Source organism: Citrobacter sp. wls829 (assembly GCF_005280825.1).
GTDB lineage: Bacteria > Pseudomonadota > Gammaproteobacteria > Enterobacterales > Enterobacteriaceae > Citrobacter > Citrobacter gillenii.
Genome location: NZ_SZWP01000103.1, coordinates 1 through 42039, shown reverse-complemented (window position 1 = coordinate 42039; position 42039 = coordinate 1). Strand labels below are relative to the sequence as shown.

Annotated in this window: 48 protein-coding genes, 3 tRNA genes and 1 pseudogene; 26 read left to right on the top strand and 26 right to left on the bottom strand. The window is 51.9% G+C overall.

Annotated features, from left to right (window positions below):
- Positions 1-417: 417 nt before the first annotated feature.
- The 4 genes from FDW88_RS20060 to FDW88_RS20040 all read right to left on the bottom strand — a co-directional run bounded on the left by FDW88_RS20060 (position 418) and on the right by FDW88_RS20040 (position 3431).
- Entirely contained in the window at positions 418-852 is a 435-nt protein-coding gene (locus FDW88_RS20060) for a DUF2787 family protein (RefSeq protein ID WP_063135756.1), read from the bottom strand.
- Positions 853-945: 93 nt separating this feature from the next.
- Positions 946-1455, bottom strand: a complete 510-nt coding sequence (locus FDW88_RS20055; RefSeq protein WP_137363227.1) for a hypothetical protein — start codon at positions 1453-1455, stop codon at positions 946-948.
- Positions 1456-1480: 25 nt separating this feature from the next.
- Positions 1481-1852, bottom strand: a complete 372-nt coding sequence (locus FDW88_RS20050; RefSeq protein ID WP_227524228.1) for a hypothetical protein — start codon at positions 1850-1852, stop codon at positions 1481-1483.
- 376 nt (positions 1853-2228) lie between these two features.
- Positions 2229-3431: a site-specific integrase gene (locus tag FDW88_RS20040; protein ID WP_137363225.1), complete on the bottom strand. Its 1203-nt coding sequence runs from the start codon at positions 3429-3431 to the stop codon at positions 2229-2231.
- 80 nt (positions 3432-3511) lie between these two features.
- Here FDW88_RS20040 and FDW88_RS20035 point away from each other — a divergent pair, with 80 nt between their 5' ends.
- Positions 3512-4252: a hypothetical protein gene (locus FDW88_RS20035; protein ID WP_137363224.1), complete on the top strand. Its 741-nt coding sequence runs from the start codon at positions 3512-3514 to the stop codon at positions 4250-4252.
- 241 nt (positions 4253-4493) lie between these two features.
- Here the strand turns inward: FDW88_RS20035 and FDW88_RS20025 are convergent.
- The 6 genes from FDW88_RS20025 to uvrY form a co-directional block, all read right to left on the bottom strand.
- A tRNA-Leu gene (locus FDW88_RS20025) sits at positions 4494-4580 on the bottom strand.
- A gap of 12 nt (positions 4581-4592) precedes the next feature.
- A tRNA-Cys gene (locus FDW88_RS20020) sits at positions 4593-4666 on the bottom strand.
- Between the two features lie 52 nt (positions 4667-4718).
- Positions 4719-4794: transfer RNA gene (locus tag FDW88_RS20015), tRNA-Gly, on the bottom strand.
- 151 nt (positions 4795-4945) lie between these two features.
- Positions 4946-5494, bottom strand: a complete 549-nt coding sequence (gene pgsA / locus FDW88_RS20010) for a CDP-diacylglycerol--glycerol-3-phosphate 3-phosphatidyltransferase (RefSeq protein WP_096757488.1) — start codon at positions 5492-5494, stop codon at positions 4946-4948.
- Positions 5495-5549: 55 nt separating this feature from the next.
- Positions 5550-7382: an excinuclease ABC subunit UvrC gene (gene uvrC / locus FDW88_RS20005; RefSeq protein ID WP_096757489.1), complete on the bottom strand. Its 1833-nt coding sequence runs from the start codon at positions 7380-7382 to the stop codon at positions 5550-5552.
- Positions 7379-8035 carry a UvrY/SirA/GacA family response regulator transcription factor gene (gene uvrY, locus FDW88_RS20000; RefSeq protein ID WP_096757490.1) on the bottom strand — a complete coding sequence of 219 codons (657 nt, stop codon included), beginning with the start codon at positions 8033-8035 and terminating at the stop codon, positions 7379-7381. Before uvrY ends, uvrC begins: the two co-directional genes overlap by 4 nt.
- 358 nt (positions 8036-8393) lie before the next feature.
- Here uvrY and FDW88_RS22875 point away from each other — a divergent pair.
- A pseudogene (locus tag FDW88_RS22875) lies at positions 8394-8507 on the top strand (hypothetical protein); the annotation flags it as partial.
- On the top strand, positions 8494-8718 hold the full coding sequence (locus tag FDW88_RS19995) for a DUF2594 family protein (RefSeq protein ID WP_096757491.1): 225 nt from the start codon (positions 8494-8496) through the stop codon (positions 8716-8718). The pseudogene FDW88_RS22875 and the gene FDW88_RS19995, both read left to right, overlap by 14 nt.
- Before the next feature lie 66 nt (positions 8719-8784).
- On the opposite strand, the gene sdiA is transcribed toward FDW88_RS19995, so the two are convergent.
- From sdiA to FDW88_RS19955, 8 genes are all read right to left on the bottom strand, one after another.
- The gene (gene sdiA, locus FDW88_RS19990) at positions 8785-9507 is read right to left on the bottom strand and encodes a transcriptional regulator SdiA (RefSeq protein WP_137363222.1); all 723 of its coding nucleotides are present in this window, start codon (positions 9505-9507) and stop codon (positions 8785-8787) included.
- A gap of 232 nt (positions 9508-9739) precedes the next feature.
- Positions 9740-10492: an L-cystine ABC transporter ATP-binding protein TcyN gene (gene tcyN / locus FDW88_RS19985; RefSeq protein WP_096757493.1), complete on the bottom strand. Its 753-nt coding sequence runs from the start codon at positions 10490-10492 to the stop codon at positions 9740-9742.
- A complete protein-coding gene (gene tcyL, locus FDW88_RS19980; protein WP_115258812.1) occupies positions 10489-11157 on the bottom strand; it encodes a cystine ABC transporter permease in 669 nt (222 codons plus the stop codon). The genes tcyN and tcyL overlap by 4 nt, the downstream gene beginning before the upstream one ends.
- Before the next feature lie 21 nt (positions 11158-11178).
- Positions 11179-12165 carry a D-cysteine desulfhydrase gene (gene dcyD / locus FDW88_RS19975; protein ID WP_117341908.1) on the bottom strand — a complete coding sequence of 329 codons (987 nt, stop codon included), beginning with the start codon at positions 12163-12165 and terminating at the stop codon, positions 11179-11181.
- Positions 12166-12272: 107 nt separating this feature from the next.
- Complete coding sequence (gene tcyJ, locus FDW88_RS19970; RefSeq protein ID WP_096757496.1) at positions 12273-13073, bottom strand: cystine ABC transporter substrate-binding protein; 801 nt, start codon at positions 13071-13073, stop codon at positions 12273-12275.
- A gap of 100 nt (positions 13074-13173) precedes the next feature.
- Entirely contained in the window at positions 13174-13725 is a 552-nt protein-coding gene (gene fliZ / locus FDW88_RS19965; protein WP_115258815.1) for a flagella biosynthesis regulatory protein FliZ, read from the bottom strand.
- A 57-nt stretch (positions 13726-13782) separates the two neighbouring features.
- Positions 13783-14502, bottom strand: a complete 720-nt coding sequence (locus FDW88_RS19960; protein WP_096757498.1) for an RNA polymerase sigma factor FliA — start codon at positions 14500-14502, stop codon at positions 13783-13785.
- A 162-nt stretch (positions 14503-14664) separates the two neighbouring features.
- On the bottom strand, positions 14665-16143 hold the full coding sequence (locus tag FDW88_RS19955) for a flagellin (RefSeq protein WP_137363221.1): 1479 nt from the start codon (positions 16141-16143) through the stop codon (positions 14665-14667).
- A gap of 255 nt (positions 16144-16398) precedes the next feature.
- Here FDW88_RS19955 and fliD point away from each other — a divergent pair, with 255 nt between their 5' ends.
- From fliD to amyA, 4 genes are all read left to right on the top strand, one after another.
- On the top strand, positions 16399-17805 hold the full coding sequence (gene fliD, locus FDW88_RS19950) for a flagellar filament capping protein FliD (RefSeq protein WP_137363220.1): 1407 nt from the start codon (positions 16399-16401) through the stop codon (positions 17803-17805).
- A 14-nt stretch (positions 17806-17819) separates the two neighbouring features.
- Positions 17820-18227: a flagellar export chaperone FliS gene (gene fliS, locus FDW88_RS19945; protein WP_117341904.1), complete on the top strand. Its 408-nt coding sequence runs from the start codon at positions 17820-17822 to the stop codon at positions 18225-18227.
- Positions 18227-18595, top strand: a complete 369-nt coding sequence (fliT, locus tag FDW88_RS19940; RefSeq protein ID WP_137363219.1) for a flagella biosynthesis regulatory protein FliT — start codon at positions 18227-18229, stop codon at positions 18593-18595. The genes fliS and fliT overlap by 1 nt, the downstream gene beginning before the upstream one ends.
- Before the next feature lie 71 nt (positions 18596-18666).
- Complete coding sequence (gene amyA / locus FDW88_RS19935; RefSeq protein WP_137363218.1) at positions 18667-20154, top strand: alpha-amylase; 1488 nt, start codon at positions 18667-18669, stop codon at positions 20152-20154.
- A gap of 40 nt (positions 20155-20194) precedes the next feature.
- Here the strand turns inward: amyA and yedD are convergent, their stop codons facing one another.
- Positions 20195-20608 carry a lipoprotein YedD gene (gene yedD / locus FDW88_RS19930; protein ID WP_096757505.1) on the bottom strand — a complete coding sequence of 138 codons (414 nt, stop codon included), beginning with the start codon at positions 20606-20608 and terminating at the stop codon, positions 20195-20197.
- 185 nt (positions 20609-20793) lie between these two features.
- Here yedD and yedE point away from each other — a divergent pair, with 185 nt between their 5' ends.
- Positions 20794-21999, top strand: a complete 1206-nt coding sequence (gene yedE / locus FDW88_RS19925; RefSeq protein ID WP_115258823.1) for a selenium metabolism membrane protein YedE/FdhT — start codon at positions 20794-20796, stop codon at positions 21997-21999.
- Positions 21996-22229: a sulfurtransferase-like selenium metabolism protein YedF gene (yedF, locus tag FDW88_RS19920; RefSeq protein WP_000790504.1), complete on the top strand. Its 234-nt coding sequence runs from the start codon at positions 21996-21998 to the stop codon at positions 22227-22229. Before yedE ends, yedF begins: the two co-directional genes overlap by 4 nt.
- Before the next feature lie 54 nt (positions 22230-22283).
- Here the strand turns inward: yedF and fliE are convergent, their stop codons facing one another.
- Positions 22284-22598 (bottom strand): flagellar hook-basal body complex protein FliE, encoded by a 315-nt coding sequence (fliE, locus tag FDW88_RS19915; protein ID WP_045444321.1) that lies wholly within the window; start codon positions 22596-22598, stop codon positions 22284-22286.
- A 216-nt stretch (positions 22599-22814) separates the two neighbouring features.
- Between fliE and fliF the strand changes: the two genes are divergently transcribed.
- From fliF to rcsA, 14 genes are all read left to right on the top strand, one after another.
- Positions 22815-24485 carry a flagellar basal-body MS-ring/collar protein FliF gene (fliF, locus tag FDW88_RS19910; protein WP_117341900.1) on the top strand — a complete coding sequence of 557 codons (1671 nt, stop codon included), beginning with the start codon at positions 22815-22817 and terminating at the stop codon, positions 24483-24485.
- Positions 24478-25473: a flagellar motor switch protein FliG gene (gene fliG, locus FDW88_RS19905; protein WP_048211311.1), complete on the top strand. Its 996-nt coding sequence runs from the start codon at positions 24478-24480 to the stop codon at positions 25471-25473. Before fliF ends, fliG begins: the two co-directional genes overlap by 8 nt.
- A complete protein-coding gene (gene fliH, locus FDW88_RS19900; RefSeq protein WP_115258825.1) occupies positions 25466-26173 on the top strand; it encodes a flagellar assembly protein FliH in 708 nt (235 codons plus the stop codon). Before fliG ends, fliH begins: the two co-directional genes overlap by 8 nt.
- Positions 26173-27543 (top strand): flagellar protein export ATPase FliI, encoded by a 1371-nt coding sequence (fliI, locus tag FDW88_RS19895; RefSeq protein WP_115258826.1) that lies wholly within the window; start codon positions 26173-26175, stop codon positions 27541-27543. Before fliH ends, fliI begins: the two co-directional genes overlap by 1 nt.
- Positions 27544-27564: 21 nt before the next feature.
- The gene (fliJ, locus tag FDW88_RS19890) at positions 27565-28008 is read left to right on the top strand and encodes a flagellar export protein FliJ (protein ID WP_115258827.1); all 444 of its coding nucleotides are present in this window, start codon (positions 27565-27567) and stop codon (positions 28006-28008) included.
- A complete protein-coding gene (gene fliK, locus FDW88_RS19885) occupies positions 28005-29219 on the top strand; it encodes a flagellar hook length control protein FliK (protein WP_137363217.1) in 1215 nt (404 codons plus the stop codon). Before fliJ ends, fliK begins: the two co-directional genes overlap by 4 nt.
- A 104-nt stretch (positions 29220-29323) precedes the next feature.
- Complete coding sequence (gene fliL / locus FDW88_RS19880; protein ID WP_115258829.1) at positions 29324-29791, top strand: flagellar basal body-associated protein FliL; 468 nt, start codon at positions 29324-29326, stop codon at positions 29789-29791.
- Positions 29792-29795: 4 nt separating this feature from the next.
- Positions 29796-30800 (top strand): flagellar motor switch protein FliM, encoded by a 1005-nt coding sequence (gene fliM, locus FDW88_RS19875; protein WP_115258830.1) that lies wholly within the window; start codon positions 29796-29798, stop codon positions 30798-30800.
- Complete coding sequence (gene fliN / locus FDW88_RS19870) at positions 30797-31210, top strand: flagellar motor switch protein FliN (RefSeq protein WP_096757515.1); 414 nt, start codon at positions 30797-30799, stop codon at positions 31208-31210. The genes fliM and fliN overlap by 4 nt, the downstream gene beginning before the upstream one ends.
- Positions 31210-31587, top strand: coding sequence for a flagellar biosynthetic protein FliO (fliO, locus tag FDW88_RS19865; RefSeq protein ID WP_137363216.1), 378 nt, complete (start codon positions 31210-31212; stop codon positions 31585-31587). The genes fliN and fliO overlap by 1 nt, the downstream gene beginning before the upstream one ends.
- On the top strand, positions 31587-32324 hold the full coding sequence (gene fliP, locus FDW88_RS19860) for a flagellar type III secretion system pore protein FliP (protein WP_115258832.1): 738 nt from the start codon (positions 31587-31589) through the stop codon (positions 32322-32324). The genes fliO and fliP overlap by 1 nt, the downstream gene beginning before the upstream one ends.
- A 9-nt stretch (positions 32325-32333) precedes the next feature.
- Positions 32334-32603, top strand: coding sequence for a flagellar biosynthesis protein FliQ (gene fliQ / locus FDW88_RS19855; protein WP_115258833.1), 270 nt, complete (start codon positions 32334-32336; stop codon positions 32601-32603).
- Between the two features lie 8 nt (positions 32604-32611).
- Complete coding sequence (gene fliR, locus FDW88_RS19850; RefSeq protein WP_115258834.1) at positions 32612-33406, top strand: flagellar biosynthetic protein FliR; 795 nt, start codon at positions 32612-32614, stop codon at positions 33404-33406.
- 281 nt (positions 33407-33687) lie between these two features.
- Positions 33688-34311 carry a transcriptional regulator RcsA gene (gene rcsA, locus FDW88_RS19845; protein ID WP_137363215.1) on the top strand — a complete coding sequence of 208 codons (624 nt, stop codon included), beginning with the start codon at positions 33688-33690 and terminating at the stop codon, positions 34309-34311.
- A 55-nt stretch (positions 34312-34366) separates the two neighbouring features.
- On the opposite strand, the gene dsrB is transcribed toward rcsA, so the two are convergent.
- A complete protein-coding gene (gene dsrB, locus FDW88_RS19840) occupies positions 34367-34555 on the bottom strand; it encodes a protein DsrB (RefSeq protein ID WP_170974186.1) in 189 nt (62 codons plus the stop codon).
- A gap of 163 nt (positions 34556-34718) precedes the next feature.
- On the opposite strand from dsrB, the gene yodD reads away from it, so the two are divergent.
- Positions 34719-34946: a YodD family peroxide/acid resistance protein gene (gene yodD, locus FDW88_RS19830; RefSeq protein WP_096757522.1), complete on the top strand. Its 228-nt coding sequence runs from the start codon at positions 34719-34721 to the stop codon at positions 34944-34946.
- A gap of 206 nt (positions 34947-35152) precedes the next feature.
- On the opposite strand, the gene FDW88_RS19825 is transcribed toward yodD, so the two are convergent.
- Positions 35153-35332, bottom strand: a complete 180-nt coding sequence (locus tag FDW88_RS19825) for a YodC family protein (RefSeq protein WP_170973029.1) — start codon at positions 35330-35332, stop codon at positions 35153-35155.
- 77 nt (positions 35333-35409) lie between these two features.
- A complete protein-coding gene (locus FDW88_RS19820) occupies positions 35410-36321 on the bottom strand; it encodes a DUF808 domain-containing protein (protein WP_096757524.1) in 912 nt (303 codons plus the stop codon).
- Between the two features lie 177 nt (positions 36322-36498).
- Between FDW88_RS19820 and yedA the strand changes: the two genes are divergently transcribed.
- Positions 36499-37419, top strand: a complete 921-nt coding sequence (gene yedA, locus FDW88_RS19815) for a drug/metabolite exporter YedA (RefSeq protein WP_096757525.1) — start codon at positions 36499-36501, stop codon at positions 37417-37419.
- Here the strand turns inward: yedA and FDW88_RS19810 are convergent.
- The 3 genes from FDW88_RS19810 to FDW88_RS19800 form a co-directional block, all read right to left on the bottom strand.
- Complete coding sequence (locus FDW88_RS19810; RefSeq protein WP_137363213.1) at positions 37411-37878, bottom strand: very short patch repair endonuclease; 468 nt, start codon at positions 37876-37878, stop codon at positions 37411-37413. The genes yedA and FDW88_RS19810 overlap by 9 nt on opposite strands.
- Positions 37859-39289 carry a DNA cytosine methyltransferase gene (locus FDW88_RS19805; RefSeq protein WP_096757527.1) on the bottom strand — a complete coding sequence of 477 codons (1431 nt, stop codon included), beginning with the start codon at positions 39287-39289 and terminating at the stop codon, positions 37859-37861. The genes FDW88_RS19810 and FDW88_RS19805 overlap by 20 nt, the downstream gene beginning before the upstream one ends.
- A 73-nt stretch (positions 39290-39362) precedes the next feature.
- Complete coding sequence (locus FDW88_RS19800; RefSeq protein WP_137363212.1) at positions 39363-40058, bottom strand: phosphohydrolase; 696 nt, start codon at positions 40056-40058, stop codon at positions 39363-39365.
- A 399-nt stretch (positions 40059-40457) separates the two neighbouring features.
- On the opposite strand from FDW88_RS19800, the gene ompC reads away from it, so the two are divergent.
- On the top strand, positions 40458-41657 hold the full coding sequence (gene ompC / locus FDW88_RS19795) for a porin OmpC (protein ID WP_137363211.1): 1200 nt from the start codon (positions 40458-40460) through the stop codon (positions 41655-41657).
- Positions 41658-42039: the final 382 nt, after the last annotated feature.

Genomic DNA, 42039 nt, shown 5'->3' with positions numbered 1-42039 from the left:
AACACACCGGTTTTTCGGGGGGATTACCATGTCATCGACTGACAGGGTATTGCCCGTATAAAGCTGAAGTAAGATCCATCCCAGTCTCTCGGCTATTTTCTCGCCTCGTGTTCGGTGCATAGTCCGTACCTTTATGGATTTGAAATTAAGAACCCTCACTCACAATTGCGTCTAACCAACTGTAATATCGACATAATTTTAAGGGTGTAAAACGTCCGTTGGGGTAATGATTAACAGACATCCCCCTGATTGGTCATTTAGGGGGAATGTTGGTAAAACCACGAGGGATCTGAGATCCCCTGTGTCTGCACATGTTTATGCGAACGGTCCGGTACAACCAGTATCATCATCATGCTGCGATGTACTGCGCATGAAGAGGATTACAAAGATGCCCGTTTTCTTCCTGTTCATAACAGGTCAACAACTTTCCACAGTTACCGTTACCCGGTAAATCCCCATAGACAGGTAATCCATAAAATTACCCTCCCATAAGGACCAGAGTTCATTCCTCTCTGCCGCCAGTGAAATATCCCCAGCCAGATAATGGAAGACGTATTGACCTGACCAACAAAAGTCCATTTCCTTTTCCAGCTCCGGATAGACTCGTCCCATGTAACTAAAGTCTGTGACATAATCGAAATACCATTCGTTATCCTGGCGGATGAACCGCATTTCAACCGGATGAAATCCGCCGGATTCTGCACTGTAGTCCGGGTCACGAAAATTAATGACTACTGCCCTGACCGATGTTTGCTGAGATTGTTCTGCCAGAAGCGTAACGATGTGCTGCTGAAATAATTTAGTGACAGGCAGCGTTAATCCTGCCTGTTTTAGGGCATACTGTGTTTGCATAATAGATTTTCCTGAAAAAGGTGAGTAGAGATGTGTAGTGGTTTCTGGTTGTATAACAGTTCTGGTAAAGAATTAATTCTTCGCAATCCTTTCTCAATCGCCAACCTTACTGAGTGTTTTAAGACGCGCCCGCCAGTCAGCATATAAAACATGCGTAAACAACTTCTCAGGGTGCGCCTCAAGCAGACATATATCCGGGGAGCGTAAAACAGCGGCCAGGAAACCGGCATTATTGGCACTTGCCCCTTTAAAAAGGGTTCTGAATACACCAGATTTGAAGCCCGTTGTCGGTTGTACTTCGAGCACACTTTCAATCTTAGAAAGAGGGATCCAGTCTTTAGAAAACAATCCGCCGCTGCCATTTGCCAGGAGGCGCAGATAGAGATCATTATCTTTTTCAGACATTGCCAGTTGCCATGTCAGCATGCCACTGGCTTTAGGGCTGATTTTTTCCGCCTGACCTGATTCAATTAGCAGCTTATAACTCTCTTCAGGTAATATTTGGCCATCTTCAGTGATACCTTTTTCAATATCACTTAAATCATTATTTAACTCCAGCCCCTCGTGTTCATTATTATTTTTTCCCGACTTTGACTTTCTCATTTTCATCTCCTGGTTTTAATCTAATTTACAGACGGGATTCCGCCATAGACATTAATGTGTCAATCCCCTTCAAAGGGCATTCCGGATGAAATAGCAGATAAATACCATTTCCATTATCTTCTGTAATTGATAGCATCAAGTAATATTCATCTGTCAGATGGACCACGAACTCAGGGTTTGCAATTAAATGATGAATTACATCCAGTACGTGTCGTTTAATATCTTCGGGAACATCACCGGGTTCAATGTACATTAATGTTACACCCACCTCGCCCCAAAAATTCATTGCGGAAAGTTCATCATCAAATGGAAGTATCAGTTCTTTTCTCAAGACAGTCATAACTGAATCGGGAAGAAGGAGCGACGGCAGGTCTTGCCAGTTCGAGATAAATTTCATTGAATAATCCTCATAAACAAAAAACCCGATACGTTTTAAGTATCGGGGTTACATAGACAGGGTAAAGAATCTGGAATTGCCTTCAGTGGTCATCTATATTCTTTCATAATATCCACAATCCTTGCAGATAAGCACTGGCGCATTATTTCTTTCACGCTGTTCAAGGAATCCAAATAGACGCTGTATCGCCCTGATGATTTCTTTAAGCAATTCTGGTAATTGCTCCAGGCTAATATAACCGGATGTCGATGTCAGAAACCGGTCATCGCGAGTCACCTTTGCTATATTTCCGGCAGTTTCTGTGACTGTATTCCGACTACCGCACTTAGGACACGTTAACGGCATAATCACTCTCCACGTTTAAGAGATGCAAAAATCACTGTTCTTTACTGGTAGCTACGGGGGGTAAAAGAAGGTCGGTAACACCCTGCCCGGTCTGACGCATTCGCTCTGGTGTCAGTTTTGCGTAGCGCTCCGTACTCTGAATACTGGCATGCGCCAGCTGGGCTTTAACGTCATACAGACTGTACTGACCGCTGGAGACAAGTAATGATGCGACAGAATGGCGCGTGGTGTGGAAACAGACTTCACTTTTATCTATCCCGCACTCTGCCAGTATTTTTTCATAGGCCCACCGGGGTTCAGATATCGGTTTTCCATTGTCCTTTATGGCGAACAGATAGGGATTACTGCCAGCCCGTGGGATCGAATCAATAATTGATAATGCGGCTTCGCTAAGATATACAGTCCGGCTGCGACCATTCTTTGTATAAGGAATAAACAAGGACCTGTTATCCCGATCAACATGTTTGTGCATGACGTTAAGCATTTCTGATTTGCGGGTACCGGTTAACAACAGCATCGCTATCAGTCCCCCGGCAGCTTTATTGGGGTATCGAGACGCAGCATCAAGGATCCTTCTGATCTCATCAGCGTCAAAAAAGCGCGTCCGCTGATTATTCTCCTTCAGCAAAGGGATCTTATCGGCTTCATTCTTCTCTAAGACATCCTGTCGTAGCGCATAACGCCCCATAGTTTTCAGAATAGCCAGTGCCCTGTTACAGGTTGACGATGCATACTGCTGGCCGTGAATACGACCCTCAAGCATGTCGAAAAGCACCTGCTGGATTTCCCGGGCCCGAAGGTCACAGTAACGTATCTTCCCCAGACGAGGTTCAATGTATTGCGTGAAACGCTGAACATCCTTATCCCAGGACTTTTTATGGCGCTTGATGAACGGAACATAGGTCTGGTGAAAAAACTCACTAAGCGTTGGCATAGCACGATAATTATCGCGTTCTGCCTTAGGGTCATTTCCCAGTGCAATCGCCTCCTTGTGACGACGAGCTATCTGACGGGCTGTCCCCACATCAATTTCAGGGAATCTGCCAATACTGATACTTTTTTTGGTACCGTGGAATGTGTAGCGCAGGAGGAAACGTTTGTTACCCGTTCGACCTGAGAGGCATTTGAGGCCAATGACCTCGGTATCAGATACCTCAAGCTCTGTAGATCGGGTATCTGTGTTTGCCGGAAGGGCTTTGATGGATGAATTGGTGAATCGGAAGGATTTTTGCATATTTATCCTCATATATCTGATTGATATCATGAAAATAATATATATCTGAAGGTGTTTTTATTACGGGGCAGGATTGAAGAATGGAAAGGCTATTAGACGCGTACAAACGGATATTGCAGGAAGTTGACGCCCAGTCATTTAACCTGAATGAGGATAAATACTCAGGCGTCTTTTTACCCGTGCCCTTTGAAGAATACTGGCACTCACCGGTAAAAATCATGCTGGTTGGACGTGAAACTGCTGGCTGGAATACGCTGAATGGTAAGAATACGATATCACGGATGCTGGGACTTATACCTCACGTCACCATCGGGCAGGTGGTTGAAGAGGCTGTAGATCGTTACAGGAAACATCTTCCGGTACAAAATGATGGTACCGCAAACCTCAAATCACGTAGCCGCTTCACGCAGTATCATTTCCGGCTGGCCCGGGAGCTTAATATTCCTCCTCAGGCTATCGTGTATGCCAATCTACTGGCGTGGGATTACGATGGGCTGACCCCTCTCAATCGCCCTCAAAATGAAGTGCAGGAAGTCATATTAGCCTCACTGAAACTGCTGGCGGTACAAATTAAACACCTTGAGCCTGATTTCATCATATTTGCATCCGGAGCCCGGAGAACTGACTACTTCATAAAACAGGTGCTTACTGAGCTAGGCGGCTATGAGACTTCTTCAGTCATTCCGGGTAAGCTATGGGAGTTCAAAACAGGTAATACAATCTGTTTCAGAATTGCCCATCCAAGGGCTATGCGCGGACACCAGAAGTACAGAGATGAGGTGATTGCACGAATTAAGCAACTTTGTACTCAGGATGGCTAGAGCATTACAGCTTTCTCAGCTGGCCCCCCTTCCCGGAAGAGTACCGGAAAACAAGCAAAGCGGCCTGGTTCTCTATGCTGGAGGCGACACGTTCGATTCGGCATTGCCAGGCTGGAGATTGCAGCTCATTGCACCCCGTGAGCACAGGATATGCACAGGGCGTGAATTTCAGGCACAAAAAAACCACCCGTAGGTGGTTTCACGACACTGCTTATTGCTTTGATTATTCTTTTCTTTCCCATGGTGCCCGGAGTGGGACTTGAACCCACACAGCCTTACAGCCGAGGGATTTTAAATCCCTTGTGTCTACCGATTTCACCATCCGGGCTCGGGAAGAAATTGGAGGCGCGTTCCGGAGTCGAACCGGACTAGACGGATTTGCAATCCGCTACATAACCGCTTTGCTAACGCGCCGAAATCTTCAGGCTTTTCAGCCAACACCCGCATATTGCCGATGTTTTAAATTTGGAGCGGGAAACGAGACTCGAACTCGCGACCCCGACCTTGGCAAGGTCGTGCTCTACCAACTGAGCTATTCCCGCATCACCAAGTAACTTTGTTAATCACTTGATTTTACTATCGTCTGGCAATCTGTGCTGCCGTTCGATGCGTTGCATTCTACTTACCTGACGCACTGAGTCAACGATATTTTTCACCACTTTCGATCGTTTGCTGAAATTTGCGTCGAAACGATCACTGATCAAGCAAATCTCCACGTGCAGCTCTCAAATACTGGAACATTGACCACAATGTCAGTATCGCAGCAACGAAGAAAAGCGCGATCCCGGCGTATTCAACCCAGATATTTGGCCGCCACAGTAACCACGCCAGAGCCGCCATTTGTGAGGCGGTTTTGACTTTACCGATCCATGACACGGCTACGCTGTTGCGTTTCCCCAGCTCGGCCATCCATTCGCGCAGTGCTGAAATGATAATTTCACGGGCGATCATCGTCGCAGCAGGTAATGTTACCCACCAGCTGTGGTAGTGCTCCGCCACCAGCACCATGGCGATAGCCACCAGCACTTTATCGGCGACCGGATCGAGGAAGGCACCAAAACGCGTACTTTGGTTCCAGCGGCGTGCCAGAAATCCGTCAAACCAGTCGGTAACCGCCGCGATACAGAAGATCAGCGCACTAACAAAGGGAGCCCAGGTAAATGGCAGATAAAACGCCAATACAAAGAATGGGATCAGAATGACGCGAAACAGCGTGAGCAATGTAGGGATATTAAATTGCATATGACGGATAACTATCTGTTGTCAGTGAAATTACCCCTATGTTGCTACAGAGGGCCTAATGTTTCAACGAGTAGAAGATCTTTTCTGCCAGACCTTGCGAAATACCCGGCACTTTTGCAATTTCTTCGACACTTGCGTTACGAAGCCCTTGCAAACCGCCCATGTACTTTAGCAGCATCTGTCGACGTTTTGGTCCAACGCCCTCAATGGTTTCCAGGGTACTGGTGCTTTTCACCTTCGCCCGTTTTTTACGGTGTCCGCTGATAGCGTGATCGTGTGATTCATCGCGAATATGTTGAATCACGTGCAGCGCAGGCGAATCTGGCGGCAAGCTGAACCCCTCACCTTCCGGTTCAAAGAACAACGTTTCCAGGCCAGCTTTACGATCCGCCCCTTTTGCCACGCCAAGCAGGAGCGGATGGCTTTTATCCCAGGGCACATCCAATTCAGCAAATACCGCTTTCGCCTGCCCCAGTTGACCTTTGCCACCGTCGATCAAAATAACGTCCGGGATCTTACTTGCTTCAATCGCCTTGCCATAACGGCGGCGCAGCACCTGATTCATCGCCGCGTAATCATCGCCGGGGGTAATGCCGGTAATATTATAGCGGCGGTATTCAGCTCGTAGCGGTCCATTAGCATCGAAAACCACGCAGGAGGCTACCGTCTGCTCGCCCATGGTATGGCTGATGTCGAAGCACTCCATACGTTTAACCGCCGGTAGCTTCAGTACCGATGCCAGCGCCGTCAAACGTTGTGTAATGGTGGACTGCTGAGACAGTTTGGTGGTCAGCGCCGTTGCAGCATTGGTACGCGCCAGCTTTAGGTAGCGCGCACGATCGCCACGCGGCTTCGTCTGGACGTTAATCCGCCGCCCGGCGAGCTCAGACAACGAGTCGGCCAGCAGCGTTTTATCGCTCAGATTAAAATCGAGCAGGATCTCGCCAGGCAAGGTGCGCATCTGACTGCCCTGTAAATAAAACTGTCCGACAAAGGTCTCGACCACTTCGCCCAGTTCCGTTCCCCCCGGTACTTTAGGAAAATAGCTGCGGCTACCCAGCACTTTTCCCTGACGGATAAACAAAACATGCACGCAGGCCATCCCGGCATCAAACGCCACGCCGATAACGTCAAGGTCATCCCCGGTGTTGGAAACAAACTGTTTTTCGGTGACACGACGGACGGCCTGAATTTGGTCGCGAATACGCGCGGCCTCTTCAAATTCCAGATTCTGACTGGCCTTTTCCATCCGGGCGATCAATTGCGTTAACACCTGATCATCTTTGCCGGACAAGAACAAGCGGACGTAGTCAACCTGCTGCGCATACTCGTCTTCGCTCACCAGACCGGCGACGCAGGGACCGAGACAGCGGCCAATCTGATATTGCAGACAAGGGCGCGAGCGGTTGCGGTAGACACTGTTTTCGCACTGACGAATTGGGAAAATTTTCTGCAGCAGTGCCAACGTTTCACGCACGGCATAGCCGTTAGGGAATGGACCGAAGTATTCGCCTTTGGCATGCTTCGCCCCACGATGCATCGCCAGGCGCGGGTGGGTATCACCGCTAAGGAAGATAAAGGGGTAAGACTTATCATCGCGTAACAGCACGTTGTAGCGCGGCTGGTACAGCTTGATGTAGTTATGCTCAAGCAACAACGCTTCGGTTTCAGTATGCGTCACCGTCACATCAATCTGCTGAATAAGCGCCACCAGCGCTTCAGTTTTACGCGACGCGAGGTTGCTGCGGAAGTAGCTGGAAAGCCGCTTTTTCAGATCCTTAGCTTTACCGACATAGATAACCGTCCCGGCGGCATCGTACATACGATAAACGCCGGGCTGGCTGGTGACGGTTTTCAGGAACGCTTTGGCATCAAACTGTTCGGTCACTGGCTTGTTAACGTCTCCGCATTACACAGGCCATGGCGAATTGCCAGGTGAGTCAGCTCTACGTCGCCGTGAATGTTTAATTTACTGAACATTCGATAGCGATAGCTGTTCACCGTTTTCGGACTGAGATTCAGCTGCTCCGAGATCTCATTGACCTTCTGGCCTTTGGTGATCATCAGCATAATCTGCAACTCGCGTTCAGACAAACTGGCAAACGGTGTTTCCGTTTTCTCCGGCTCAATTTGGCTGAGCGCCATCTGTTGAGCGATATCAGAAGCAATATAGCGCTGTCCGGAATAGACGGAGCGAATGGCGCTAACCACTTCCTGAGGTGCAGCGCCCTTGCTCAGATAACCTGCGGCCCCGGCCTGCATGACTTTTGCGGGCAATGGGTTTTCAGTATGAACGGTCAACATGATCACTTTTATGTCAGCCGTAGAACGCGCAATTTTACGTGTTGCTTCAAGCCCACCAATACCGGGCATATTCATGTCCATCAGCACGACGTCGGCGGAATTTGAGCGACACCATTTCACAGCATCTTCGCCGCAGCACGCTTCGCCGACAACTTTAATGCCTTTTATATCTTCAAGAATGCGTCGTATCCCTGCGCGCACCAGTTCATGGTCATCAACAAGAAAAACGTTGATCAAAGGAATATCTCCAGAATAGGGATAACGCTACCGATAGTTAATCGGTCCTATGTTAACGGGTTTTATCTCAACTTTGAAATGTAAAAAACATCCGTCTTCCGATTTTGCTCTCGTTTTTGGAAATTAGATTGTACGCCGCGTGGAAACATTCACTGCTGACGGCGTTCTGCCGGGGTTATATACGAATCGCTGTTTCAAAATGGTGACAAAAAAATCATATTCTTCAGTTGAATGCTAAATAGGCGGGCAAAGTTGTAACAACAATTAACGAGTAAAAAACTCGAAATATACAAAGAATGGAGAAAATATATGCACTGCAACATCTTGTTTATTTTAATGTCGCGGTTAATGTTTGTGCGAAAAACAGCCACTGATATTTTTAGCCGCGCTTATGGTATACTCCGCCGCCTTAACATTTGCCATCGCACTTTTTCATAGAGACATAACGAGGAAAATAAATGAGTACGCCTGATTTTTCCACTGCTGAGAATAATCAAGAACTGGCTAACGAAGTCACCTGCCTGAAAGCCATGTTAACGCTGATGCTGCAGGCAATGGGACAAGCCGATGCAGGCCGCGTGATTCTTAAGATGGAAAAACAGATCGCGCAGATTGAAGATCAATCCCAGGCTGCGGTATTTTCCAACACTGTTAAACAAATTAAACAGGCCTACCGCCAGTAATAAGAAACCGGCTGATAGCATTGCAATCAGCCGGTTTTGCGTCTGACACTCAGAACGACAACTTATTCAGATAAGCCCGGTCGCTGCAGCATAGCAGGCAATCTGCGTTTTGTTTGGTGCGTTAAACTTCTTCTGCATATTCTTCTGATGGAAGTTCACGGTATTTTCAGAAATCGACAGGATCATCGCTATTTCTGCCGACGTTTTTCCCTCTGCGGTCCATTTCAGTATTTCTTTCTCCCGTTTACTAAACCGCATCTCTGGCGCCATCACCATATCATCTTCCAGACGCGTCAGAACGGAGAGACTCTCCCTTACCAGCAATTGCATTCTGAGTTCCACTTCATCCTGCGCAAAGCGGCCATTACGCACGCTCGCACACGAGACAGAAAGAAAGCCCTGCGCCCGGTTCGGCAGCATTAAGCATTGCGTCATCCCCTTGCGTAAACCGTGATTACGCGCCGCATCCCAAAGCGGTTGTGCATCGCGAAATAAGGTATCGTCCCAGGGAAGATGGCCCTGCCTGAAGTTTTCTGGTTTAAGCACGGGGTCAATCGCGAGATAATTTTCGGACTGATAATGTGCCACCCACGCTTTGGGGTAGGTTGTATGAAGCGCCGTCTTAGGTCGGGTAAACGGCACGGGGTGACGAACACAGAGAGAGTAAAAATCGAACTCCAGATGCTGTGTCTGATGTTGTAGTTCGTTATAGACGTCATCTGCCGTCGCCATTTCCTGAAAGCGTAACAGCATGCTCCGTCGCCAGGTGAAGAAATCGTGATCCTGCATACTAAGTGGTCATGTCCCTGAGATTGATAATCATCACAAATGAGAATGAAACAAACTAACACATAAATGTATTTTATATATGCAGATTATCGGACAAGAATGGATTTACTTGAGTATTACGCATAATCAGAGCAGGTTGATGCGACGCAGCGTTAATAATAAAGCAGTAATAATAAATAGTTATGCGGCTTGTGCTCACCAAAAATCTATTTCGGTGAGCACCGTAGGGTTATTATTGCATTAAGAATTTTTCCAGAAACTGACGCGTTCTCGGTTGTTGGGGCGCGGTAAACAGCGATTTTGCGGGTCCCTGCTCGACAATGCGCCCCTGATCCATAAATATCGCCCGGTCAGCAACGTCGCGCGCAAAGCTCATTTCATGCGTCACAATCACCATGGTGCGTTTTTCCTGCGCCAGTTGACGAATGGTATTCAGCACCTCGCCAACCAGTTCAGGATCGAGTGCTGACGTTGGTTCATCAAACAGGATCACCTCCGGGCGCATGGCCAACGCCCGGGCAATTGCCACGCGCTGCTGCTGTCCACCGGATAACCGACGCGGATAGCTGGTCTCTTTACCCGCCAGGCCCACCTTTGCCAGCAACTCACGTGCGCGCGCCGTTGCTTCGGCTTTCGGCTCTCCCTTCACAATCACCGGACCTTCTATAATGTTTTCCAGCACCGTACGGTGAGGAAACAAATTAAAGTTCTGGAACACAAACCCCACATGCTGGCGCAGCTGACGAATCAACCCTTTCTGCTGATTGAGTGAACGCGCCGTATCAATGGTAATGTCACCGACTTTAATCGTGCCCGCCTCAGGCTGTTCCAGCAGATTAATACTGCGCAACAACGTGGTTTTCCCTGAGCCGCTAGGCCCGATAATCGCCACAACTTCACCGGGTTTTACCTCAAGATCGATACCGTGCAGCACCGTTTGCCCGTGAAATTTTTTCACCAGGTTTCTGACTTCGATCGCACTCATTTCGGCTCTCTCTCCTGGCGGTTCAGTTGTTCTTCAAAATAGTTCTGCAGTGCGGACAACACTGTCGCCATTACCCAGTAAATCAGCGAGGCCGCCAGATACATGGTGAACACTTCCAGCGTGCGTGAGGTGATCAGCTGCGCCTGACGGAACAGTTCCGGTACCTGGATTGTCGCCGCCAGCGAGGTGTCTTTCACCAGGCTGATAAAGCTGTTGCTCAACGGCGGCAAAGCCACGCGCGCCGCCTGCGGCAGGATCGCCCGCCGCATGGTCTGCCAGCGCGTCATACCAATACTGGCGCCCGCCTCCCACTGACCTTTATCAATCGAGGAGATAGCCGCACGCAGCGTTTCAGCCGCATACGCTGCGGTGTTCAGCGACAAACCAATCATCGCCGCCGGGATCGGGTCCAGCTCAATGCCAAACTGCGGCAGACCGTAGTAGATCATAAACAGTTGGGCGATCAGCGGCGTGCCGCGAAAAATAGAAATATAGACGCGCGCCAGCCAACGCACCGGCAGCAGCGGCGACAGGCGCATCAGAGCGAGGATAAACCCCAGCACCAGACCAAAGAACATCCCACCGATACTCAGCTGCAGCGTAAATACCGCGCCTTTAAGCAGGAAGGGCAGTGAATCAATCACCAGTTGAATACTTTCTTGCATTAGCGTTTTTCTACCTTGCCGTTACACGTGAGGATGGTAGGCAAACAGCGCAGGCGCCCCACCGGTATGAATAAACAGGACCGGACCTTCATCCTTGAAGCGCTTCTGGCTGATACCGTCGATCAGGCCCGCCATCGCTTTGCCGGTATACACCGGATCCAGCAAGATGCCTTCCAGACGCGCCAGCAGTTTCACCGCTTCCATGCCCTCTTCGTTTGGCGTGCCGTAACCCGGCGCATAATAGTCATCCCATAACAGAATATCCGCCGAGGTGGTCAGTTCCAGTTCACGAGCCACGTCCTGCTGCAGGGTCACCACTTTTGGCTTTTGATCGGCGACGCTGCGCGAAACGGTCACCCCTATCAGCTCGACGTTGGGCATCAGCTGTTCCAGCCCCACCGCCAGACCCGCATGGGTGCCCGCGCTGCCTGAAGCAACCACCACAGAGGACAGCGCTACCGCGCCCTCGCACTGCTGGGCAATTTCCAGCGCACTTTCAACATAGCCCAACGCACCCAGCACATTCGACCCGCCGACCGGGATCACATACGGTCGGAACCCTTGCGCTTCAATCCGCGTAGCCAGCGCCTGAAGTTGTGCATTCGGGTCGGTCAGCGCGTCGCACATTTCAACCTGGGTATTAAACAGATCTAACAACAGACGGTTACCGTTGCTGAGATAGTTTTCCGCCGTGGTGCCAATCGGGTTTTCCAGCAGCGCCACGCAGTGCAGCCCGAGCTTTGCCGCCACCGCCGCCGTCTGGCGCACGTGGTTCGACTGAATGGCCCCGGCGGTAATCAGCGTGTCGGCCCCTTCGCGCAGCGCATCTGCCGCCAGGAACTCCAGCTTGCGCAGCTTATTGCCGCCCATCGCCATTGGCGTGACATCATCGCGTTTAATAAAAATGTCGCGTCCGAGATAATCAGAGAAGCGCGGGAGATATTCGAGCGGCGTTGGCGCGCCAATAAATTCCAGACGTGGAAAGCGCGTTAAATTATGCAGCGGCATACAGCCTCCGGTATTCGTTGTTGTGATGTTCTTTTTATTATGCACGTTCAGGCGCAATGAAATAAAAAAAGGCGCTGTTAAAGGCGCCTTTTTTATTCGGATGACGATTATTTCGTCACATCCGCCCCAAACCATTTTTCAGACAGGGCTTTCAGGGTACCGTCTTTCTGCATCTCTGCAATGGCGGCATCGACCGCTTTCAGCAGATCGTCATTACCTTTACGCAGCGCCACGCCGGATGCCTGGCGGGAGAAGGCTTCACCGGTCACTGCCAGCGTGTCTTTGGTTTTCTTCACCAGATCCAACGCGGCCAGACGATCAACCAGAATCGCATCGATACGACCGACGCGCAGATCCTGATATTTGGTCGGGTCATCATCATAAGTACGGATATCGACGCCCTGCACGTTCTGGCGCAGCCACTCTTCGTAGTTAGTACCCAGACCGACACCGACTTTTTTACCTTTCAGGTCAGCCGCGGTTTTAATCACGCCTTCGTTGCCTTTTTTCACCAGCGCCTGGATACCAGAGACCGTATACGGGGTAGAGAAATCGTATTTTTTCTGACGTTCGTCAGAGATGGTCACCTGGTTTATTACCACATCAATACGTTTGGAGTCTAAAGAAGCCAGCATGCCATCCCACTTGGTCGGCTTCAGCGTCGCTTTCACCCCGAGATGTTTAGCCAGTTCTTCGGCAAATTCGACCTCAAAACCGGTCAGCTTGCCGTCATCACCCTGAAAACTAAACGGGGGATAGGTCCCTTCGAGACCAACCAACAGCGTACCGCGCTCTTTCACTTTATTTAACAGACCTTCGTCCGCAAAGGTTTTAGCGCTCATACCGGCGACAAGTGCCACAGCCATTACACCCATCAGAGCCTGACGTCCCAGACGTGCTAATTTCATAGTTACCCCGAATATTGTCATTAGTGACTATCATTTATGACCGTAGTGTAGAGCGTTTACCGCTATTTACAAACACGACTCCGTTACACCTTATTCGTTTTTAATATATATCAGAACTGGCTGTCCAGGATGATTTCTGCATCTGGCCCACAGGTGCATGCGCTTTGAACTGCTCATACTTGCGCAGCGCAATGCGGTAATTATTGGTGCTGGTCTCCGGCAGCCACGGGGCGAGGTTTTCGTCGAGGAAGCCTTCCTGCAGCAGGTCATGAGAGATGTTCTGTTCGGTCAGATGATTACCGAGACGGCGCAGGCGAACCACATATTCGCGCACCGTGCCGTGGCTCATTTCGGTTTGTTCAAACAAAAACTGTTTAAACCCGATAATGTCAAAAAAGTCGCTTTGTTCTTTGCAGTGTAAATCACCGCAGAAACGGCATAATGCCACCCACTCTTTTTTCTCCTGCTCCCAGGCGGCGGCGTCCAGTAACGTATCCAGCCGGGCAATAGCGATTTTATTCACAATCTGGCCGCGGCGGACCAGCGTGATCCTGTCGAGCAACTTATAGCAATGGGCGCAATGCGTCTGGCTGTGTTTGAAATCTTTGAGGTAGCGGCTTAGAGGCCGTCTTTTTGATTGCTGCACCGTCATGAGAACTCCTGGTAGTCAATTCGTTATGCGGCATTGTTCAGGGGTAATGATTACCCCCTATAGCTTACCCAGCTTGGTGCGTAGACGTTTGATGGCCTGACTGTGCAACTGGCTAACCCGTGACTCACCGACTTCCAGAACAGCACCAATCTCTTTCAGATTCAGCTCTTCCTGGTAATACAGCGTCAGCACCAGCTTTTCACGCTCCGGCAATGCGTCAATCGCATCCATCACGCGCTGGCGTAAATTGCCATCAAGCAGCTGCTGTAACGGGTTTTCTTGCTGATTTTCTTCCGTCACCAGCTCAATACTATCGCCATGCTCTTCCCGCCACTCGTCGTAGGAGAAGAGTTGGCTGTTATTGGTATCAAGCAACATCTGACGATACTCTTGCACAGGAATAGCCAGACGCTCCGCCACTTCGGTTTCCGTCGCGTTACGCCCGAGTTCCTGCTCCAGTTGTCCCATCGCCTGTGCCACTTCGCGGGCATTGCGCCGAACGCTACGCGGCACCCAATCCCGGCTGCGTAGTTCATCCAGCATAGCCCCACGAATACGCTGCACTGCGTAAGTGGTAAATGCCGTTCCTTGCAAAGCGTCATATCGGTCAACTGCATTCAATAACCCGATGCCGCCCGCTTGTAGCAGGTCATCCAGTTCTACGCTCGCCGGCAAGCGCACCTGAAGGCGCAATGCTTCGTGACGCACCAACGGTACATAACGCTGCCACAGCGAGTGTTTATCCATTACACCTTCAGCGGTATACAGTGAATTCACGATAAACAGCCCTGCGTTAAATGAGTTATCGGCATGATTATCCGTTTCTGCAGGGGTTTTAATCGGGTGAATAGTGGGTGAAATGAGGGGTTATTTGGGGGTTACGGGTAAAGCGGAATGTAAAAAACCCCGCCGGAGCGGGGTTTGCGCGATAAGTGTAAATTAACGCAGCAGAGACAGAACGTTCTGTGGAACCTGGTTGGCCTGTGCCAGTACAGAAGTCCCTGCCTGCTGCAGGATCTGCGCACGAGACATGTTAGATACTTCGGTCGCGTAGTCAGCATCTTCGATACGGCTACGAGCAGAAGACAGGTTGTTAACGGTGTTACCTAGGTTGGTGATAGCAGAATCAAAACGGTTCTGCACCGCACCCAGATCAGAACGCAGAGCATCAACTTTCGCTAATGCTTTATCAATCGTCTCCAGAGGTTTAGCCGTAGCTTTGGTCGCAGCATCTTCACTAACAAGAGTAGGATTACCAGCGAGATTTTTACTCATATACATCACTTCACCAGCTGTATTCTTAACTTGCTTGCCGTCTGCTGAAACGTTGTAATCATTACCGTCAATAGTTAACTTACTACCGCTTTTAGTACCAACTTTAGCCAAATCATCTGCTGTAGCTGCACGGTTATCCACTGTACCGGAGGTGGTATAGGCACCTCCGTTTACAGATTTATAGATTGGCTTATCTGCTGTCATGGTCGCAGTGGTGCCAGCATCAGCGATGGTAAGGGTAACGACATCACTACCAATTTTAGCAGTGAAAGTACCGTTCCCCTCAGGGCTTGCATCAGTACCACTTACTGTAAAAGTAATATCGTCATGAGTAAAAGTCTGGCCTACAGTCAGATTTTTAGCTTTTGCAGCAATATCTGTAGCAGTAGTGCTTGGTGCCGCCCCTGTTTTATAGTCGGTACCAGTGTTAGGTGTAGTCGCTTGGGTATCAAGAGCACCAGTGCTAGCATTGATGTATTGTTTAGCGTTGCCATTATCTAAAACTTCACCCGTTTTGATATTAGAGGTGAAAGTATTTGCCCCCACGGCATAACTATCGGTACCGGTAGCAGTGAATTTAGAAACAAGATCGTTACCAGTAGCTTTTTGAGCCCCATTAATATTAAAACTATCAAGGCCTAATGTTTTAGCATCAATTTTTGCCAAGTTAATCGTGATAGTTTCGCCATCGTTAGCACCGACTTGAATTTTCATCTCGTTATTCTCAGCCAGCACTTTCACGCCGTTAAACTGAGTCTGATCGGAAACACGATCAATTTCTTCCAGACGTTGAGTAATTTCAGCCTGAATCGAAGACAGATCGCTGTCAGAGTTAGTACCGTTAGTTGCCTGTACAGACAGTTCACGAACACGCTGCAGGTTGTTGTTGATTTCGTTCAACGCACCTTCAGTCGTCTGCGCAACAGAAATACCATCGTTGGCGTTACGGGAAGCCTGAGTCAGGCCTTTGATGTTAGAGGTGAAGCGGTTAGCAATCGCCTGGCCTGCCGCATCATCTTTCGCGCTGTTGATACGCAGACCGGAGGACAGACGCTCGATAGCAGAGCTCAGAGAAGACTGAGATTTGTTCAGGTTGTTCTGGGTCAACAGCGACAGGCTGTTTGTATTGATGACTTGTGCCATGATCTTTTCCTTATCAATTACAACTTGATGTTATTGGGCCGTTGCCCACGGTTTCTGACCGTAACCCATGTATCGGCACGTTAATTTCGAACTTTAGAAAATTTTTACTTTCCGCCCTCTTTTTTCTTAGCCCCTGAAATACCCGTAATATGCCCCACTATTCCGCGCATTATTTTCGCAAAACTATCATTAAACTTTGCGCGCAGATTGCCGATAACCCGCTTAACTACTGTTTGCAATCAAAAGGAATTAGGCATGGCTTCATTTACATCACTGGGCGTCGGTTCAAACCTGCCACTGGATACATTGCTGACGAATCTAACGACCGCTGAAAAAAAACGTTTAACGCCAATTACCCAACAGCAGAGCGCCAATACTGCACGACTCACGGCCTACGGCACGCTAAAAAGCGCGCTGGAAAAATTCCAGACAGCAAACACCACGCTGAACAGCGCCGATCTGTTTAAAAGCACCACCGTCACCAGCAGCACTGAGGATCTGACAGTATCAACCTCTGCTGGTGCAGCGCCAGGCACTTATACCGTCAGCGTCACGCAGCTGGCCCAGGCGCAATCACTCAGTACTAAAACAGGTATTAGCTCAACGAAGGAAGCATTGGGTGACACCTCATCCGACAGCCGCACAATTAAAATTGAGCAAAAAGGTCGTAAAGAGCCGCTGGAAATTAAGCTGACCAAAGACCAAACGTCGCTGGAAGGCATTCGTGATGCCATCAACGATGCCGACAGCGGTATTTCCGCCAGCATCGTTAAAGTAAAAGAAAATGATTATCAGCTGGTATTAACCGCTGACAGCGGTGTCGATAATAAGATGACGATTTCCGTCAGCGGCGACAGTAAGCTCAATGATTTATTGGCCTACGACAGTACCGCCGGCAGTGGCAATATGAAACAGTTGGTGGAAGCCAAAAATGCGCAATTAAAGGTTAACGGCATTGATATTGAACGTCCAAGCAACACGATCACCGATGCGCCGCAGGGCGTAACGCTGAATCTGACCAAAGAAGTGACCGATGCGCGTATTACCGTCACCAAGAGCAATGAAAAATCGACTGAAGCGATTAAAGGCTGGGTCGACGCCTATAACTCACTGCTGGATACCTTCTCAACGCTGACCAAATACACCGAAGTCGATCCTGGCGCAGAAGTTCAGGATACAAATAACGGCGCGCTACTCGGTGACAGCGCCGTGCGCACCATCCAGGCGGGTATCCGCGCGCAGTTTTCCAACGGTGCCAGTGACGGTGCGTTCAAAACGTTAGGTGAAATCGGGATTACCACCGACGGCACCACCGGCAAGCTGAAGATTGACGACGCCAAGCTGAAAAAATCGCTGGAAGATAACACCGCTGCGACCCGTCAACTGCTGGTGGGAGATGGTAAAGAAACTGGCATTACGACCAAACTGGCTACTGAAATAAAAGGCTATCTGGCTGATGACGGCATTATCGACAGCGCCCAGGACAATATTAACGCCACGCTGAAAAAACTGACCAAACAATATCTGGCCGTCAGTAATAGCATCGACGATACCGTGGCGCGCTATAAAGCACAGTTTACCCAACTTGACACCATGATGAGCAAACTGAACAGCACCAGTAACTATCTGGGCCAACAATTTACGGCAATGAGCAATTCCTGATAACAGAGGTAAGTATGTATACCGCGAGCGGTACCAAAGCCTATGCACAGGTCGGCATAGAGAGTGGCGTGATGAGCGCCAGTCCGCATCAGCTGATCGAAATGTTGTTTGATGGCGCGCACAGCGCCCTAGTGCGCGCTCGCCTGTTTATGCAGCAGGGTGATATCGTCGCCAAAGGCGAGGCCATAAGCAAGGCCATTAATATCATCGATAATGGCCTGAAGGCGGGTCTGGATCAGGATAATGGCGGCGAAATCGCCACCAATCTGTCAGCACTTTATGACTATATGGTCCGCCGTCTGCTGCAAGCGAATTTGCGCAATGATAGTCAAGCCATTGAAGAAGTCGAAGGGTTGCTCGGCAACATTGCGGAAGCCTGGAAACAGATCTCACCCAAAGCATCGTCCCAGGAGTCTCGTTAATGACCTCAGCCGTGGAGTTTATCAACCGTTGGCAGCGCATTGCGCTACTCAGCCACTCGCTGCTGGAACTGGCGCAGCGCGGTGAATGGGACCTTTTACTGGAACAGGAAGTTAGCTATCTGCAAAGTATTGAAGTGGTCATGGAAGACGAAACTCCACCGGGCATTACGCGAAGCGTTCAGGACATCGTGGCCGGGTATATTAAACAGACGCTGGATAACGAACAATTACTCAAGGCGTTGCTGCAACAGCGGCTGGATGAGCTCAGCGGGCTGATCGGTCAGTCGACTCGTCAGAAGACGCTGAATAACGCCTATGGTCGTCTTTCCGGCATGCTACTGGTACCCGACGCCCCCACCGTACCGTAATAATTTCCCGCCTCGCCTGAATAATCTTCCATACTCCAGAGGTCGGCCAAACGACTTCTGGAGCACGGAAGATGAAAAATCCCACGTTATTGCAGTACTTCCACTGGTATTACCCTGAGGGCGGTCAGCTATGGTCCGAGCTTGCCGCACGCGCAGGCGGCCTCAACGATATCGGCATTAATATGGTGTGGCTGCCGCCCGCGTATAAAGGCGCGTCCGGTGGCTACTCGGTTGGCTACGACTCCTACGATCTGTTTGACCTCGGCGAGTTCGACCAAAAAGGCACCGTCGCCACCAAATACGGTGATAAAAACCAGCTGCTGGCCGCCATTGATGCGCTAAAACACAACGACATTGCGGTACTGCTGGACGTGGTGGTCAACCACAAAATGGGAGCCGATGAGAAAGAACACATTCGCGTCCAGCGCGTAAACGCCGATGATCGCACGCAGATTGACGATGAGATTATCGAATGTGAGGCCTGGACCCGCTACACCTTCCCAGCCCGCGCGGGTCAGTACTCGCAGTTTGTCTGGGACTTCAAATGCTTCAGCGGCATCGACCATATCGAAAACCCCACCGAAGACGGCATTTTCAAAATCGTCAATGATTACACCGGAGAAGGCTGGAACGATCAGGTGGATGACGAACTCGGCAACTTTGATTATCTGATGGGCGAAAATATTGATTTTCGTAACCACGCCGTCACCGAAGAGCTCAAATACTGGGCACGCTGGGTGATGGAGCAAACCCAGTGCGACGGTTTTCGCCTCGATGCCGTCAAGCATATTCCGGCCTGGTTTTATAAAGAGTGGATCGAACACGTGCAGGAGGTGGCCCCCAAGCCGCTGTTTATCGTCGCCGAATACTGGTCCCACGAAGTCGACAAACTGCAAAACTACATCAACCAGGTGGAGGGGAAAACCATGTTGTTCGACGCCCCCCTGCAGATGAAGTTTCACGAGGCTTCACGTCAGGGACGCGATTATGACATGCGCCAGATCTTCACCGATACGCTGGTGGAAGCCGATCCGTTCCATGCGGTGACGCTGGTCGCCAATCACGACACCCAACCGCTACAGGCGCTGGAGGCCCCGGTCGAACCGTGGTTTAAGCCGCTGGCCTACGCGCTGATCCTGCTGCGCGAAAACGGCGTGCCGTCGGTGTTCTACCCCGATCTGTACGGCGCGCACTATGAAGATACCGGCGGGGATGGACAAACCTATCCCATCGACATGCCGATCATTGAACAGCTTGATGAACTGATTCTGGCCCGCCAGCGTTTCGCCCACGGCGTGCAAACGCTGTATTTTGATCACCCCAATTGCATCGCCTTTAGCCGCAGCGGTACCGACGACGACCCCGGCTGTGTGGTGGTGTTGTCCAACGGCGATGACGGCGAAAAAAGCATTGCGCTTGGCGCGAACTACGGCAATAAAACCTGGCGTGACTATCTGGGGAATCGCGAAGAAAGCGTGGTCACCGATGAACACGGCGAAGCGACGTTTTTCTGCAACGGCGGCAGCGTCAGCGTGTGGGTGATTGAAGAGGTGTTGTAATGGACTTCCCCGGTAGCGGCGGGCTACCGGGGTTTAACGCTTACGGCAGCGGCGTCGCCAACGGCGTTTTCTGTAACACCTCGGCGCATTCCTGCGTTGGGCGATCGACCCGTTGCAGCGTCATCCCGTCATATTCCAGCGTATTACCTTCGCGCTCAATCTCATACAGCTCACGCTTCACCGTCACGTTGGTGAGATCGCCGGAGAGCATCGTCAGTTTCCCCGGTAGCGCAATCACCCGCTGCCACTGGCGACAATCCAGCGTATCGCCCTCTTTGGTCACCACCAGCGAGGCGATAGCTTCCGGACTCACCAGCTTGCGCTGCGGACCTTTCGACTGCCAGTAGCCTTCCAGACCGGCGGGCGCGGGCGTTTTTACCACTTCGTTATAATTTTCAACTTCGGCGCATCCGCTAAGAAGCAGAAATGCACCAACGATTGCTAATTTTTTCATCATTCATCCTGCATGCGAAGAAAAGGGGATTGTGGCATTAAACCCCTGATGTCGCCAGCCTTTCGCGGCGCCGGATAAAGATTGATCCCGTCGGGATTACTTCTTATTACTGATAGGCAAAAATGTGGATCGGTGTAATATCCACACTTCTTGTTACATACCTTCTGAGTTCAGAGGCAAAACGCATGTCATGGCAACACTTCAAACAGGCCTGGTTAATTAAATTTTGGGCCCCTGCCCCTGCGGTCATCGCGGCGGGTATTCTCTCCACTTACTATTTCGGCATTACGGGAACCTTCTGGGCGGTAACCGGCGAATTTACTCGCTGGGGCGGTCAAGTCCTGCAGCTGTTTGGCGTTCACGCCGAAGAGTGGGGTTACTACAAACTGATCCACCTCGAAGGCTCCCCGCTGACCCGCATCGACGGCATGATGATCCTCGGCATGTTCGGCGGCTGCTTTGCGGCGGCACTGTGGGCCAACAACGTGAAACTACGTATGCCACGTAGCCGGGTGCGCATTATGCAAGCCATTATCGGCGGGATGATCGCCGGTTTCGGCGCGCGTCTGGCGATGGGCTGTAACCTCGCGGCGTTCTTTACCGGGATCCCACAGTTCTCCCTGCATGCGTGGTTCTTTGCGCTGGCCACCGCAATTGGCTCATGGTTTGGCGCACGCTTCACCCTGCTGCCGATGTTCCGTATTCCGGTCAAAATGCAGAAAGTCTCTGCCGCCTCGCCGCTGACGCAAAAACCGGAGCAGGCGCGTCGGCGTTTTCGCCTCGGCATGCTGGTGTTTATCGGCATGATCGGCTGGGCGCTGCTCACCGCCATGGATAAACCCAAGCTCGGGTTAGCCATGCTGTTCGGCGTGGGATTCGGTCTGTTGATTGAACGGGCGCAAATCTGTTTCACCTCGGCATTTCGCGACCTGTGGATTTCCGGGCGCACCCATATGGCAAAAGCCATTATCTTCGGCATGGCGGTCAGCGCCATCGGTATCTTCAGCTACGTGCAACTGGGCGTGGAGGCGAAGATCATGTGGGCCGGTCCCAACGCGGTGATCGGCGGCTTGCTGTTTGGCTTCGGCATCGTGCTGGCGGGCGGGTGTGAAACCGGCTGGATGTACCGCGCGGTCGAAGGTCAGGTGCATTACTGGTGGGTCGGTCTGGGCAACGTAATCGGCTCGACCATCCTGGCCTACTACTGGGATGACTTCGCCCCGGCGCTTGCCACCAGCTGGGATAAAGTGAACCTGCTCAACACCTTCGGTCCGCTCGGCGGCCTGCTGGTGACCTATCTGCTGTTGTTTGCCGCACTGATGCTCATCATTGGCTGGGAAAAACGTTTCTTCCGCCGTGCAGGGCTAACGCCTGCTAAGGAATCCGCATGAAAAATATCGTCCCTGATTACCGTCTGGACATGGTGGGTGAACCGTGTCCCTACCCGGCTGTCGCCACGCTGGAAGCAATGCCGCAGCTGAAGAAAGGTGAAATTCTGGAAGTGGTGAGTGACTGCCCGCAGTCGATCAATAATATTCCGCTGGATGCACGTAATCACGGCTATACGGTGCTGGATATTCAGCAGGATGGGCCAACCATTCGTTATTTGATTCAGAAGTAAGTGTTTGCCGGATAGCGTTGCGCTTATCCGGCAAACATTTTCTGCACGTTGTCCCTACACCTGCATCGACATGACTTCCTGATACGCCGACACCAGCTTGTTACGCACCTGAATCCCCATCTGCATAGAGACCGAGGCTTTTTGCATATCGGTCATCACATCATTCAGCGCAATGCCCGGCTCACCCAGGGTAAATTTTTCTGCCTGCACGCGAGATGCGGTTTGCACATCACTGATGCGGTCCAACGCCGCATGCAGCTGACCGGCAAAGCTCACGGTCGGTTGTGGCTGCATATCCTGCATCTTTGCTGACGTCGCCGTGGCCTGTAGCTGGCTGATGACCCCTTCAATCCCCTGTATTGCCGACATTCTGATCCCCTGGATGATTTTTTACGTAGCAGAGATTACCAGTTCGTCAATAAGATAAAGGCGCTAAATAACGATAAAAACCCCCGGTTTTTGGCGCATAGAAAAATTTAAAACCGCAAATAATGTGACGGTCAATTTTTCGAGTTTGCTGACCCGGGAGTGAGTCTTGTTCCACTTTGCAAAAAACGCCGTCCACGATAATCCACGAGGTGCGAGATGAGTGCGACAGCATCGACTGCAACCCCACTGAAACCTCTCGAGTGGTTAAATCGCCTGCGTGCGAATCCCAGAATCCCTCTGATTGTGGCGGGCGCGGCTGCCGTCGCGATCGTCGTAGCGATGGTCCTGTGGGCCAAAGCGCCAGATTACCGCACGCTGTTCAGCAACCTCTCCGATCAGGACGGGGGCGCCATCGTCACCCAACTGACGCAGATGAACGTGCCCTATCGTTTCACCGAGGGAAGCGGCGCCATCGAAGTTCCCGCGGATAAAGTACATGAACTGCGTTTGCGTCTGGCCCAGCAAGGTCTGCCGAAAGGCGGCGCCGTGGGCTTTGAACTGCTGGACCAGGAAAAGTTTGGTATCAGCCAGTTTAGCGAACAGGTGAATTACCAGCGTGCACTGGAAGGCGAACTGGCCCGCACCATTGAAACGCTCGGACCGGTTAAACGCGCCCGCGTCCATCTGGCCATGCCGAAACCTTCATTATTTGTCCGTGAGCAAAAATCCCCTTCCGCCTCCGTTACCGTAAATCTGGAACCGGGTCGGGCGCTGGATGAAGGTCAAATTAGCGCGGTTACCCATCTGGTCTCCAGCGCCGTGGCCGGTTTACCGCCGGGTAACGTCACGCTGGTCGATCAGGCCGGTCATCTGTTAACCCAGTCGAACACCAGCAGTCGTGACCTGAACGATGCGCAGCTGAAATACGCCAGCGACGTCGAAGGCCGCGTTCAGCGTCGTATCGAATCGATCCTGTCACCGATCGTCGGTAACGGTAACGTCCACGCGCAGGTCACCGCACAGCTGGATTTTGCCAATAAAGAGCAAACCGAAGAACAGTACAGCCCGAATGGTGATGAATCGCAGGCTGTACTGCGTTCGCGCCAGCTCAACGTCAGCGAGCAGATAGGAAGCGGCGCACCGGGCGGCGTACCTGGCGCCCTGTCGAATCAGCCTGCACCGGCGAATACTGCGCCTATCAATACACCACCGGCTAATCAGCAAAATGCGCAAACCACGCAGACAGCCAATAACGCGAATACCGGCCCACGTAGTACTCAGCGCAATGAAACCAGCAACTATGAAGTCGACCGCACCATTCGTCATACCAAAATGAACGTCGGCGACGTGCAGCGTCTCTCCGTGGCGGTGGTGATCAACTATAAAACCTTGCCGGACGGTAAACCGCTGCCGCTGACCGCCGATCAGATGAAGCAAATTGAGGATCTGACCCGCGAAGCCATGGGCTTCTCCGACAAGCGCGGCGATACCCTGAACGTGGTGAACTCACCCTTCACGGCAACCGACGACGCGGGCGGCGAGCTGCCATTCTGGCAACAGCAGTCCTTTATTGAGCAGTTGATGATTGCCGGACGCTGGTTACTGGTACTGCTGGTGGCCTGGATACTGTGGCGTAAAGCCGTTCGTCCGCAACTGGTCCGCCGTAGCGAAGAGGCGAAAGTCGCGCAGGAACAAACGCGCGTTCGTCAGGAAACCGAAGAAGCGGTAGAAGTTCGTCTCAGCAAAGACGAGCAGACCCAGCAGCGTCGTACGAACCAGCGCTTGGGCGCAGAAGTCATGAGCCAGCGTATTCGTGAAATGTCAGATAACGATCCGCGCGTTGTGGCGCTGGTCATCCGCCAGTGGATGAATAACGAACATGAGTAATCTTAGCGGCACCGATAAAAGCGTCATTTTACTGATGACCATTGGCGAAGATCGCGCGGCGGAGGTGTTTAAACATCTTTCCACGCGTGAAGTGCAGGCCCTCAGTACGGCGATGGCCAACGTGCGCCAGATTTCCAACAAGCAACTCACCGAGGTGCTGGCCGAGTTTGAACAAGAAGCCGAGCAGTTTGCGGCGCTGAACATTAACGCCAACGAATATCTGCGCTCGGTGCTGGTGAAAGCGCTGGGTGAAGAGCGCGCCTCCAGCCTGCTGGAAGATATTCTGGAAACCCGCGATACCACCAGCGGCATCGAAACGCTCAACTTTATGGAGCCGCAAAGCGCCGCCGACCTTATTCGCGACGAGCATCCGCAGATCATCGCCACGATTCTGGTACACCTCAAACGGGGCCAGGCGGCCGATATTCTGGCGCTGTTCGACGAGCGTTTACGCCACGATGTGATGTTACGTATTGCCACCTTCGGCGGCGTGCAGCCGGCCGCGCTGGCGGAGCTGACCGAAGTGCTGAACGGCCTGCTCGACGGCCAGAACCTGAAGCGCAGCAAAATGGGCGGCGTGAGAACGGCAGCAGAGATTATCAACCTGATGAAAACGCAGCAGGAAGAAGCGGTCATTACCGCCGTGCGCGAATTCGACGGCGAACTGGCACAGAAAATTATCGACGAGATGTTCCTGTTCGAAAACCTGGTGGACGTCGACGACCGCAGTATCCAGCGCCTGCTGCAGGAAGTGGATTCCGAGTCGCTGCTGATCGCCCTGAAAGGTGCCGAACAGCCGCTGCGCGAGAAGTTCCTGCGCAATATGTCGCAACGTGCCGCCGATATTCTGCGCGACGACCTCGCCAACCGTGGTCCGGTACGTCTGTCGCAGGTAGAAAACGAACAGAAAGCGATTCTGCTGATTGTGCGTCGCCTGGCGGAAACCGGCGAGATGGTGATCGGCAGCGGCGAGGATACCTATGTCTAACGACCTGCCGTGGAAAGTCTGGACCCCGGACGACCTCGCGCCACCGATGGCGGCGTTCGTGCTGGCCGATGACAGCAGCCCCTTGCCGACGGACGACACAGAAGAACCACAGCTGTCCGCTGAACAACAGCTTGAACAAAAGCTGGCACAACTGCAGTTGCAGGCGCATGAACAAGGCTATAACGCCGGCCTGGCTGAAGGTCGGCAAAAAGGCCATGAGCAGGGTTATCAGGATGGGTTAGCGCAGGGGCTGGAGCAAGGTCAGACGCAGGCCCGGGCGCAGCATGCGCCGATTCACGCCCGCATGCAGCAACTGGTGAGCGAGTTTCAAAATACGCTGGATGCGCTGGACAGCGTGATTGCCTCGCGCCTGATGCAAATGGCGCTGGAAGCCGCTCGTCAGGTGATTGGCCAGACGCCGATCGTCGATAACGCCGCGCTGATTAAACAAATCCAACAGCTGCTGCAGCAGGAACCGCTGTTTAGCGGCAAACCCCAACTGCGTGTGCATCCGGACGATCTCCAACGCGTGGAAGAGATGCTCGGCGCCACCCTCAGCCTGCACGGCTGGCGACTGCGCGGCGACCCAACCCTGCATCATGGCGGGTGTAAAGTCTCGGCCGACGAAGGCGATTTGGATGCCAGCGTCGCTACGCGCTGGCAGGAACTCTGCCGTCTGGCCGCACCGGGAGTCGTGTAATGACCACCCGTCTGACCCGCTGGCTCACCTCGCTGGATAACTTCGAAGAGAAAATGTCGCTGCTACCGTCGGTACGACGCTACGGGCGTTTGACCCGCGCCACCGGCCTGGTGCTGGAAGCCACGGGCTTACAGCTGCCGCTGGGCGCCACCTGCGTGATTGAGCGTCAAAACGGCAACGACACTCAGGAAGTCGAAAGCGAAGTGGTCGGTTTTAACGGCCAGCGTCTGTTTTTGATGCCACTCGAAGAAGTCGAAGGCGTTCTGCCTGGCGCACGTGTTTACGCGAAAAACATTGCCGGTGAAGGCCTGCAAAGTGGCAAGCAGTTGCCGCTGGGTCCCGCCCTGCTTGGGCGCGTGCTCGACGGCAGCGGAAAACCCCTCGACGGTCTGCCTGCGCCCGACACCACGGAAACCGGGGCGTTAATTACACCACCGTTTAACCCGCTACAACGTACCGCCATTGAGCACGTGCTGGATACCGGTGTGCGGCCCATCAATGCGTTGCTAACCGTCGGTCGCGGCCAGCGTATGGGCCTGTTCGCCGGTTCCGGTGTGGGTAAAAGCGTCCTGCTCGGCATGATGGCGCGCTATACCCAAGCCGATGTCATTGTCGTTGGGCTGATTGGCGAACGTGGTCGTGAAGTAAAAGATTTTATCGAAAATATTCTCGGTGCCGACGGTCGCGCACGCTCGGTGGTGATTGCCGCCCCTGCGGACGTCTCCCCATTATTACGTATGCAGGGCGCCGCCTATGCCACGCGTATTGCCGAAGATTTTCGCGATCGCGGGCAGCACGTCCTGCTGATTATGGACTCCCTCACCCGCTACGCAATGGCACAGCGTGAAATCGCGCTGGCTATCGGTGAACCGCCCGCCACCAAAGGCTATCCGCCATCGGTGTTCGCCAAATTACCGGCGCTGGTGGAACGTGCCGGGAACGGTATTCACGGCGGCGGTTCGGTTACCGCATTTTATACCGTGCTAACTGAGGGCGATGACCAGCAGGATCCGATTGCCGATTCCGCGCGTGCGATCCTCGACGGACACATCGTGCTGTCCCGTCACCTGGCGGAAGCGGGTCATTATCCGGCCATTGATATCGAAGCCTCAATCAGCCGTGCAATGACCTCGCTCATCAGCGAAAAACACTATGCGCGGGTGCGTAATTTTAAACAGCTGCTGTCCAGTTTCCAGCGTAACCGTGATTTAGTCAGCGTGGGTGCATATGCCAAAGGCAGCGACCCGATGCTGGATAAAGCCATCACCTTATGGCCGCAGCTGGAGGCATTTTTACAGCAAGGGATCTTTGAACGGGCCGACTGGGAAGATTCCCTGCAGGCGCTGGATCTGATTTTCCCTGGGGTGTGATTAAGCAGGAGAGCATAGGTCATGGCACAACATGGTGCACTGGCAACACTAAAAGATCTGGCTGAAAAAGAGGTCGATGACGCCGCTATCTTATTAGGCGAAATGCGGCGCGGCTGTCAGCAGGCAGAAGAACAGTTAAAGATGCTGATCGACTACCAGCACGAGTATCGCACCAATCTTAATAGCGATATGGGTCAGGGGATCACCAGTAACCGCTGGATCAACTACCAGCAATTTATTCAGACGCTGGAAAAAGCAATAGACCAGCATCGCCAACAGCTGAATCAGTGGACGCAGAAAGTTGACCTGGCGCTGAGCAGTTGGCGCGATAAAAAACAACGACTGCAGGCCTGGAAAACTCTACAGGACCGACAGACCACGGCGGCTTTACTGGCTGAAAACCGCCTGGATCAGAAAAAAATGGATGAATTTGCTCAGCGCGCAGCTATGAGGAAACCCGAATGATTACGTTACCCCAACTGATTACTACCGACACCGACGTCACCGCAGGGCTTCAATCAGGAAAGGCGGTTGATTCACCCGAGAATTTTTTAGCCCTACTGGCTGGCGCATTAGGCGCGGGCGACGCACAGGGAAAAGATGCCCCGCTGTCGCTGGCCGATCTCCAGGCTGCGGGTGGCAAACTGCAAAAAGGGTTGCTGCAAGCACAGGGCGATAACGGCCAGGCGGCGAAAATTACGGATCTGCTGGCACAAAAAGGCGGGATCACGGACGCGACACTTGCCGACCTGACCGATGCCCAGCAATTGCTGTCGGCACTCACGCCGTCGCTGAAGGTGAATGCCCTGACGGCGACAGGCAAAGCCGCGCCACACGATGATAAGACCACCACGCTCAGCGATGAGGATCTGGCGAACCTGAGCGCGCTATTTGCGATGCTGCCGGGCCAGCCCATCACCACGCCCGTCGGTGAAACCGCATCCGCCCCGGCAGACTCCACCCTGGCCACACTGTTGCGCGGCAATTCGTCCGGCTGGACGGCGGATAACCGCGTCGAACTAACTTCGGGTGAGATGAAAAAAGGTAAAGCGGATGGCGCGATGCACGCCGCTGGCGTTGACCAGACACGTAATCCTACTTTAACCCCACTGACGGCAGCGGCAACCGCCCACGCGGAGATGGAAAGCACCCCGTCCCCGGTAAGCGTTGGTGCGGCAATCACGCCACCAGCTGGCGCGCAAACGCACGCGCAGCCGCTCCCTGCAGCCGCACCGGTGCTGAGCGCCCCGCTGGGTAGCCACGAATGGCAGCAATCGCTAAGCCAGCACGTCACGCTGTTCACCCGTCAGGGCCAACAAAGCGCGGAACTGCGCTTACATCCACAGGACCTGGGCCAGGTGCAAATCTCCCTCAAGCTGGATGACAACCAGGCGCAATTGCAAATGGTGTCACCACATAGCCACGTGCGTGCCGCGCTGGAAGCAGCGTTGCCGATGCTGCGGACTCAGCTGGCTGAAAGTGGGATCCAACTGGGGCAAAGCAGCATCAGCAGCGAAAGCTTCGCTGGCCAGCAGCAGTCTTCTGCTCAACAGCAACAGGCGGGGCGCACTCAGGGACAAGACATTTTTGCCAGCGAAGATGACGCCGCTCTGGCCGCCCCGGCCTCGCTGCAAGCCGCCGCGCGCGGTGACGGCGCAGTAGACATCTTCGCCTAACGCCAGAGGTAGCATGATTATCCGCGTCTTTTCCACGCTTTGTCGGGGACAGGACACGGGATAATCAGCCCATAAGCTGTACCGAAACAGGAAGCCCGTATCTGATGACTGACTCCGCGATTAACAAAAAGAGTAAACGCGCTATTTGGATCCCTCTGCTGGTGTTAATTACCCTCGCCGCCTGCGCAACTGCGGGATATAGCTACTGGCGTATGCAGCAGCAGCCGTCCGCCAGCGTTAGCGCGGAACCGGCCCCACCGCCAGCCCCGGTGTTTTTTGCGCTGGATACATTTACCGTCAATCTGGGTGATGCGGATCGCGTGCTGTATATCGGGGTCACGCTGCGTATGAAAGACGAAGCGACGCGCGCGCGCCTGAGCGAATATCTGCCGGAAGTTCGCAGCCGTCTGCTGCTGCTGTTTTCGCGTCAGAATGCCGCCACGCTCGCCACCGAGCAAGGTAAACAGCAGTTGATCGCCGCCATCAAAGAGACGCTCGCGACTCCGCTCGTTGTCGGGCAGCCGAAACAGGTTGTCACCGACGTTCTTTATACAGCTTTTATTCTGCGGTAAAGACATGGGCGACAGTATTCTTTCTCAGGCTGAAATTGACGCATTGCTTAACGGCGATAGCGACACCAAAGACGAACCTATTTCCGGTATTGCAAATGAAAGCAATATTCGTCCGTACGATCCCAACACCCAACGCCGCGTTGTTCGCGAGCGTTTGCAAGCGCTGGAGATCATCAACGAACGCTTCGCGCGCCAGTTCCGGATGGGATTATTTAACCTGTTGCGACGTAGCCCGGATATTACCGTGGGCGCGATCCGCATCCAGCCGTATCACGAGTTTGCGCGTAACTTACCGGTACCAACCAACCTGAACTTGATCCACCTGAAACCGCTCCGCGGTACGGGTCTGGTGGTGTTCTCGCCGAGTCTGGTGTTTATCGCCGTCGATAACCTGTTTGGCGGTGATGGACGCTTCCCGACGAAGGTGGAAGGTCGCGAATTTACGCATACCGAGCAGCGCGTGATCAACCGCATGCTGAAGCTGGCGCTGGAAAGCTACAGCGACGCCTGGAAAGCGATCAACCCGCTGGAAGTGGAGTACGTGCGCTCGGAAATGCAGGTGAAATTTACCAATATCACCACCTCACCAAACGACATTGTGGTGAACACGCCGTTCCACGTTGAAATTGGCAACCTGACCGGTGAATTTAACATCTGTCTGCCCTTCAGCATGATTGAACCGTTGCGCGAGCTGCTGGTTAACCCGCCGCTGGAAAACTCGCGCAATGAGGATCAGAACTGGCGTAATAACCTGGTGCGTCAGGTTCAGCATTCAGAGCTGGAGCTGGTGGCGAACTTTGCCGACATTCCGCTGCGTCTGTCGCAGATTTTAAAGCTCAAACCCGGCGATGTGCTGCCGATTGAAAAACCCGACCGCATTATTGCTCATGTGGACGGCGTGCCTGTGCTGACCAGCCAATATGGCACCGTAAACGGTCAGTATGCGTTACGCGTAGAACATTTGATCAACCCGATTTTGAATTCGCTGAATGAGGAACAGCCCAAATGAGTGACATGAATAATCCGTCCGATGAGAACACTGGTGCATTGGACGATCTGTGGGCTGACGCGTTAAATGAGCAAACAACGACCACGGCTAAAAGTTCGGTAGATGCGGTATTCCAGCAGTTAGGCGGCGGGGACGTCAGCGGTACACTGCAGGACATTGACCTGATCATGGACATTCCGGTCAAGCTGACCGTCGAACTGGGCCGCACTCGCATGACCATCAAAGAGCTGTTGCGCCTGACGCAAGGCTCCGTCGTCGCACTGGACGGTCTGGCGGGCGAGCCGCTGGATATTCTGATCAACGGTTACCTGATTGCTCAGGGCGAAGTGGTTGTCGTCGCAGATAAATACGGCGTGCGTATCACTGACATTATTACGCCGTCTGAACGTATGCGCCGCCTGAGCCGTTAATGATGAACACCCAGGCTACCGTCTCTCAGCCCGCCGCCGTTCCCGGCTCACCGCTGGTGCAGGTCAGCGGCGCCCTGCTGGGCATAATCCTGTTGATCCTCGCCGCGGCCTGGGTCATTAAACGCCTGGGTTTTGCATCCAAAGGGGCCGGTACACGCGGACTGAAAGTCACGGCCAGCACCTCATTGGGACCGCGCGAACGGGTGGTAATTGTTGAGGTTGAGGACGCACGTCTGGTGCTGGGTGTGACCGTATCGCAGATTAACGTGCTGCATACCCTGCCCCCTACGTCCGTGGTGCCCGACGAGAACCCGGCCCCTCCGGCGGATTTCCAGTCCATGATGAAGAGTTTGCTTAAGCGTCCTGGGAGATCCTGATGCGCCGTTTGTTGTCCCTCACGCTGCTCGGCTTGTGGCTGTTTAGCCCAGTGGCCGCGGCCCAGCTTCCCGGTCTGGTTAGCCAGCCACTACCCGGCGGCGGACAAAGCTGGACGTTACCGGTACAAACGCTGGTATTTATCACCTCGCTGACGTTCCTGCCCGCCATTTTGCTGATGATGACCAGCTTCACCCGCATCATCATCGTTTTCGGTCTGTTACGTAACGCGCTGGGAACCCCGTCCGCCCCGCCAAACCAGGTGTTACTTGGACTGGCGCTATTTTTGACTTTTTTCATCATGTCCCCGGTGATCGACAAAATCTACGTTGACGCATATCAGCCGTTCAGCGAAGAGAAGATCTCCATGCAGGAAGCGATAGAGAAAGGCGCACAACCGCTGCGTGAGTTTATGTTGCGCCAGACCCGCGAAGCCGATCTGGCACTGTTTGCGCGTCTGGCAAACAGCGGACCGTTGCAGGGACCGGAAGCAGTGCCGATGCGAATTCTGCTGCCAGCCTATGTCACCAGCGAACTGAAAACCGCCTTCCAGATAGGTTTTACGATTTTCATTCCTTTCCTGATAATCGACCTGGTGATCGCCAGCGTATTGATGGCACTCGGGATGATGATGGTACCGCCCGCCACCATCGCGCTGCCGTTTAAGCTGATGCTGTTTGTGCTGGTTGACGGCTGGCAACTGCTTGTCGGTTCGCTGGCGCAAAGTTTTTACAGTTAGAGGCGCGAAATGACACCTGAATCGGTCATGATGATGGGCACCGAGGCGATGAAAGTCGCTCTTGCCCTCGCCGCACCGCTGTTACTGGTTGCACTGGTGACGGGGCTGATTATCAGCATCCTGCAGGCGGCAACCCAAATTAACGAAATGACGCTGTCGTTCATTCCGAAAATTGTCGCGGTCTTTGTCGCTATTATTGTGGCCGGGCCGTGGATGCTTAACCTGTTGCTGGACTATGTGCGTACGCTGTTCAGCAATATCCCCTATATCATCGGGTAGACGCCGCCATGCTGCAGGTGACGAGCGATCAATGGCTTTACTGGTTGAACCTGTATTTCTGGCCACTGCTGCGTGTATTGGCACTCATTTCTACGGCACCGATCCTCAGTGAGCGTGCGATACCTAAGCGGGTAAAGCTGGGGTTGGGCCTGATGATAACGGTGGTTATCGCCCCGTCCCTACCTGCCAATGACGTGCCAATTTTCTCCATCGCGGCATTATGGTTGGCGATGCAGCAAATCCTGATCGGTATTGCGTTAGGCTTCACCATGCAATTTGCATTTGCTGCTGTGCGTACGGCCGGTGAGTTAATTGGCCTGCAAATGGGGCTTTCTTTCGCCACATTCTTTGACCCCGGCAGTCGACTGAACATGCCCGTGCTGGCACGACTGATGGATTTACTTGCCATGCTGCTGTTTTTGACCTTTAACGGTCACCTATGGTTGATCTCACTGCTGGTAGACACGTTTCATACCCTGCCGATCGGCGGTCACCCGGTAAACAGTAATGCTTTCCTCGCCCTCGCGCGCGCGGGCAGCTTAATATTCCTCAACGGGCTGATGCTGGCGCTGCCGGTGATGACGCTGTTGCTCACGCTCAACCTCGCGCTCGGATTGTTAAATCGTATGGCTCCCCAGCTCTCCGTTTTTGTCATTGGCTTTCCGCTGACCCTGACGGTAGGTATTTCTTTAATGGCCGCATTAATGCCATTAATTGCCCCATTCTGCGAACGATTATTCAGCGAAATTTTTAATTTACTTGCCGATATCATCAGTGAAATGCCCACAAATAATAACCCATAGTATTTATCCTGTTTTACTAAGGATTGTCCGAAATTAAAAAATAGACCACATCTACCAGGATAACGCTGCCGCGGCTTATTTGTTTTTGCCTTACTCACAGAACGCAACATTTACTTTACTTTAAGAAGTTTCCTGGCAAATTATACGCAACTTTACGGGATAGTAAATCCGCCTGAAAACAAGCAGTAAAAGCGTCATCTTGGGTTGTTATTATTCCGTTTAGTTGTGCAGAAATAATCAGGTAAGGGGAATTATCGTTACGCATTGAGTGAGGGTATGCCATGTCAACGATTATTATGGATTTATGCAGTTACACCCGGTTAGGGTTGACCGGGTATCTGGTAAGCCGGGGGGTGAAAAAAAAGGAAATCAACGGTATTTCAACCGTTGACGAACTCAGTATCGCCTGTGACGTACATCAACCTGCTGTGGTGTTTATTAATGAAGACTGTTTCATCCACGATCCGGCTAACAGTCAGCAAATAAAGCAGATCATTAATCAGCATCCCAGTACATTATTTATCGTATTTATGGCTATTGCCAACGTCCATTTTGATGAATATCTCCTGGTCAGAAAAAATTTATTAATCAGTTCAAAGTCGATTAAACCGGATTCACTGGACGAATTGCTTGGCGATATTCTTAAAAAGGGTGCGGATATTGTTGTCGATGTCAATCTGCCGACACTGTCATTAAGCCGCACCGAGTCCAGCATGTTACGCATGTGGATGGAGGGTCAGGGAACCATTCAGATTTCCGATCAAATGAATATCAAAGCAAAAACCGTCTCATCCCATAAGGGGAATATAAAACGAAAGATCAAAACGCATAATAAACAGGTGATCTATCACGTCGTTCGACTCACCGATAACGTCACCAACGGTATCTTTGTGAATATGCGCTAGTATGTGCTGACTGGTGGGAATGTCACCAGTCAGCATCAAGACAAAAGCGGTATGATTAGTCTACCTTCTCCACAAAAATACCATCCTGATGACCTGACTCGTTAAAGAACCAGATACCGAGCGGGTAGTCTTCCAGCGAAACCAGGTACATGGTGCCTTCACTAAACTCCTCGATTGCCAGTACCCGGCCAGGCCGACGAGGACCGCCGTCCGTTTTGACTGTAACCCGATCATTCACCTTCATCATTTTCCTCCTGTGGCTTTGTGCCAGTGTAGAACAAATTCTATTTTCTGGCAGCGCCTGGCGCGCGCGATTGCGGGTTTTCTCGACGGTCTATACTTAGAAAGTGTGCGTCAGCGATTTTGCTGCATACACCCGGTATCCGTAACGGTTGAGAGGTAGGTGAATGAAAACCGCGAAAGAGTACAGCGAGACGGCCAAACGTGAGGTCAGCGTTGATGTAGACGCGCTGCTGGAGGCAATCAACGAAATCTGCGAGAGCGAGATTCATCGCAGCCGCGATGACCCGGATCGCGTCAGTGTTGACGGTCGTGATTACCATACATGGCATGAGTTAGCCGAAGCGTTTGAGTTGGATATCCACGATTTTAGCGTGACGGAAATCAATCGCTGACTTCAGGCGAAAAAAATCCCGGCCCTCAGTGGGTCGGGATCAAGCTTGCTTATGCAAGAAGCACTTGAAAATTCGTTACACCAGGAAATCTGATGTGAGGCCAACCTTATCTACAATTTTTTTGCCTGACAAGTAAATAATTCTCACCAAAATGATAAATATAACTAATGGTTGAGAGATCACTCACTTATGCCTGAACGTAATGTTCAGGCATCCTGCCGTTGTTGCCCTTTACCGGACGTCAGTTCATCTTCACGGAATGCTTCCCGTTTGACGCCAAAGCCATCGTACCAGCGACACTCGACCATGCCGCTAGCGTATCCGGTGACAATCATGCGTGGGCCACCCTGTTTCACGGTGACTTCCTCACTGACAGAAAAGACCATACCTGCCCCCTGTATCAAGAGAAACCTTTTCACCTTAGACGACAAGCAGCCTTTTTGCATAATCAGGTAAACAAAAATTAGTGTGAAACACCGCGCAGTTTTGCGACCATTTTCACCAGCAGTACCACAATGCCACCAATGATAAAGCCCAATACAAGGTTTAACAGAGTCGGAATCATCATTGAAATGAATGGATTCTGTTGCTGGGTGAACTGCTCGATCGCATGATGCAACGGCGCGATCCCATGGACGACAATGCCGCCCCCTACCAAAAACATCGCCAGAGTTCCTACCACCGACAGCGTTTTCATCAGCCAGGGCGCCACCACCAGCAAGCCTTTACCCAGCGCCTGAGCGACCGCGCTGCGCTTTTCAGCCAGCCAGAAGCCGATGTCGTCCAACTTGACGATAATGCCAACCAGGCCGTATACGCCAACGGTCACCGCTAAAGCGATCCCTGACAGCACCAGAACCTGATTGAGCAACGGCGCATCGGCCACAATTCCCAGCGTAATCGCCACAATCTCCGCAGATAAAATAAAATCGGTACGTACGGCCCCTTTGATTTTATCTTTCTCAAAGGTCAGTGGGTCCTGCGCCGCCAGCTCTGCCAGACGCTGCTGGCGTTCTTCCGGCGTTTCCTGATGTTTGCGCGCCTGCAGCGTATGCAGGACTTTTTCCACGCCTTCAAAACAGAGGAACGCCCCACCAATCATTAATAACGGGGTAATCGCCCAGGGAATAAAGGCACTGATCAGTAACGCCAACGGCACAAGAATAACTTTGTTGACGAAAGATCCTTTTGCCACGCTCCAGACGACCGGAAGTTCACGGTTTGCCCGTACGCCCGATACCTGCTGCGCGTTAAGCGACAGGTCATCTCCCAGAACGCCCGCGGTTTTTTTTGCGGCCAATTTTCCCATCATGGAGACATCGTCAAGCAGCGTGGCGATGTCATCGAGTAAGGTCAGTAAGCTACTTCCTGCCAAAATTTTCACCCTCAATATTATTTTTTTCCGTCATTAGTATGAAGTAAAAAACGTGATGCTGAAACTCACCTTTATGGTCAACAAATTTTTAACAACAACGGGCAATTATAAATCTCGCCAGCATGATAGTTTTGACGTTTACTATGTTGCGCCTTTTTATTTCCACCGTGAGGGATTATGCGTTTCAGGCAATTGTTACCGCTTTTCAGTGCGCTGTTCGCGCTGTACATCATTTGGGGTTCCACCTACTTCGTTATCCGCATTGGCGTTGAGAGCTGGCCGCCGCTCATGATGGCCGGCGTGCGTTTTCTGTCTGCGGGGATTTTGTTAACCGCATTTTTACTTCTGCGCGGCCACAAACTGCCGCCATTACGCCCGCTGCTCAATGCCGCACTGATCGGTATTCTGCTGCTGGCAGTGGGAAATGGGTTGGTCACCGTCGCCGAACACCAGAACGTCCCTTCCGGCATCGCTGCCGTGGTGGTCGCCACCGTCCCACTGTTTACGCTGTGCTTCAGCTATTTCTTTGGCATTAAAACCCGCAAGCTGGAGTGGATGGGCATCGCTATCGGACTGGCCGGGATCATTATGCTTAACAGCGGCGGGAATTTGAGTGGTAACCCCTGGGGTGCAGTGTTGATCCTGATTGGCTCAATGAGCTGGGCATTCGGTTCCGTGTACGGTTCCCGCATTACCTTACCCGTGGGTATGATGGCCGGTGCAATTGAAATGCTCGCCGCCGGTATCGTGCTGATGGGGGCCTCGCTTATCTCCGGGGAAAAGCTGACTACAATGCCATCTTTTTCTGGGTTTATGGCGGTCGCTTACCTGGCGCTGTTCGGCTCCATTATCGCCATCAACGCATATATGTACCTGATCCGTAACGTGAGTCCGGCGCTGGCAACCAGCTATGCCTACGTCAACCCGGTTGTTGCCGTCTTATTAGGTACCGGTCTGGGAGGTGAAAGCCTGGCGTTCATCGAGTGGCTGGCACTCGGAGTGATTGTTTTTGCCGTGGTGCTGGTGACGCTGGGTAAATACCTGTTCCCGGTCAAAGCAGACGCGGTCGCCGCACCGTCGGAAAAGTCGTTACAGTAAATGAATACCTTGGGTGTCGATCTGCGCGGTAGCGCCACCGCTGCAGATCCACTCGACCACGCGCTCGGACAGCGCCTCATCGCTGAGTTTTTTTCGCCCTCGTATGGCGCACTCCCAGATAATGAGTACCCGCCAGCCAAGTGCCTGCTGTCTCTCGCGATCCCGCGCATCGCGTTCAACGTTTTTGCCTATTTTAGCCAGCCAGAATTGCGTGCGCGTCGCGGGGGTCTTAAATAAATAACACTCGTGGTGATGCCAGAAACAGCCATGGGTAAAAATAACACACTGATAGTCATCCACCACAAAATCAGGGCGGCCTGGTAACGCCGCATCCTGCACGCGAAACGTTACCCCCTGCTCCGTCAATACGCTGGCCAGACGTTTCTCAATCGCCGTATCGCGGGTCGCGATTGCCCGCATATTTTTACTGCGCGTGGCCTTATCGTGAACGTCTGCCATGCAGACTCTCTTTCTCACGCAGCGCGACGGCCTGTTTGATTTTTGGCTCCAGCAGTCGGGCTACCGCCGCAAATGCCGGGACCACCACCGAATTGCCGAACTGGCGATAGGCCTGGGTATCAGATACCGGAATACGGAACTGATAACCCTGAGGCGACTCAAATCCCATCAGGCGCGCGCACTCTCGAGGTGTAAGTCTACGTGGTCGGTGCAACTGGTTGTGCGGATCGTCAAAATCCTGTTCACCCAGCGCCATATCCCAGCCACGGTCGATTAATATTTCTGCCCCGTCCTTGTAATAACGCGCAGATAACGTGCGCGTTACGCTGTGCGGATTGCCAGGATATACCATGCCGTAGCCAAAGCCGTTCCCCCGCGCCTGATGCTTTTTCGCGTAGCGATATAAATATTTCCACAACACCGGCGTCAGGATGTATTTCACGTCAACGGTCGGTTCAAGCAGCTCGGCCAGCGTAATACGCCGCTGCGGGTAGCGGGTGACAATATCCCGTAGCGTAAAGTCATTTTTCAGATTCAGATCGCGTCGAAAGCCCACGAGGACAATACGTTCGCGATGCTGCGGTAAAAAGTGTTTTCCATCGATAATTTTAGGATCGTCCGGCCCGTTTTCCGCCGCATCCGCCACGTCATACCCTAACTCATCCAGCGTTTGCATAATGATGCGAAACGTTTTCCCCTGGTCATGGCTCTTCAGGTTTTTGACGTTTTCCAGCACAAAGATTGCCGGACGGCGGGCATCAATGATTCTGACCACGTCGAAAAATAGCGTACCTTGCGTATCACAGGCAAAACCGTGCGCACGACCTAAGGCATTTTTCTTGGAGACGCCTGCCAGCGAAAACGGCTGACAGGGAAAGCCAGCCAGCAGCACATCATGCTGAGGGACATGCTGGCGGATATGTTCAGCCGCCTCCTCATCGCTCACCCCGGCACGATGGCTTAACGTAATATCGCGAATATCTTCATTAAAATGGTGCTGGTCAGGATCGCAATAGTAATTCGCTTTGTAAGTCCGCACCGCATGCTTGTTCCACTCGCTGGTAAACACGCACTGTCCACCGATCGCTTCGAAGCCGCGGCGAATACCGCCAATTCCGGCGAAAAGATCGATAAAACGAAAAGCATACTGCGGATGATGCACCGGCGGCGTCGGTAGCAAGGTCTTCAGGTGGGAATATTCACGATCGCTCAGGCGGTGCCATGTCTCGTTCGCAACCACACGTTTAAAGATGGCCGGGCTCCAGTGATGCTCACCGACGCCATTAAGGTGAGCCACCAGCGTTTTCACGTCGTAAATCTCAAGCAGCTTAGCCAACATCACCTGCACGGCGATCCCGGTATCCTCTGTCATCAGGTTTATGGTGCCTGTTACTGAAAAATTTTCCTGCATACATTTAACCGGCCAAAATGGATTAGCGACAGGTTAACATAAAACAGAGGTGTTTACGTTTCAGCTGTGCAGGCTACCGATGCGCCTTAAAGGGCTGAATCGCGGCGAGATCCAGCTCCTCATACTCCCCTTTTAACTCGGCGCTTAATTTCGCCATATAGGTCAGCAAAAAATCAGCGTTATGCTGCGCTAAATACCGTCCCTGTGCCGTTTGCATCGTCATCGGCAGTTGCAATAATTTGGTCTGGAAATGATCGAGTGCATATTGCTTGTCGTTGAGCTCGCGCCGTTGTGCAAAAGGGTCTTCCGCATCAAACAGGGCCACCCCCAGCGCGCCAGAAACCGCAAATACGCGGGCTAAGCCAATGGCCCCCAACGCCTCAAGTCTGTCAGCATCCTGAACAATTTTGGCCTCGATCGTGGTTGGCGAAATTTTTGCGCTAAAACTGTGTGCTTCAATGGCATGACTTACCGCCGGCAGCCGGTCTTCTGGAAATGTGGGGAAAAACTGCGTCAATACGCGGCAGGTTTCCTGCGCCGCCAGTACCGACGAGCGATGTCGGTCAGGATGGTTTTTCGGCAAGCTGATAAGGTCATGAAAATAGCAGGCTGTCAGCACCACCAGCCAGTCGATGGTTGCATCAGCACCCAGCTGTTGTGACGTCATCCACACACGACGAAAATGAAAGATGTCATGGGCTGTATCCTGCCCGAGATGATTTTCACGTAACCATGCTTCAAATTGCGACTGCCAGTACTGTAAATCCATGCTATTCCTCGCGAGCGCTACGGCCATATATACACCGCATAAATTAACCCACCCATTCTATAACATCAAATGATTAATCATTATGGGCCAGGACCAGAATCTACAAATTATAAATACAATCAACATAAACATATTAAATTTATATAAAATCAAAATTCAATATAATTAACACCAAACTCATAACCCAATGATAAATAAATCATTTACATGGTAAATGTGAAACACTTAAACATATTAAATAAATAACAAAAATCCAAACAGAAATATTTTGAAATCTTTTAAATAGATTTGTTACACGTTATATTTTAAAATAAATGAACTTCATAGAATAGTATCAAAACGTAGTCTTTTGGATAGAACCACATATTCACATCAATTATTATCATAAGGGAATACATAATGAAAAGAAAAGCTCTGGCACTTCTTCTCCCGGCATTATTAGCTGCAGGCGCAGCAAATGCGGCAGAAATCTATAATAAAGATGGCAACAAACTGGATCTGTACGGCAAAGTCGATGGCCTGCGTTATTTTTCTGATGACGCTGGCAGCGACGGCGATCAGACCTATGCACGTCTGGGCTTTAAAGGCGAAACCCAGATTAACGATATGCTCACCGGCTACGGTCAGTGGGAATATCAGGTTATGGCCAACAATGCTGAAAGCGAAGGCGCAAACTCCTGGACTCGTCTGGGCTTTGCCGGCTTAGGCTTTGGTGAAAACGGTACCTTCGACTACGGCCGTAATTACGGCGTGGTCTACGACGTAGAAGCCTGGACCGATATGCTGCCAGAATTTGGTGGCGATACCTACACTCAGACCGACGTATATATGACCGGCCGCACCAACGGCGTGGCAACCTACCGTAACAAAGGTTTCTTTGGTCAGGCAGACGGTCTGAACTTTGCTCTGCAGTATCAAGGTAACAACGAAAGTGCGGGCTCCGGCGAAGGTACCGGCAATGGTGAGAACCGTAAATTGGCGCGTGAAAATGGCGACGGTTTCGGTATGTCCACCTCTTACGATTTCGACTTCGGTTTAAGCCTGGGTGCTGCATATTCCAGTTCTGATCGTACCGACAACCAAACTGCTGCTGGTCGCGGCGATCGCAACTATGACAACAAATATGCAGGCGGAGAAACCGCTGATGCCTGGACCATCGGTGCAAAATATGACGCAAATAACATTTACCTGGCGGCCATGTATGCTGAAACTCGCAATATGACTGCATATGGCAGCGGTTCTTATAAAAATGCTGCTGGCGATGATGTTGCTAAAGGCGGTATTGCTAACAAAACCCAGAACTTTGAAGTAACCGCTCAGTACCAGTTCGACTTTGGTTTGCGTCCTGCGGTTTCCTTCCTGCAATCTAAAGGTGTTGACTTAGGCGGCTGGGATCACAATAGCAATGGCACCCCTCGTTACACCGACAAAGATCTGGTCAAATATGTTGATGTTGGCGTGACTTACTACTTCAACAAAAACATGTCTACCTATGTTGATTACAAAATCAACCTGCTGGACGAAGACGACAACTTCTATGCAAGTAATGGCATCGCAACTGATGACATCGTTGCCCTTGGTTTAGTCTACCAGTTCTAATTCTGCTCAATACGCAGCAAGCCCGCTTCATATGAAGCGGGCTTTTTGTTTATACGACACGCATTTGTGAGGATATCCAAAGAAAAAAATCGGTGAGAACTGCCGTAAGAGGAATTGAGTTAACCGTTTGAATAATGGCGGCTAGAGGAGGATTTTCTCCCTTGGTGGAGTTGCCCCACTCCGATTTTCATGACCGCTGATAGGGGCAGAGAAATCCGCACCAACTCTGCACGTCTAATCCACCAATCTGATTAACGTCAGCGATGGCGATGTGGAAGTGATCGTAAAAGCCAACAACAAAATGATAGGCTTTCAGTAAAGGGCATAGCTACAGTGGCAGAAGGACGGGTAGTTTAAGGAAGGTGCGAATAAGCAGGTCATT

Bases quoted from the DNA above. Each gene is read 5' to 3' on its own strand.
- FDW88_RS20060 (WP_063135756.1), bottom strand. From the start codon at position 852: ATGCAAACACAGTATGCCCTAAAACAGGCAGGATTAACGCTGCCTGTC.
- FDW88_RS20055 (WP_137363227.1), bottom strand. From the start codon at position 1,455: ATGAGAAAGTCAAAGTCGGGAAAAAATAATAATGAACACGAGGGGCTG.
- FDW88_RS20050 (WP_227524228.1), bottom strand. From the start codon at position 1,852: ATGAAATTTATCTCGAACTGGCAAGACCTGCCGTCGCTCCTTCTTCCC.
- FDW88_RS20040 (WP_137363225.1), bottom strand. From the start codon at position 3,431: ATGCAAAAATCCTTCCGATTCACCAATTCATCCATCAAAGCCCTTCCG.
- FDW88_RS20035 (WP_137363224.1), top strand. From the start codon at position 3,512: ATGGAAAGGCTATTAGACGCGTACAAACGGATATTGCAGGAAGTTGAC.
- pgsA (WP_096757488.1), bottom strand. From the start codon at position 5,494: ATGCAATTTAATATCCCTACATTGCTCACGCTGTTTCGCGTCATTCTG.
- FDW88_RS19995 (WP_096757491.1), top strand. From the start codon at position 8,494: ATGAGTACGCCTGATTTTTCCACTGCTGAGAATAATCAAGAACTGGCT.
- sdiA (WP_137363222.1), bottom strand. From the start codon at position 9,507: ATGCAGGATCACGATTTCTTCACCTGGCGACGGAGCATGCTGTTACGC.
- tcyN (WP_096757493.1), bottom strand. From the start codon at position 10,492: ATGAGTGCGATCGAAGTCAGAAACCTGGTGAAAAAATTTCACGGGCAA.
- tcyL (WP_115258812.1), bottom strand. From the start codon at position 11,157: ATGCAAGAAAGTATTCAACTGGTGATTGATTCACTGCCCTTCCTGCTT.
- dcyD (WP_117341908.1), bottom strand. From the start codon at position 12,165: ATGCCGCTGCATAATTTAACGCGCTTTCCACGTCTGGAATTTATTGGC.
- tcyJ (WP_096757496.1), bottom strand. From the start codon at position 13,073: ATGAAATTAGCACGTCTGGGACGTCAGGCTCTGATGGGTGTAATGGCT.
- fliZ (WP_115258815.1), bottom strand. From the start codon at position 13,725: ATGACGGTGCAGCAATCAAAAAGACGGCCTCTAAGCCGCTACCTCAAA.
- FDW88_RS19955 (WP_137363221.1), bottom strand. From the start codon at position 16,143: ATGGCACAAGTCATCAATACAAACAGCCTGTCGCTGTTGACCCAGAAC.
- fliD (WP_137363220.1), top strand. From the start codon at position 16,399: ATGGCTTCATTTACATCACTGGGCGTCGGTTCAAACCTGCCACTGGAT.
- fliS (WP_117341904.1), top strand. From the start codon at position 17,820: ATGTATACCGCGAGCGGTACCAAAGCCTATGCACAGGTCGGCATAGAG.
- fliT (WP_137363219.1), top strand. From the start codon at position 18,227: ATGACCTCAGCCGTGGAGTTTATCAACCGTTGGCAGCGCATTGCGCTA.
- amyA (WP_137363218.1), top strand. From the start codon at position 18,667: ATGAAAAATCCCACGTTATTGCAGTACTTCCACTGGTATTACCCTGAG.
- yedD (WP_096757505.1), bottom strand. From the start codon at position 20,608: ATGAAAAAATTAGCAATCGTTGGTGCATTTCTGCTTCTTAGCGGATGC.
- yedE (WP_115258823.1), top strand. From the start codon at position 20,794: ATGTCATGGCAACACTTCAAACAGGCCTGGTTAATTAAATTTTGGGCC.
- yedF (WP_000790504.1), top strand. From the start codon at position 21,996: ATGAAAAATATCGTCCCTGATTACCGTCTGGACATGGTGGGTGAACCG.
- fliE (WP_045444321.1), bottom strand. From the start codon at position 22,598: ATGTCGGCAATACAGGGGATTGAAGGGGTCATCAGCCAGCTACAGGCC.
- fliF (WP_117341900.1), top strand. From the start codon at position 22,815: ATGAGTGCGACAGCATCGACTGCAACCCCACTGAAACCTCTCGAGTGG.
- fliG (WP_048211311.1), top strand. From the start codon at position 24,478: ATGAGTAATCTTAGCGGCACCGATAAAAGCGTCATTTTACTGATGACC.
- fliH (WP_115258825.1), top strand. From the start codon at position 25,466: ATGTCTAACGACCTGCCGTGGAAAGTCTGGACCCCGGACGACCTCGCG.
- fliI (WP_115258826.1), top strand. From the start codon at position 26,173: ATGACCACCCGTCTGACCCGCTGGCTCACCTCGCTGGATAACTTCGAA.
- fliJ (WP_115258827.1), top strand. From the start codon at position 27,565: ATGGCACAACATGGTGCACTGGCAACACTAAAAGATCTGGCTGAAAAA.
- fliK (WP_137363217.1), top strand. From the start codon at position 28,005: ATGATTACGTTACCCCAACTGATTACTACCGACACCGACGTCACCGCA.
- fliL (WP_115258829.1), top strand. From the start codon at position 29,324: ATGACTGACTCCGCGATTAACAAAAAGAGTAAACGCGCTATTTGGATC.
- fliM (WP_115258830.1), top strand. From the start codon at position 29,796: ATGGGCGACAGTATTCTTTCTCAGGCTGAAATTGACGCATTGCTTAAC.
- fliN (WP_096757515.1), top strand. From the start codon at position 30,797: ATGAGTGACATGAATAATCCGTCCGATGAGAACACTGGTGCATTGGAC.
- fliO (WP_137363216.1), top strand. From the start codon at position 31,210: ATGATGAACACCCAGGCTACCGTCTCTCAGCCCGCCGCCGTTCCCGGC.
- fliP (WP_115258832.1), top strand. From the start codon at position 31,587: ATGCGCCGTTTGTTGTCCCTCACGCTGCTCGGCTTGTGGCTGTTTAGC.
- fliQ (WP_115258833.1), top strand. From the start codon at position 32,334: ATGACACCTGAATCGGTCATGATGATGGGCACCGAGGCGATGAAAGTC.
- fliR (WP_115258834.1), top strand. From the start codon at position 32,612: ATGCTGCAGGTGACGAGCGATCAATGGCTTTACTGGTTGAACCTGTAT.
- rcsA (WP_137363215.1), top strand. From the start codon at position 33,688: ATGTCAACGATTATTATGGATTTATGCAGTTACACCCGGTTAGGGTTG.
- dsrB (WP_170974186.1), bottom strand. From the start codon at position 34,555: ATGAAGGTGAATGATCGGGTTACAGTCAAAACGGACGGCGGTCCTCGT.
- yodD (WP_096757522.1), top strand. From the start codon at position 34,719: ATGAAAACCGCGAAAGAGTACAGCGAGACGGCCAAACGTGAGGTCAGC.
- FDW88_RS19825 (WP_170973029.1), bottom strand. From the start codon at position 35,332: ATGGTCTTTTCTGTCAGTGAGGAAGTCACCGTGAAACAGGGTGGCCCA.
- yedA (WP_096757525.1), top strand. From the start codon at position 36,499: ATGCGTTTCAGGCAATTGTTACCGCTTTTCAGTGCGCTGTTCGCGCTG.
- FDW88_RS19810 (WP_137363213.1), bottom strand. From the start codon at position 37,878: ATGGCAGACGTTCACGATAAGGCCACGCGCAGTAAAAATATGCGGGCA.
- FDW88_RS19805 (WP_096757527.1), bottom strand. From the start codon at position 39,289: ATGCAGGAAAATTTTTCAGTAACAGGCACCATAAACCTGATGACAGAG.
- FDW88_RS19800 (WP_137363212.1), bottom strand. From the start codon at position 40,058: ATGGATTTACAGTACTGGCAGTCGCAATTTGAAGCATGGTTACGTGAA.
- ompC (WP_137363211.1), top strand. From the start codon at position 40,458: ATGAAAAGAAAAGCTCTGGCACTTCTTCTCCCGGCATTATTAGCTGCA.